The organism is Rhizobium croatiense, from assembly GCF_019793465.1.
In the GTDB taxonomy this organism is placed as follows: Bacteria; Pseudomonadota; Alphaproteobacteria; order Rhizobiales; family Rhizobiaceae; genus Rhizobium; species Rhizobium croatiense.
The window spans coordinates 1-55,248 of the sequence record NZ_JAILYJ010000026.1; the positions used below are offsets into that span (position 1 = coordinate 1).

The window sequence follows — 55,248 nt, forward strand, 5'->3', positions numbered from 1 at the left end:
ACTCGGTCCCTTGGTCGACACGGATCGTTTTCGGATAGCCGGCTTTTTGGCACACCCGTTCAAGGGTTTGCACAACGTCTTCGCCTCTATAGCTATGACGTGGATCAAGCACCGGCACGTAGCGCGAAAAGGTGTCGACCACCGTCAGCACGCGCAGTTTCTTACCCGTTGCGAGTTGGTCGTGAACGAAGTCCATCGCCCAGACGTCGTTGGGTCCGACGGCCATGTGCCGATCCTCGCGAAGCTGGGCTTTTACCCTCCGCTTCGGTGTCTTGTTCCGCAACTGTAGCCCCAAGTCCCTGTAAATGCGGTAGGTTCGCTTGATGTTGGTGCCCCAACCCTCGCGTTCCAAAAGCACATGCACGCGACGATAGCCGTAGCGCACCCGCGTCTCAGAGCCCGATTCAAAAGTTCATTCGTATATCCGTTATCTTGCGATGCGCCTTGTGAGCATTCTGATTGAAGCGATTTGCGCCCATGCGGTTGCGCTTTCGATCGATTTCTCCCAATCCTTGGCGAGACGGCGGCAGCGTCCAAGCCAGGCGAAAGTTCTTTCCACCACCCATCTCTTGGGCAGGACGACGAAGCCCTTGGCGTGATCCGAACGCTTGACCATTTCGATCGTCCAGTCACCATGGCCGCACATTGCTCGCCTCAACTTGGCTCCGGCGTAGCCACCATCGGCGAAGATGTGGCGCAGCCACGGAAAACGGCGGCGGATCGCCTTGAGGACATGGGGTGCGCCGTCGCTACGCTTTGGCTGTCGATAATCCCTGCCGTCGGTTGCGCCTCCCGTCCCTCGATTTCCCGCGCCGCCATCACCAGAAGCTGGTTGATGCTCTGCCACAGTCCGATCGCGCGCCAAGCATAAAAATAACCGCGCACTGTCGAAACCGGCGGAAAATCGCCCGGCAGCATGCGCCATTGGCAGCCGCTCGAGGCGATATAGAGGATCGCCTCCACGACCGAGCGCATATTCGTCGTCCGACGCCGCCCGCCACGACGCGCTGGCGGGATCAGCGGTTTGATCAACGCCCATTCCAGGTCCTTCAAATCACTTGGAAAACGAAGCACGTCTCGGTTATGCTCACGGCGAGCGATAGCAGTCCAGCTCATCGAAACCCCATTTGATTTAGCACCAATAGGGAATCACAACTGCCTGTTATCGCTCAACTTCTTTTAAATCGGGCTCTTAGGCAATTTCGGCGGAGGGCGGATTATCAAATATACCGGGCATTACCACTTGGTGTATTCTGCGTGCTTCGCGGTTATACTAGCCATATTTGTTGTATCAATACTTATGCCATCGGATACGACCGAGTCTAATACCGGAGAAAAGATCGCTTAACCGCCCGAATCATTTCAAAAATATTACAGATAGTGGAGGAAGCCCGTGGGCTTACGTGTAATCGCGTGTTCTGCTCCCCAGTTTTCTCACGGCGAGGCGGGCGAAATGGCATTATCAAGCGCCGATCCGGCAAGCCTCTACAATGCCTGCAGATATGCTGCGTCACTGGCATCCAAGGCGGAAGGTGCATGGGGCGAAAGCAATTGGCGCGGCACCAGGAGTGACAGGCGACAATCAACGCTTCTGCTATCTGACATGGACGATGTGCAGCGAAGGCTAACGCCGCTATTAGTCCGGGTCCGGCCCAATTTAGTTCTCATAGGAGCGATGTCGATATGCTTCCGCGGTGCGATTGAGACAGCGAAATACATCAGAGAGTTTCTAGGCGATGACGTTTGTATCGTTCTTGGCGGTCGCCACGCCACCGAAACAATATATCGGGATGACGAAAATCGTGTAAGACATCATCTAGCGTCCCCTCTGCGGCTAATTGCTGACGGAAAAGTTTCCAGCTGTTTCGACATCGTGCTCTCCGGAGATGGTGAACACTTTATCGCGGAAATTGGGTGCGTCGTAGCTTCCTTGGAAGCAAGAGGTTTTTCGCCAAGGCAGGCGAAATTCTCATTGGGCCACCTGACGACCACCCCGGGGCACTGGATCGCCGGCACAATCATGGACGATCAGGTCCACACTGTGTGCTCTTCGGGCATGCCGCTCGATTATAATGGGATGCCATCCCCAGCCGAAATGTTCGGAATTACAACGAGCTTTGACGTGTTTGGTGGCGCGCCTACCGCGCACGTCTTCAGCGACATCGGGCGTGGCTGTATCTATGATTGTATCTTCTGCAGTGAGAGGATCAGCGTTGTCGGGCCTCCTCGACAGTTCAAGATAAGCCCCCACCGGTTATGCGGCCAACTCGCAGCAGCCCGCCGCGTAGTCAAGGCAGATTACGGCGAAAACTTTCCTGTCTCGGCGTTCATTGAAGACTCAACTCTTCTTGGATGGAATTCGGCCCTCGTAGCCCAGTTTGAAAAGGTATTCGACCCACTCGAAAATCCTGTGCGGCTTGGCGGACAAGCGACCATTGACCAAATTGTCAATAACCCAGCCCTTGCACGAAGACTAGGCCGCATGGGCCTGGAATATCTTTTCATCGGGGTCGAGACACCGCGCCCAGAACTTGTTGGAGGTCTTCACAAGAACATCGCCACCAAGAAGGGTTCGTGGATGGAACGCGGGGACAAAGCAGTTGAGATCTTGTCCGAAGCCGGAATCAAGGTTGGGGTATCCCTCCTATTTGGCATGGGCGAGGGAGCTGCTGAAAGGCAGCAATTGTTTTCGGCCTTAGAAAGCTGGCGGAAAACGGGCTCTCTGATCACAATCAGCATGAACTGGGCCGTCCAACACCCTTTGAGAAACACGGTTCAGGGGAATGAATATACCTATTTGGATTGGGCGGTGTCGCCCGGTCCCATGCTGTCGTTGTTAAGGAATTTTGGCGAGTCCTCTGAGATCTATCCAATTGCCGGCGGTACAAGCCCAGACGAAGCCTCCGTAAAGGATATTCTCCAAGCCACCACGGAGATCATGGCTATGCCGCCTGCACACCCAATGCAAAAGCAAGAAGCGGATCATGTCCCAGGACGTGGTGTAGCTTAGACGACCACGGCTCATCCCAGCCGGATGAGTGTCAGCTTGCTGCTGGCAGGCTGATGAGGGGATCATCGCTCATTGTGGCGATTGTCTCAAGTGTCATGTAGCGGGATCGCTGGACGGCCCATTCATCGTTCTGTTCGAGCAGCAGCGCACCGACCAGGCGCACGATGGCGTCGTCGTTGGGGAAGATGCCGACGACCTCTGTCCGCCGCTTGATCTCGCCGTTCAATCGCTCAATCGGGTTGGTCGAGTGAAGTTTGGCCCAATGCTGCTTGGGACATGTAGGCGAGCACGTCTTGCTCGGCGCTGTCCATAAGACTGGCGAGCTTCGGTACCTTTGGCCTGATCTGGTCGGCGACGTTGCGCCACTGAGTGCTTGCCGCCTCCGGCGTGTCCTGAGCGAAGGCCGTGGCAATGAAGGCGGAGAAAACTCGGCGTCCGCTCTTTCCAGCATGGGCCAAGGTATTGCGCATGAAGTGGACCCTGCAGCGCTGCCAGGTGGCGGAGAGCACCTTCGATACTGCGGCCTTGATGCCCTCATGCGCATCGGAGACAACGAGCTTCACGCCACGCAGACCCCGCCTGGTCAGCTTTCGAAGAAACTCCGTCCAGGTCGCCTCGGCCTCGGACGTGCCGAGCACCTCGCGTCGACCGTCGGTGTTGACGCCGACGGCGATGATTACGGCGACGGAGACAATACGACCACCGCGCCGAACCTTGAGGGAGGTCGCATCGATCCACAGGTAGGGCCATTCTCCTTCGATGGGCCTGTCGAGGAAGACCTTCACCTTCTCATCGATTTCTTCGCACAGCCGGGATACCTGGCTTTTGGAGATGCCGCTCATGCCCATGGCCTTGACGAGGTCATCGACGGATCGGGTCGAAACGCCTTGGATATAGGCTTCTTCGATGACCGCAGTCAGGGCCTTCTCGGCCATCCGGCGTGGTTCGAGAAAGCTCGGGAAATAGCTGCCTGTGCGAAGCTTGGGAATGCGCAGCTCGACGGTGCCCGCCCGTGTCTCCCAATCCCGGTCGCGATAGCCGTTACGCTGGGCCAGTCGGAAGCCATTCTTCTCGCCATAGCCCGCGCCGGTCTTCGTGCCGACCTCCAGCGCCATCAGCTTCTCGGCAGTAAAGCCGATCATCTCGCGCAGCAAATCGGCATCGGCGCTCTTCTCAACGAGTGAGCGCAGGTTCATCATGTCGTCGGTCATCGGTGGTGTCCCTCAGGTTGGCTCAAGCAACCCGACCCTACCGGAAATCACCGATGGCTATGAAATCCAGTTACACCACTCCATTGGACACGATCAAGAAGCGGAGCATATATATGCTGAACGGAGCGCCTAAAGGCGGAATAAATTACCCTAGCTCAGACCGAGTATGCGCCGGAACCCATCTCTTTATCGATATGTGGGATGCAGAAAATACGGGAAATGCTGAAGCGATTGAGGCGGCGGTAGCGCAAGCCGTTCATGACTGCCGCGCAACGATGTTGGAATCGAGTTATAGAAAATATAGCGAAGATGGGGGCGTCACGGGCTTCGCAATTCTCGCTGAATCGCACATTTGCGTAAATACCTGGCACGAAGAACGCATGGTCGCGATAGACGTATTTTTTTGTGGTTCGCTAGACCCGTACGCGAGTATCACCGCGTTGCGCGACGTATTTCGTCCATCCCGGATCGATATTAGCGAGCACAAGCGTCTTCTTGGAACAAGAATAACGCATCCAAATATTGTGGAAGCGCTTTAGCCGAAAGTATTCTCCGAAATCGAGGCGGAACATGTCTAGACAAATCGTTTTCGTGCGCGAAAAATACCCTTCTGAATTCCGCACTATGATCGTGCCGAATGAAGTGCCGTACTACACAGAAAAGGGCTTTGAGGTATTCGTCGAGCTTGGTATCGGCGAAAAAATTGGCTTTGCGGAACCAGCCGGATGTCCTAAAGCGCCGGCGTGTCTGGTTCGACGGCCAACTGAATCTCGATCCAGAACAGCTGATCTTCATCGACGAAAGTGTGCTGCAGAGGCACGGAAGGAGTTCAGTATGAGCTAACCCCGTAACGTGAAGCTGCGTGAATGATGGAGGATGGCCCTCCGGGATCGGCTTTCAGGAGCGGGTCTCAAACCAGTCCGAGCTGCTGCGGTAAAGAGCCGTGGTGGCTGGGGCTTACTTTCCGCCGCCGGTGCGCGTCGTCTCCATTCCAAAGAAGACCGGAGGCGAAAGGGTTTTGGGTGTGCCGACGGTCAGTGATCGGATCGCTCAGATGGTGGTCAAGCAGATGATTGAGCCGGATTTAGAGCCGCTCTTCTTGCCAGACTCCTATGGCTACAGGCCGATGAAGTCGGCTTTGGATGCCGTTGGGGTAACGCGTCAGCGGTGCTGGAAGTACGATTGGGTTCTGGAATTCGACATCAAAGGGCTGTTCGACAATCTTCCGCATGATCTCTTTAATCGAAACCCCATTTTGTCGTCGAACGCTCGTTGCGTGATCGCCCTTGATGAGAAACCCTTTTAGCCAGTTCCAACGCCGCGGCCGGACATGGGGCAACCATTGCCCGATTGACCCCAGTCTCCAACTTAAGTGGCTCAGCTCTCTTCAATGAGGCCACAGCTAGCAAGGGCAGAGACGAAATCGTGAACGTCGCATTTGGTGACGTCATACCGTTCTGATTTAAGCTCGCTCAGTATCCTTGGTAGTGTATGCTCGCCGTCCAGTTTCGAAACCAAACCGGCGACCCAAGGCGGAGGAGATTGGATGATCTTTCTTGATTTCTGGGATTCCTTCCAATTCGAGCCTTTCATTTGGCCCAACCCATCGCTGGCGATTTTCCAGCTTGTCAAGAAGTATAAGGCGGCTTCGGGAGGCCCATACGGTCGTATGAAGCCCCACTTCACCATTACGGTCGACTCGGCGCCCATTGCTGATAAACAAAACTCCAATCTCTCGGCATGTGGTAGATCCAAAAATCGTGCCAGCTGCAAAAAGAGCCTAGGAAAAGTTTTCCTATTTGCTCGGAGCCTAAATGCAACTGCATCAACAGCGCCCGAACAATATCGCGTCGCGTTTCAACAAATCGGCAGCGCCGCATGCGCGCCAATCAACCGCAGACGAGGGAGAAAACTCCGAGCAGCTCCGGCAGTGTTCTGGTAAGCGCGTCGCCGTGTTCCGCAAAGCGGCGCACAACGGCAGCGCCTATGCAGTCCGCCCCGCCATGACAAGCGCAATGCGCGCAGTGGAGTGCTCGGCAGGAGGGAAGAGTTCGGCTCGTGGCGTCCCGGGCATGGCGGGTGCGCCTACCCCGGTTACTAAACGATCTCCAGCCACCGTCGACGGTCACCACAGACCCGGTGACGCTTGCGCGCTGGCGAGAAAGCGCACCGCTCGGGCAATTTTGTCTGGACGCGCCACGCGACCCATTGGCACCCGGCTGCGCACCGCGGTGAGGTCTATCTTGCCCGCGCGTTCAAGTTCCGAAACCATCGGCATGCGCACGTAAAAGTTCCCTGACCAACGTTGACGATCTCGAGGCTGAATCCTGATCGATCAAGTCTCACTTTCACCCTCTTGAAGGAATGCAGTCTTCCTAAATGCGTAGACGGGGTCATCGGGACATGATGCTCCGATCGGCTGCCGGTGGCCGAACTGCTCAGTCTCGGATGCCGCGGCCAAGATCTGCTCCTCGACTAGATCATAGACCACCGTCCGTTCGGCAATTCTCCAATCCCCTCCCTTTTTCAGGAACAGATCGCAATAGCGGCCGCAGATCAGGGCCTGACTTAGCGTTCCGGCCTTGTTCGGTGCGCGTTGCAGTGCGGCGAAGTAACTTTCGACGGCGGCTTTTTCCGGGCTGCTGAACTCAATCAGAATGTTCGTGATTTGATGGATGTTGCGCGGTCCCGTCTTGAAGACACCAAGGGCGAACTCGATGAAGCCCTCGGCCGAACCGGAATAGGTCCCGTGATTGTCACGTGCATCGGGCCAGTAGGAACTGCGCAGCGCCCTTTCATCGGCGCGGTCTATCCCGCGGCAATACCGATAGAGGCAGTCGCGGAGCGCCTCGCGGTCGAGCAATTCGGTAATTTTTTTTGTGTTTCATCGCTTGTCGCACATCTGATATTGGGGCGCTTACCCATCCAGTGACGCAGCCAGCTTTCAACTGCTCGGCTGACGTAAGGAAAAACCCTCCCTCTGCTTAGGCATGCATGTAAACAACTGCCCTTAGAAGTAGACATCAATGGGAGAGCTGCGGGTAAGGTGTTTGGACAGCGACGGCGCCGTCATGCACCAGTTGCGTTGCGTTTCAACCCCCACAATGTTGGTTGAACAAAAGGCGATCGAGCAACGCATCCGAAACGCAATCTATCTCCAGCGCACGTTCAGGGCAGGATCGAGCGCCTCGCGACGCGAACAGTTCGTCCCTCTCCTCGACATCGATTGCACCGGGCAGTATGTATCCCTCGTCGTCAAGATTGAATATTTCGGGCGCTTGGGCCCAGCATCTTGCATGACCTTGGCATTTGGAAGTGTGCACTATGACGCGCATACGGTACTCCATGTCTTTCCTCCTCTCAATTATCAGGACCAGTCCAGGATCAGATTCTCTATTCCAAACACGTGGCCCCCATAGGTGATGGGCGCCGTACCATCCTTGATACGGAAGTCAGGGATGCGCGACAGCCACTCCTCCAGGCCGATGACGATCTCTCGCCGGGCAAGGTGTGATCCAAGACAGCGATGGGGACCGTACGCAAAAGCGGTGTGGCGATTGTCTTCTCGTGCCAAATCGATCGTGTTCGGATTTTCGAATTCCACCGGATCACGATTGGCAATCATCGTGGCGCAGGAAATGTAGTCCCCCTTACGGATCGGCGCGCCTTCGAAATTGATATCTTTCGTCGCCACACGGATCATCTGCACGGTCGAATAGGCGCGAAGCAGTTCTTCGGCTGCGAGCACAATTCGATCCGGTTTGCTCCGCAGCAATTCCTGTTCTGTCGGATTGCGCGCGAGATAGGCCAGGTCAAAGCCGATCGCCGTTGCCACGGTGTCCAGTCCCGCGACGAATAGAAGCACGCCTATTCCATGGATTTCCTGGTCTCTCAACAGGCGGCCGTCGACCTTTGCCTGCACGACGAAGGTCATGAAATCGTCGGCCGGTTCTTTGCGGCGCATCGCTGCAAGTTCATCGATGAACGCCAAAATTGTTCGGGCGGCTGCGGTTCGTCTGATGCCGTCGCCGTGGAGCAGGTCCTTCCCCCAGCCCACGAATGTATTGAGGCGCTCATCGGATAAGCCGAGCAAACGGAGGAAGATACTAACCGCAAAAGGAAAGGCGAAGTCCGTCAAGATGTCGCAGCTTGTGCTCGACGCGGAAATCTTGGAAATCAACGCAATCGCCCGATCACGGACCGCCGGTTCAAGCTCCATTATCCGCCTGGGCGAAAGCAGCGGATTGAGAAGTGAGCGAAACACGCTGTGAGCCGGGGGGTCGAGTTCAAGCGGGATCAGCGGCCAGTTTTCGCCAAGCGCCGAGGCGAAAAGGCTCCGATGGCTGGAAAAGGTTCCGGTGTCCTGCAGCAATTTGCGTTGGTCCTGAGCGCGAACGATGACCCAGGTACCTCGGCCATCGCGCGTATTGCAGGGAGAATAAAAGATTCTCGGTCCATTATGGAGGCAAGCGACAGCTGCGTGCGGATCCCCATTTGGCATGCGCTCCATGCCGGGCGACGTGAACAGGCTGAAGTCCTTCACCATTTCGGGAGGGACATGTTCTGGAACCCTAATGGTAGCCACTGCTTTTCTCCTGTCATCAAAGCCCCTTCGCCGAGAACGAATTCTCCTCGGAGAGGGAGCGAGCAAAATCGTTGAGCGCCAGATTTCCAATCTCAGCAGCGCGAGGCGCCAATGACATGCGATGCAGCGATCAGATCGCCGTGCGGCTCGAAATCCACGCTGCTTTGTTGGCCGAAGTCGAAATTTCTTGGATGCCTCGCCCGCCCTTCCGGTCGACATCGGATTTTCACGGGTACCTCTCTTCCGGTAAATGCGTTCTGAGCACAGATGCATTTTGATTTCCTCCGCTCCATGGCGGTCACCAAAGAAACCGGCCGACAGTCCTTGCCGCCCCGCAAGAAGAACTTCAAAGTTCATGCCAATTTGATTGATTTGGCCGGAAAGAAATTTTTCAATTGCCTTTCAGCGCTTTGGCTCAAGGCAGAACAAAGATTGGCTGATCAAGGCCGTGTCGCGCATCTAACAAAACCCGACATCAGGTGCCGGATGCCATCTATTCAGGTGCGACTTTTTCCCAGCCACCACAGCCGGGGGCCAGAGACAGCGCGACGAGCAACGAATGTCCTGATGTACTGCGATGCAGTGGGATAGCTTGAGGGTGGGTAGCTTTGAATTGTGGCATCGAGCTAGCGGCGGAATTCCGGGAAAAGCTCGAAGCGTGCTACTCCTTTGTCCTGAATGTCAGTTCTACCAGCCCGACGACACCACCCTAAGAGTCGGCGGCAATCTGCCGATTGGGTGTTGTCTGACAGCAATGGATATGGTGGCCTACCGTCCGCCGAGACGGAAGGCGATGGCCGCAGAAAGCCCGCTCAAGCGGCGGGCCGAAAATGCCGTCCGAAACAAATCCACAAAACTGCCCTGCCTGGCACGGCAAGAGCGTGGGTACGGAGATTTGATCTGGATCAAATCGCAATCCTGATGAAATTGATAGCCATCAAAGACGCGCTGGAAGAAATAGGGATAGCCGAAGTCGCAACGGCCGCGTGGTCGTCTCGGGCATGTCCGGCATAGGCGGTTTTCGAAGGGATCAGGACATGGACGTCGCACGCGGTGAGGTTCTCGTGATTAGCACTTCCGTCGCTTGCCGTTCCTGCCAGGCGCGGCACGGCGTCGTTTGCGGCGCCTTGTCGGCTGGCCAGCTTAGCGAACTTGGCCGCCACTCGCTGCGCCGCAAGGTCGACGCAGGCTGCGAGATCATTGCACAAGGATCGGAAAACTCTTTCTATTCGAACATCACGCGCGGCGTGGTGAAGCTCTGCAAGGTGATGTCGGACGGGCGCCAGCAGATCGTTGGCCTGCAATTCGCCCCCGATTTCGTCGGCCGCCCCTTCGTGCGCGAAAGCACGCTGTCGGCCGAGGCCGCGACCGATGCGGAGATCTGCGTGTTCCCCCGCAATTTGCTCGAACGCATGATATTGGAGACTAGGGAATTGCAGCGTAGCCTGCACGCTCAGGCGCTGAACGAGCTGGATGCCGCGCGCGAATGGATGCTGACGCTCGGCCGGCGGACCGCCGAGGAGAAGGTCGCAAGCCTGCTCCACCTCATTGCCGCCCACGCCGAGACGGCGACGAGCACTGCCTTCGATCTGCCGCTATCGCGTGCCGAGATTGCCGACTTTCTCGGGCTGACGATCGAAACCGTCAGCCGCCAGTTGACCCGGCTTCGCAAAGAGGGCGTCATCCGCATCGAGAACATCCGGCATATCACCGTGCCCGACATGGATGCGCTCGCAAAGAAAATCAGCGGGTAATTGCCACCCGCGTATCGCCAGCGTAAAGAACTAGGCGGCATTGTCGGGATGCAGACGGACGTGCCGGGCGCTACCACATCGAGCATTCCGGGCGAGAAAACTTCTAGTCCCGGAGCCGCCGGCTTGCAGCTCGGGATAGCCGCCGGGCAGGTGGGTGGCGTCGCCATCGGCGCCGGGCGCCCAGCACGTCGCCAGCGAGCTGAGCGGTGAGTGGTGAATGGAACAAAATATCAGCTCCGCGGCGACGTCAGCCGAGCAACAAATGCTCGTAGGCCAAAGGCTACATAGCGCGACCCGGGTGCCGGTCGGCATCAGCCGATCGATATTGGCGGCTGCGAGCTCTTCACGCCCCCAACCTGCGGATATCCGCCATCGTCGTCTTCTGTGACGAAATTATCGGAGCCGTTTGCGTTTCACCATTTTTCGATGCGCGGTCCGAGCCTGGCGCCCCCTTTTGTCGGACCTCAAACTTTCTTGTGCAGTTTCAAACAAGAAAACGTGCGCGGGTAGACATACGCACGAGCAGAACCTCAAGCCCCGTGACCCGCGCCTTCCCGCCGCGACCGGACTGGCGGGCAGTATGCTAAGGTTCTAAAAGGCGACAGAGAAACCTTGATCGAGATGCGGTCGGAAGTAGCCGAAACAGCGCCCGGCCGTCAGCGCGGCACAACGGCTTCACAATTCGCTCGCCCGCACGAGCAGCGCACGAGTGCGGCGACGAAGGCCCTGTGCTGACCGCAAGTCCATCTCCTTCAGGCCAAATGGCATGACGCTTGCTTGCCCTGGCGTGTGGGCCGAGGTCGGATTCGTGTTAGCCGTGACTGAGAGGCCGCAAATAAATTTTCCTAGAGGAGCTTCATTGATGACCATGGAAAAGCAGGTCCCTATTGTCACCTTTCGCACGCGGGTTCGCGACGAGTCTATATCCGGTCCCAACCCCTACCGCTGGGAAGACAAGACGACCGACGACTATTTCAGCGGTAAGCGGGTAATCCTTTTTTCGCTGCCGGGCGCCTTCACGCCAATCTGCTCCACCTTCCAACTGCCTGATTTCGAAAGTCTTTATGTCGAGTTTAAGAAGAATGGCATTGACGACATCTACTGTCTCTCCGTCAACGATGCCTTCGTCATGAATGCTTGGGGCAAGTCTCAGGGGTTGAAAAATGTCAAGCTTATCCCGGACGGTTCGGGAGAATTCACTCGGAAAATGGGTATGCTCGTCGCCAAGGACAATCTCGGTTTCGGTCTGCGCTCCTGGCGCTACGCTGCCGTGATCAATAATGGCGTCGTGGAGGGGTGGTTCGAGGAAGAAGGCTTTGGCGACAACTGCGCGACCGATCCGTATGGCGTTTCTTCGCCGCAAAACATTTTGAAATGCCTTAAGGCCCCAGCCTTCGTATGAGCATTGAAGCCAACGACCAGCAGCTACGACTTGTCGTGCACACCTGCGCCGAATGATAGGAGTTTTGCTCGAACCATGAAGTCCTTTACAAGCCTTCATCAGCGTCAGCAGCAATCGCTGGTTATTACGCCCCAGCTCATCGCGTCTATTCGCTTGCTGCAGCTGGCGCACACCGAACTGAATCAGTTCGTGGAACAGGAAATCGAGAAGAACCCATTTCTCGACCTGGCGTCGAATGACGGCGGGGCTTCTGGCGTATCGCCAACTGCGGCGGATGATCCAAATATCAGCGCACGCGAAGACCACGTTGATGGACCGGCCAGGACGGACATGCCTGAGCTGTCTAGTCCCTGGAAATCAATCCGTGACACAGGCAACCTTTCGCCGGGGGAAAGGCCTTCCCTGGATGAGTTCGCCGCCTCAACTGAGACATTGCACGAACATGTCGCCCATCAGATCGCCCTCACTGCCTTCACACCCCAGGAGCGGCTGATTGCTGGCGCGCTTGCCGACCATCTGGATGACACTGGGTATCTGCAAGTGAACCTTCAGGAGCTAGCAGAGAGGCTAAATAGCCCTGAGGCTGGAGTGAAGCGGGTTCTTGAGGCTTTGCAGCTATTTGACCCGCCGGGCATATTTGCGCGAAGTCTGGGCGAATGCCTCGAGATTCAGTTGCGCCAACGAGACCGGTTCGACCCGGCCATGGCAGCTCTGGTCGCAAATCTCGAGTTGCTTGCGCGACGCGATTTTCGAGCACTGAAGCGACGTTGCCGGGTCGATGAAGACGACCTTCTCGATATGTTGAACGAAATTCGTGCACTTGACCCAAAGCCTGGAAACCAGTTCCAGTCCGCAAGGTCGGAATCCATCATACCCGACGTCTTCGTCCTACCCTCGCCGGGAGGCGGATGGCACGTCGAGCTTAATCGGGAGATTTTGCCCAAGGTACTGATCAACCAAACCTATTTTGCGCAAGTTACTCGCCTAACCGCCCAAAGCTCGAAAGATCAGTCATTCCTCAACGAATGCTTCCAGAGCGCGAGCTGGTTGGTTCGGAGTCTCGATCAGCGCGCCACGACGATCCTTAAGGTGGCGACCGAAATCGTGCGCCACCAGGATGTCTTTTTGGAAGATGGCATTGCTCATCTTCGCCCTCTCAATCTTAAGACCATCGCTGACGCGATCGACATGCACGAGTCCACTGTAAGTCGGGTAACGTCGAACAAATACATTCTCACGCCCCGCGGCGTGTTCGAGCTCAAGTATTTTTTCACCGTCGCGATCCCGTCCTCACAAGGCGGTGACGCGCACTCGGCCGAAGCTGTGCGCCATCAGATAAGGGCACTTATTGCCGCAGAGACGCTCCATGATGTGCTGTCCGACGATGGCATCGTTGCCAAGCTCAAGGAAACAGGCGTCGACATTGCTCGCCGCACAGTCGCCAAATATCGCGAGGCGATGAACATCCCCTCGTCCGCGCAACGCCGGCGGGAGAAACGGTTTGTACTGGCGGCCGCGGAGGGATAAGTCCTTTGTACCGTAGGTGATGCCCTTTTCCCAAAAACCGCGGAACTGAGGCACATGTGACATTGTGCTTAGTCCTCTCCATGGAGGATCGACTTCATATGGGCTGGCGACCGCAGCCTCGTCACGGGAGCTTCAAAAGTTGTTCCGGCCGCTTAAGCTGACGTTCCAGAAAAGATTAGATGTCTGTTCCATAGCCCAAGCGCTTAGGGGCTAAGCGGTTAATCACGAAACTCGTGCAGAATTTTTATGTCGCGCAAGCGACAAATCTAGAAGCAGTTGTCGCCTCCCATTCATTTTCGCCGAACCGCTGGGATTTCGGTGCGGCGGCAACGAGAGCCTCAACCGAAAATGATAGACGGAGATACGCGGGCAGACGTTCTGGAGTTGGCGCGCTTTCGAGATCTCCGATGTTCGACGACGCAGGAATACAACACGCGGGCTGATCGAACTCTTGGCCTTCCTTACCGCTTGGCACGACGCATGCACGGTAATCCGAAAATGCGCCATCGAACAAAAAGGAATCATCCCATGATCAAGCTCACAGAGAATGCCGCCGCCATCATGAACGTAACGCTTTCCCGAGCCGAGCAGGCGGAAGGCTTTCGCATCGCGGTCGAGGCAGGTGGATGCGCCGGCTACAAATACCTGGTGGGGCTAGAAAGCGTCCAGGGCGAGGGCGACGCGGTGATCGAAACAAATGGGGTCAAGGTGTTCGTTGACGCAGACTCCCAAGCACACATCAACGGCATGACGATCGACTTCGTGACGGGACCAGAAACCTCCGGTTTTGTCTTCGACAATCCCAATGCGCACCAGAACTGCACTTGCGGCAAATCCTTCGGCTGATCACCGAGAAAGCGAGAGAGCCATGCGGAATTATTGCGAAAAGGTCATGGTTTCCTTTTTCAATCCGAAGAACGACGGCGTGCAGGAAAATCCCCTCAGCGAGACCGCGGCAGTTTCCTACGGTAGAGGGCCTGAATTGATAATTGGAGTCGATCCAACGGTGGGAGCGTTTCTGGTGACGCCGTCGTCCTTGCGTTCCAACCCAGCGACCGCCTTCTCGCCAGCGCTGGCCGAACTCATAACCCTAAAGCCCGCCGAAGCGCCTCAAAACGTCCGTCAGGAGACAGCAGGCTTTTTAAGCGGTTTGCTGCCGGAGAAAAAGGTCTGCTCATCAACGGATTATCCTGAGGCAGCAAAATTTTTTGGCGGGCATCCGGGCCAGGATTCCAAAGGAGACGCTCCCTCTGCAAGCAGTTCCGCGCCGAGGAAAGGTGAGCGAAGACGCGTGCGTGTCAAGAGGCTTGATTTCATGACCAAGTCGCTCACTTCGCTAGATCTGGCAGTAGACGGACGACACTCGTTCAAGCCGTCGAAGACGTGTCAGCGGTTTATACAGTACTGGTCGTCGAAAGCCTCGCTCCGGCAGAGGAGGACGATCAGACCGTCACAACAGAAATCTGAGGCCTGGAGAAATTGGCAGGGTCGAAATCGATGTTGTAGCCGGCAATCGCGTAGGACAGGGTCTAAAAATCGCCGCAGCCTGCAACAGTTCAGTTCTCAGCGACAAGCTAAGCTGGCGACCCATCTAGTTAAGCAGCCGCGGCGAATCCAACCGTTGGAAAAGGCGCGAGCGCACAACGTTCTTCCCTTCCTACTGATGGCGGCGATGCGACGTTATCGATGCCAACAAGATCGCATGACGCGCCATCGCACGACTCCACCCCGCGCTGCTTGCCCGAGGTTAGCAAACAACAGCATGTGCAAGACGCCGCAGCATTGTCACCGCTTCCCCTCAGTCGAGATCCACCCATGAGAGCGATCTATCTCGACAATAATGCAACGACCAGAGTCGATCCTGAAGTGGTTGAAGCCATGCTGCCGTTCTTTGCGGATCAGTTTGGAAACCCTTCGTCGACGCACGCTTTTGGCTCCTCTATCCGCGAGGCGGTGAGGAAGGCGCGCCGGCAATTGCAAGCGCTGATCGGCGCCGAGTTCGATCATGAGATCGTGTTCACCTCGGGGGGGACGGAAAGCGACAATGCGGCGATCCTTTCGGCGCTGGAGGTGATGCCTGAGCGCACAGAGATCGTGACTTCCGCAGTCGAGCATTCAGCGGTGCTGACACTCTGCGGCCATCTGGAGAAGACGCGCGGCATTAAGGTACACAGGATCCCAGTGGATCGACATGGACGTCTCGATCTTGACGCCTATGAGACCGCCCTCACTCATCGTGTAGCGATTGCTTCGATCATGTGGGCGAACAACGAGACGGGAACCATTTTCCCGGTCGCTAAGCTTGCCGAGATGGCCAAGAGAATCGGTGCACTTTTCCACACCGACGCGGTCCAGGCGGTCGGCAAGGTTCCAATGGACCTCCAACCTACTGCAATCGACATGCTTTCGTTGTCCGGACACAAATTCCATGGACCAAAAGGCATTGGTGCACTCTATCTCAGGCGGGGCTTATCTTTCTCCTCACTGATCAAGGGAGGTCATCAGGAGCGCGACCGACGCGCAGGGACAGAAAATACGGCCGGGATTGTCGGTTTAGGCAAGGCTGCCGAACTCGCCCTGAAATCAATAGACGACGAGAGCACCCGATTAAAGTCGCTCCGAGATCGATTGGAGAACGGCATTGTCCAGCGTGTTCCAGGCGCCTTCGTAACCGGCGATAGGCTTAAGAGGTTGCCGAACACGGCGAACATCGCCTTTCAACGTGTCGAAGGAGACAGTATGCTCCTTCTTCTCAACCGCTATGGCATCGCCTGCTCTTCCGGCTCTGCTTGCTCCTCCGGTTCGCTGGAGCCGAGCCATGTCTTGAGGGCAATGGATATCCCTCATGCTATGGCGCACGGAACAATCCGCTTCTCGTTCTCGCGCGATAACTGTGACGAGGATGTCGACCGGGTGCTCGAAGTTTTACCGGGCATCGTTGAAAGGCTCCGGAGCCAATCCCGTTCCGGCCACGTGGCCGACACGAGCAGCCGGGTTCGTTCAGGGGAGTAGGAGCAGGCACGCTCATGAAACGGCAATTCCTTTTCACCGATACGACCTGCATGACGGCACCGGCATCGTATGAACGATCAGGTAAAAGCCGGGGCTCTCAGTCACATAGATCGCCGGTTCACCGCCCATGCGTGTTCATGGAGGGGGCCCAGCGCCATATCATCTTAATCAATCTCTCGACACCATCGGTGGATCGCATCCGACCATCAGCCTATGCCGACTCCAGTTGCAACGCGACTGCCTTGCGCCTAGCCGCGTCGAACCACGCATTCCGTACGTTGCAGCTTAAGCTACGGGAGAACGATCTCGCGATCACCGCTCACGACCAGGGGGAATCTTATGTGCCGTTGCTCCGCTGACAGCAGTCCCGTCGATGTCAAAGACATCCTCAATCGGCTGAAATCTCTCTCGGCTGCGGAGGAGTTCTTCGAAGCCCTAGGGGTCCCCTATGACCCGAAGGTTCTCGATGTCTCACGACTCCATATCATGAAGCGTATGGGCCAATACCTCGCGGCAGAGGACTTCTCCCATCTCCCAGACCGGGTAATCGCTGCTCGTGCCCGTGCCATACTGGAAAGGGCCTACTGTGATTTCGCGACCTCCGCGCCGCTCTCGCACCGGGTCTTCAAGGTGCTCAAGGACCACAATCCGAACAGACCTGTCACACCCGGCCGCACCGTTGTCCCGTTAGACTCTTTCCTGAAGCCGTTCGAAAAGAAGTGAGCACGGTTGCGACACGACAATGTCGGGAAGCTTACAATTCAGTCATATGCTAGCAACGTCGGAATCGAAGCCATTTCAATGTGATAGAGAACGCCAAACGGTTGGCACGAATGATGCACGCAAGCATGTGTACTGACAAGCCCGCCACCCATAGAGGGAGGGAGTAAGAAACCGCCATGCACATAGTTATCTGTATCAAACAGGTACCGGACTCCGCACAAATACGAGTGCATCCGGTGACGAACACAATCATGCGTCAGGGGGTGCCAACCATCATCAACCCCTATGATCTGTTCGCCCTTGAAGAGGCGCTCCAGTTGCGCGACCGCCATGGCGGCGAGGTGACCGTGCTCACCATGGGGCCGCCCATGGCAGAGGACGCGTTGCGCAAGGCGCTCACCTACGGCGCCGACCGCGCCGTACTCTTGACCGACCGTCATTTTGCCGGCTCCGACACTCTGGCGACCTCGTTTGCTCTTTCGCGAGCCATCGCGAAGATCGGAGAGGCCTTCGGTACGCCCGATATCGTCTTTACGGGCAAACAGACCATCGACGGCGATACCGCCCAGGTTGGGCCTGGCATCGCCAAGCGCCTCGACCTCCTGCAGCTCACCTACGTTGCCAAAATCGTCTCTGTCGACATCAATGGGCGCGAGATTACGGTGGAGCGCCGCTCGGAAGGGGGCACGCAGACGCTGATGAGCAAGCTCCCTTGCCTAATTACAATGCTCGAAGGCACAAACGAAATCCGCCGCGGCTCGCTCGATGACGCGCTACGGGCCGCGCGCAGCCAGATCGTGAAGTGGAATGCGGCCGACGCTGGCATAGAGGACCTCACCAAGTGCGGCCTGCGTGGCTCGCCAACCGTCGTTAAGAGGGTCTTTGCCCCTCCTGAGCGGGCGGAAAAGGCGGAGCAGATCGACACCGCGGAAAAAACACCGCGCGATCTCGCGGAGGAGTTGATCGCTGGGATCTTTTTGCGCCAGCCGGCGCTCGAAAGCGAACTCGCCTTTGACGGCGAATGAAGGCAAGGAGCGACGATGTTGAGCACGAATCGAGAGAGCCCTCCTCCAGCCGCTGGCCGTGCCGCCATGAAGAAAGAGCTGCCCGATCAGTTTAAGGACCATCGGCACGTTTGGGTCTTCATCGAGCTGGAGCGCGATCAGGTGCATCCCGTCTCCTTCGAGCTGCTCGGCGAAGGCCGCAAGCTCGCCGACAAGCTGGGCGTCCAGCTTGCCGGCGTCGTTCTCGGACCACCGGGAGAGGCCACGTGGTTTGCCATCGCCGAGGCTTTTGCTTATGGCGCCGACCTGGCCTACCTCGTCGAGGCCCCACTGCTCGCCGACTACCGAAATGAGCCTTTCACCAAAGCATTGACGGATCTGGTTACTAACTACAAACCGGAAATCCTTCTTTTAGGGGCAACGACGCTCGGGCGCGACCTTGCCGGTTCCGTGGCGACGACCTTGTTGACAGGGCTCACGGCGGATTGCACCGAACTTGATGTGGATGCGGACGGCTCGCTTGCGGCGACCCGGCCGACTTTCGGCGGCTCCTTGCTTTGCACGATCTACACGCTCAACTGCCGGCCGCAGATGGCAACGGTCCGGCCGAGGGTCATGGCCATGCCTCCGCGCGGGAATAATAAGATCGGACGCGTCATTCAACACAAAGTGTCGATGATCGAGGAAGAGATCGTCACTAAGGTCCTCGGTTTCTTGTCCGATGGCCAGTCGGCGACGGCGAATCTCGCCTATGCGGACGTCGTGGTTGCTGGAGGCCTCGGTCTCGGCGCGGTGGAGAACGTGAAGCTTATGAAGAAACTCGCGCGGACGATCGGGGCCGATTATGGCTGTTCGCGCCCCCTCGTCCAAAAGGGCTGGATGCCTGCTGATCGGCAGATCGGCCAAACTGGCAAAACTATCCGGCCGAAGCTTTACATAGCAGCCGGCATTTCCGGCGCCATCCAGCATCGCGTTGGCGTCGAGGGAGCTGATCTTATTTTAGCCATTAACACCGATCCTAACGCGCCGATTTTTGATTTCGCCCACCTCGGCGTCGTCACCGATGCGATCCGTTTACTGCCGTCATTAACGGAACTCTTCACCCATCGACTGTCGCCGCACAGTCGCGATAAGCTTGCAAACTGAGGGCGCCCCATGACTGAGGAAAACTTCGACGCCATAGTTATCGGGGCCGGCATGGCCGGAAACGCAGCTGCTTACACGATGTCGAACCGCGGCATGAAGGTGCTGCAGTTGGAGCGTGGCGAGTATCCGGGCTCCAAGAATGTGCAGGGCGCCATCATGTACGCGGACATGCTGGAGAAAATCCTGCCGGATTTCCGGGATGATGCGCCTCTGGAGCGGCACTTAGTCGAGCAGCGCTTCTGGATGATGGACGACTCGTCCCACATCGGTATGCAATACCGGTCGGACGACTTCAACGAGTCGAGACACAATCGCTACACGGTCATTCGCGCCCAATTCGACAAATGGTTTTCACGCAAGGTGCGCGAGGCCGGAGCGACGCTTCTATGCGAGACGACCGTGACGGAACTCGTTCGTGATCCAAAGGGCAAGGTGATTGGCGTTCGCACCGACCGCGCCGGCGACGTGATTCTTGCTGACGTGGTCGTTCTCGCAGAGGGCGTCAATGGGCTGCTCGGCACGCGTGCTGGATTGCGTGACACGCCAAAACCGGAAACTGTCGCGCTCGCCGTCAAGGAAATGCATTTCCTGGCCGAAGAGGTAATTGACCAGCGGTTCGGCCTCAAGGCCAATGAAGGCTGCGTCATCGAGGCAGTTGGCACGATCTCTCGCAACATGGCCGGGCTTGCCTTCCTCTACACCAACAAAGAATCGATCTCGATCGGCATTGGCTGCCTTGTCTCCGAATTCGCGGCAACAATGGAAAGTCCTTATGATCTGCTCGAAAAATTCAAAAGCCATCCGTCGGTAAAGCCGCTGATCGCAGGAGCGGAAGTCAAGGAATATGCGGCGCATCTCATTCCAGAAGGTGGTTACAAGGCAATTCCGCAGCTTTTTGGTGACGGCTGGGTCGTCGTCGGCGACGCGGCACAACTTAATAATGCGGTGCACCGCGAGGGGTCAAACCTCGCCATGACGTCGGGGCGCATCGCCGGCGAAGCAATCGTCCAGATCAAGAATCGCAAAAAGCCGATGGTCAAGGAGAACCTCTCCCTTTACAAGTCGATGCTTGAAAAGTCGTTCGTTATCAAAGACTTGCGGAAATACAAGGACATGCCTGCCCTGCTGCACACCAATTCCCGCAATTTCTTCACGACTTATCCAAGGTTGCTGTCGCAGGCCGCACAGAACTTTGTGCGAGTCGATGGCACCCCGAAGATCGACAAGGAACGGGCGACCACGGGCACCTTCATCAAGGCACGCTCCCGCTGGGGGCTGTTTGGTGACGCGGTTCGCTTGGCGCGCGCGTGGCGATAAAGGAGAGATGAGATGACGGTTGCAGTGACGAACATACGCGTAGAGGACAAGCTTTACCAAAATCGATACGTGGTCGATGCCGGACGCCCGCATATTAGGGTGCGTCCACACGATTGGCCAAGCGTAAATCTGTATGCCCTCACAAGTGTCTGTCCGGCCAAGTGCTACGAATTGAATGACCAGGGCCAAGTGGAGGTTATCGCCGATGGGTGCATGGAGTGCGGCACGTGCCGCGTACTCTGCGAGGCAAGTGGAGATATCGAGTGGAACTATCCGAGAGGCGGTTTCGGCGTTCTCTTCAAGTTCGGATAAGGGTTTGCAACTCCACGATTCAGAACTAACTTGGGTTTGCAGACGGGCGCATCGGAAACTTGCAGAGGTGCGCGTTGCAGATTGGCATTAGAAATTACTATATATACATGCAAGCAAGGGTTATAAGAAACGTTAGACAACCCAAGGCCATATAATGACCCACATGCCCGCCCGACCGGTCGATGGAGCGGAACCCCTATCTGCGCTACCTGCTGGACCTATGCGCCAAGCGGGCACGCAGCGCAGCGGAATCTACGAGATATCAAAGGTACTGACTGCCCCCGCCCGGCTAGAGATTACGCTTGCCAACGTCGTGAACGTCCTCTCTTCCTTTCTGCAGATTCGATGCGGAGCAATCGTTGTTCTAGACGCTGAAGGTCAGCCCGAGATTGCCGCAACTGGCGACATCCCCCCATCCTCTCAATCAGCCGCTCGAGGCGTTATACCTAAGGCCGTAATCGACCATATCGCGACGACCGGTATGCCCTTAATCGTAAAGGATGTCAGCAAGTCCGAATTATTTCAGGCTGAGCCGCAACCGCCTTGGAGCAGCGGCACCGTCCCAATTTCTTTTATTGGCGTTCCGGTAAAAGCCGATAATAAAATACTTGGCACAATATCGATCGATCGCGTCAGGAACGACGCCGCCCCCTTCCCCGCCGACGAGGACGTTCGCTTTCTGACCATGGTCGCCAATCTGGTCAGTCGGACGATCAGGCTTCATCGTTTCCTGAACCTGGAGGGTCGGCGACCTATCGGCGAACAGGAGAGATCGGAGAAGCCGATCATCGCGCAAAGGGGCGCGCCGGGCCGACATCCACCCGTCAAAATCGACGGGATTATCGGGGATAGCCCGGCTCTCCAGCAGGTGGTTGAAACCGTCTCGGTGGTGGCGAGGACGAATTCCACCGTGCTTCTGCGGGGCGAAAGCGGCACCGGCAAGGAATTTTTTGCACAGGCGATCCATGAACTTTCCCCTCGTAAAAACAAGCCGTTCGTCAAATTGAACTGCGCCGCGCTGCCCGAAGGCGTCCTGGAATCGGAGCTGTTTGGGCATGAAAAAGGGGCTTTCACCGGGGCCATCGCGCAGCGCGCCGGACGCTTCGAACTGGCAAATGGCGGAACGCTTCTGCTTGACGAGATTGGCGAGATTTCGCCCGCCTTTCAAGCCAAACTGCTGCGCGTCCTGCAGGAAGGCGAACTGGAGAGGGTGGGCGGAACCAAGACGCTTGCGGTCGACGTCCGGCTCATATGCGCCACGAATAAGAACCTCGAGATGGCTGTTGCAAACGCCGAATTCAGGGCCGACCTGTATTACCGCATCAGCGTAGTTCCAATTGTCCTGCCGCCGCTTCGAGAGCGACCCGGCGATATCCCACGCCTTGCGAACGCTCTTCTTGACCGATTCAACAAGGAGAACCAACGCGAGCTGACGTTTTCGTCGTCGGCGATCGAGGTGATGTCGCAATGCTATTTCCCAGGTAACGTCCGGGAACTCGAAAACTGCGTGCGAAGGACTGCCACCCTTGCGCGTTCAAGCTCGATCGTTTCGTCTGATTTTGCCTGCAAGAACAGCCAGTGCCTTTCGTCGCTCCTCTGGAAAACCGACGGGTCGCCCGGCGGCATCACCGTCGATGGGCATGCCCGGAGCAATGTGATGCCGACTTCATCGCCGCGCTCGGGCGGGAGCATCGGTGCGTCGGACGAGGTATCTTCCGTCAAGGCTTGTGATCCGCACGGTTCCGGTTGTCCCGCAATGGAGTCGCGCCTCACGCAACGGGACCGGTTGATCGAGGCGATGGAAAAGGCCGGGTGGGTTCAGGCCAAAGCGGCTCGTATTCTCGGCCTTACGCCTCGTCAGGTCGGCTATGCTCTACGCCAGCATCGCATCGAGGTGAAAAAGCTTTAAGCGCCTGGGTGATGTTGGACCTTCTCGATCTCCAATGCCTGGTTTGGTGGCTTACGGACAACTCTTTTGTCGACTGTCGGAAGCTTGACAAGTCTGTGTCCGAACACGGTCGGAATAGAGCAATAAACGCAAATTCTTAAAGCAAATCCCGTCCTTGGGATGGCATGGCTTTTGCGTTTTGAAAGGCGACGTCAACTAGCAACGGAGCACTCAATGTCCGCACCGATGATTTCGCTTGAAAGTGCGACCAGCACGACATCCTTGGATCAATTGCTGGCGACCGCGAAACCGAGTGGCTGCACATCCTCGTCATGTGGCGTGTCCACAAAACCGGCCGACGTGGACCAGGCTATCTGGGCGAAGATCAAAAACCACCCCTGCTATTCAGAAGAGGCTCACCATTATTTCGCGCGCATGCATGTCGCGGTCGCACCAGCCTGCAATATCCAGTGCAACTATTGCAATCGTAAATATGACTGCGCCAACGAAAGCCGCCCTGGGGTCGTCTCGGAAAAGTTGACGCCAGACCAGGCGCTGCGCAAGGTCATTGCCGTCGCCAACGAAGTGCCGCAGCTTTCCGTGCTGGGTGTCGCCGGACCGGGCGATGCCTGTTACGACTGGAAGAAGACAAAGGAAACGTTCGAACGAGTTGCGGGGGAGATCCACGACATCAAGCTGTGCATCTCCACCAACGGGCTTGCGCTGCCGGATCACGTCGCCGAACTTGTCGACATGAATGTCGATCACGTGACAATTACGATCAACATGGTTGACCCTGAAATCGGCGCAGAGATCTATCCCTGGATCTTTTACCGCAACCGTCGTTACACCGGCATCGAAGCTGCCAGAATTCTGCACGAGCGGCAAATGGTGGGCCTGGAGATGCTGACCGCGTGCGGCATCATCACCAAAGTCAATTCGGTGATGATTCCTGGTGTCAACGACGAACACCTGGTCGAGGTAAATAAATGGGTCAAGGAGCGGGGGGCGTTCCTGCACAACGTCATGCCGCTTATTTCCGATCCGGCCCATGGCACCTACTACGGCTTGACCGGACAGCGCGGCCCGCGGGCGCTCGAATTGAAGGCGCTCCAGGATCGTCTCGAAGGCGGCGCAAAGCTAATGCGCCATTGCCGGCAATGTAGGGCCGATGCCGTCGGCCTGCTTGGGGATGATCGGGGCCAGGAGTTCGCACTCGACCAGCTTCCCGGAGAGATCACCTATGACGCCCGTAAGCGCGAGGCCTATCGGGAAGTGATCGCCCGCGAACGCGGCGATCACGCGACCGCCAAGAGCGAGGCAATCGAGACAGTCAAAGCAGCCGGCGATGGGTCCCTCCACGTCGCGGTCGCGACAAAGGGTGGCGGTCGCATCAACGAGCACTTCGGCCATGCGAAGGAGTTCCAAGTATACGAAGCTTCGTCGAGAGGCATCACCTACGTCGGGCATCGCAAGATCGAACAGTATTGCCTCGGAGGCAGGGGCGAGGAAGCCACCCTCGACGGCATCATAACTGCGCTGGTCGGTATTGACGTCGTGCTATGCGCCAAGATCGGGGAGTGCCCTAAGACTAAGCTCATGGAGGCCGGGGTTCGGGCAACGGATGCTTATTGCTATGACTACATCGAGACCGCCATCGGCACCCTCTACGCCGCCAAGTTTGGCGTCGAACCACAAGCGGCGACGGCGTGAGCGCTCTTAATCCAACATCTTCAGGAGTTTAAAAATGGCCTTCAGGATCATAGCGTCCCAATGCACCCAGTGCGGTGCCTGCGAGTTCGAATGCCCCTCCGGTGCGATCAGGTTCAAAGGTGAGATCTACGTTATCGACCCGGAAAAATGCACCGAATGCAAGGGTACCTTCGAAACGCAGCAATGCGCGGAGGTTTGCCCCGTGCCGAAGACCTGCGTCCCCGCCGCACCTGCGATTTGACCTTCAGCATGGTCGGGGCTCCTGCGGAGAAGCCTTCAATGATATCCTGCAAGGAGGAATGCCCATGGGCCTTGGACGTGAACAGGAGGTCGAAATCCACAGGCCTCCACGATTTACACCCGGCGAGCGGGTGCGGGCCAGACTTCACGTAAAGAATGACGGCACCTATGCTGGCAAAAAAATTGGGGAAAATTTGGTGCGGAAGGGCGACGAAGGCTATGTGCGCGACATCGGCACCTTTCTCCAGCAGTTTTACATCTATGCCGTCGAATGGGTCGAACGTGGCACTATCGTCGGCATGCGTGCCCGTGAACTGACGAGTCTAGACAACGCCGCTGCTTGCGGCGCTGCTGAAATCGCGGGGCCCCCAACGGAGGAATAGCGACATGAAGATAATGATTCGGAGAACGAGCGCCGGCTTGTCGGCTTACGTACCAAAGAAAGATCTCGAAGAGCCGATCGTAGATGTCGAGGCTGATGACATGTGGGGCGGCACGATCACTCTCAGGAACGGCTGGAGACTCGTCTTGCCCAAGCTATCGCGGGATACGCCTCTGCCGATCACCGTCCACGCAAGGAAGATTCCTGACGAGGACTGATGCTGCAAACGAGAGGTAAGAGAAAACAGCATGAATAAAATTTTGACCTCGGACCGTCTCCTGATCATTCGCAACGGTGACGCCGAAAAAAGACTTAGGCTGCTTCAGGAAGCGCTCGCTGCGGATCGGATCGTTCCCTATCTCGGTCCGGATCTCCTTCGGCTGCAATCCACGGAACCACCTGTACCGGACACCCCGGAAGCCGTCTCCGCGGCACTCAACGAACGCACACCTGCCCCTTCCAGGATACGCAGCAATATGTGGTCAGTCGCGCAGTTTATTGAACAGCGACGGCATCGCCGGACGCTTCAGGCCTGGATGGCAGAAATATTTGGAGCACCCGTGGCGCCGACCGCCCTCCACGACTGGCTCGCAACGCTGCCGCTCTCCCTTATCGTCGACGGTTGGTACGACGGGACAATGCGTGCGGCTTTCGCGAAGACCGGTCGAACGGATGTCGTCGAGATTCAGGGCGTCACGCGTGCAAACGGCGGCGGCGACATTTGGACAAAAACTTACGATCTGTCCGGGAGAGACGTCGAATGCGTCGCAGCGCCAAAGACGGTCCTCTATGCGCCGTACGGCAGTGTTATACCAGCTTCGAACTTTCTGGTGTCCGATTCCGATTACGTGGAAGTCCTAACCGAAATCGATATCCAGACGCCAATACCTGGAATGGTGAAAGAACGGCGTATAGATCGCGGTTTTCTTTTCATTGGCTGCCGCTTCAACGATCAGATGCTCCGGATCTACGCTCGACAGATCATCAAGCGCTCTCACGGCCCCCACTTTGCAGTACTTGATGCGGAAGGCCTTACCAAAAACGAGCGCCGTTTCCTTGCAGCAAGCGGAATCACGGTGGTCGACCTGCCGATCGGCGAAGCCGCGGCTCTGCTTGTACCATTTGGTAGCAAGGCGGATGGTGACCATGGCCGCACGGCTCCCGCTTCGAATCTCTGTAGCGGCTAGATGTGGAGCCTCAACAGGTTGTCCTTGATCAGGCCGAGGCTACTGACGGGCGGTTTGGATTGTAGGCTGCCGTGCGGGCGATGCCAATTGTAACGGTGGAGCCAGAGCGGCAGGTCGGCGGCGCGCTGCTGCGAGGTTTCGTAGGCCTTGGCATATGCCCATTCGCGCAGTGCGGTCTGGACGAGGCGTTCGGCCTTACCATTTGTCTTCGGCGTATAGGGTTTGGTGCGGATGTGTTTGATGCTGAGCCGCCGCAGCGCCTTGGCGTATCGATGGGAACGGAAGCTTGTGCCGTTGTCGGTCATGACGCGCTGGACCTTGACGCCATGGGCTTTGAAGAAGCGCAAAGCATTGAAGAGAAAGCGCAGACAGGAGCGTCGCGTCTCGTCGGGTAATATTTCCAAATAGGCCAGGCGTGAGTGGTCGTCGATGGCCAGATGGACGTATTCCCAACCGATGCCGCGGCTGTTGCTCTGCCCCGTGCGATCGCCGGTGATGCGGTGGCCGGTTCGGTTGAATTTGCCGAGTTTCTTGATGTCGATATGGATGAGTTCGCCGGGCTGGTCGCGTTCGTAGCGCCGCACCGGCTCAGCCGGGGCCAAGGCCTTGAGCTTGTTCAGGCCAAGGCGCTTGAGGATGCGGCTGACTGTGGCTGGCGAGACACCCGTCTCCTTGGCGATGTGTTGGCCGGTCATGCGCAGGCGGCGTAACGTCTCGATCCGGGCGGCGGTGGCCTGCGAGGTCGGATGATACAGGCGGTGCGGTCGGGAACTGCGATCATTGAGACCGGCCTCGCCCTCCCGTCGATAGCGCCTTACCCACTTATAGACAGTCTTCACGCAGACGCCGAAAGCCGCAGCGACGGCCATCGGTCGCTGTCCTTCCATCAGCACGCGGTGCGCAATTACCGCTCGACTGAGCGGCGTGAGGCGGGCATTCATATGGATGTCCATTCGGTCCCCCGAGAATCACTGAAGCTTCGACAACCTCAGCTTTCCCGGTCCGGATCGAATGGACAACCTATTGGAAGCTCACAGCTAGAGTGCCGCAGATTGAAAAAGTTCTGTTTCTGCCAAGTTCGAATGCCATACTGCCCACGTTTGCTGGCGTAGGGGATTGCGGGTGGGATCAATGGCGATGAGCGAGCGTGATCTTTAGCGGATCGAGGTTCTGTCGCAGGTGATCGACGGAAGATCGGCGACGACCGCAGATTACTGTTCGCTCAATGTCAATGCGAAGGACCGATTATGAAGAAACCTAAACCATTCCCAATACAGCGGCAGAGCCGCGGCCGGAATCGCCAGAAATAAGCCTCGCATCGGCCACCGGGTGCTCCACTCGTGCGCCAATAACACGCGTAATCAACGGGATCGAGACGGCACACGCTTTACGGTCTTGCGCTTATTTGTGATCTTTATCCCACAATATGGACTTCGATACCTGGTGTTTCCAAGTGACAAGCAGTGTGGCCAATAATTCTAACCGCCTAGCTCTGCGTCTTCATACTTCCAGAAATGATGTCCCTGGCGGCTGAAAGGAACCCGTCCATTTGGGTTCTGGTGCCGATGCTGACGCGGATAAAATTTTCCAAACCGGCATCGGGAAAGACGGCTACAAGTATGTTCTGCCTATCCAAAGACGCTTGCCACCATTTGCCATCTCGTCCGGGTGGCACCCGAGCTAGCAAAAAGTTTGTGTGGGAGGGAATGACAGAAAAGCCCAATTGAGACAAGGCAGTGGTCGTTCTGTGTCTTTCATGTTTAATATATCTGTGGTTCTCGTCGTAGTCGGCGCGGTGCGAAAGGATACTAATGCCCACCGCATGGCCGATCACGTTCATGTTAAAGACATTTTGCAGGTTGCGTAGCCTCCCAATAAGTTCAGGATGACCAAAGCCGAAACCGACGCGAATTCCCGCGGCTGCAAAGCCTTTCGAAAGTGTTCTCAATACTAGAAGGTTTGGATGACGATCGACAAGGCGCAGGGCATCATCGGGTGCAAAGTCGACATACGCTTCATCCACCACTATCAACTGGTCCGATTGCGCGACGAGGCGGTCGATTTCAGCCACCGGAACGAAGGTTCCCGTTGGATTGTTCGGATTGGCCAGCAGTATGAATTTTGCATCTTTTGCTGGACCAAGAAGCAGCTGCTCGATTGGCAGAGAATAAGACTCGCCCCATTCGATTTCGAGAAATCTGGCACCCTGCAACTTGGCCAGTTTGCGGTTAAAGGAAAAACCTGGCGATATCATCGCAACGCTATCTCCCGGGTCGAGGAATGCTCTGTAGATGAGCCCAAGCAGCTCCGACGAGCCGTTCCCGGCGACCACCTGATCCTGGGAGAGGCCATACGCGCTGGCGGCTGCGTCGCGCAAGCTCAGATTGTCATCTTCGGGATACAGATAATGCCGTTCGAGGGCCGCCAGCGCACTTTGCATCACCATCATCGGCAACGGAAACGGATTCTCATTCGTGTTTAGTTTAACGCAGTTCGCATCTCGCCCCGGTTGATTGGAGGGTAGCGCATTTAGCTGTCTCGCCATCGGCGAAAGAGCCGAAAGCACGGCTTGCAGCTTTGCATCAGCCATATCTTTTCTCCGTTTCAGTAAGCCGAGTCGTGAGCGCGTGATCGGCTGTCTCCTGTTGAAGCCACATCGGACGTTGGCGCGGCCCGCCTGCGGGCTGCTACGGTCGCCGCGTAGTTGATAGGCCAGGGACCGCCGCGGCCGCTTCAAGCCGCCAATGGTCAAGCCTCCCCACTCTCACACTCATGCGTCACTTGCTCCATTCGCCTTTCGAGGAACTGTTCGATCTCAAACGCCAACGCCGCAGGGTCGTGGCCAACCGTTTCGAGATGTAATTCAGCGCCCTCAGGGATTTCGTACGGCGAGGAAACGCCGGTGAAATTGGCGATCTTGCCGGCGAGCGCCTTCCGATAAAGCCCCTTCGGATCGCGTCGCGCGCATTCCTCAAGCGGCGTGTCGACGAGGATTTCAATAAGCTCCCCTCCTCCATCAGCTCGGCGACCTCGGCAACGCGGCGGATGTTCTCGACGCGATCGGGTTGATTGAAGCCAGGTCGCGATTGAGCCCGTGGCGCACGTTGTCGCCGTCGAGGATGTAGGTGTGCTTCCCGTGGGCATGCAGCAGCCGGTCGAGCGCATTGGCGATTGTCGACTTGCCGGAGCCGGAAAGTCCAGTGAACAAAAGGAGGACGGCTGGCTGCTGACTCTTCATCGCCGCGCGCGCCCTTGTCAGCGTCGGTCGCCTGCCAATGCAGGTTGTCGGCGCGCCTTGCCCAGCTTTGGCTGCCACTGAAATTGAAGACCCCGGTCGGCCCTTGGGCTTTGCGAAAGAGCTCGGGAGGATCGACGTGGTCGATGAGTTCCAGCTCGTTTTCCCAGCACAGCTTCCACCGCACCTCAGAACGCATGCAAAGACCTCCTTTGGTATTTCCTGCTGCTGTTTTTGAAGCACGCACTGTGCGATCGAAGCAGTGGCCACCCCGATGCATGTCGGCGCCGTTGCTCGGGTTCGCGCTATAGCCAGTCCGGATCGTCAAATGTTTCGCCGTCACTCGCGTCTGAGATCATTCCTAATGCATCATCACGGGAGATTGGTAAAATGGATTGTATGAATGGAATTATCGATGCTTTGTATGTCGAATATACGGGTTTCTTAGACTTTGACGTGACCTCCCTGGCACTCGCGGCGTAAAGACGACCGCGCGTCCCCTCCAGCGGCCGAAAGCAGGGATACGTTGGACCAGTTGACCCAACTGCGCCCTCCCCGGTTTACCCACCTATGTCCCGGAGTGGCGATGAACGGTCGCCAGCTAGTCCTAACCGCCTGCGCAAAGCTCGCTTCGGCAACCTGCAACGGCGCGAGCGGTTGGTCGCGGTTTCTGATGGAACTTCATCAGGGACGCACGTTCTGTTTATTGAAGCTAGCGATCTACGTCCTATTCGCGATCGTCTGCAGTGGCGCTGGTAGACGCGACTTTCATGGCACGATCGCCGCTATCGCTACCGGTCTCGTCTATGCGGCTTAGTAAGCTGAAAATATCTTGCAAGATCTCTTCATCGAAAGTCCGCAACTTCACGATAGTAGCCAGCAGCAGAACCGCTTTGGTTTCCGTTTCGCCCCAAAGATAAGGTGCCGCCGGGGCGATAATTTCTTCCGGAGTGGCATCCAAAACCTCACACAGATGAATCAGTCGGCTCACGGTCAAGCGGGATACTCCATTTTCGTACCGGCCGTAGACCTGCTTAGTGATGCCAAGCAAGGGCGCCAGTTTCGAGCGCGGGAGTTTTCGCTTATCGCGGGCTTCGCGAAGGCTGATGCTGATCAAGTTTTCGAGTTCGGCGCTAAGTGCAATCCGTCCGTCAAAAGGTTTTCGATAGACCGGCTTGTCTATGCCTGGATCATCGACTTGTTGCAAACCGAGTTCATTAATCCATTGCTTCAATGGTGGTCCTGACATTGCTCCGACTGAGGTAAATGCGCCGAAGCTCTTTATACGGAAAGTGATGTGCTTGGAACCACCAATGTTTCGTTTCGATCTCATTTGGCGCATTTTGGGCCACGCGGACCTCACCCGATAGCTATCGTTCACCAAAATATATCAGTGATTGCAAGTACATACACATAGATCACACCGAAATCGCTTCACGCAAGGATTATCCACTTGCGCCAAATTGGCTATGACCCTCAGTGATTTTGGTGATAACGGTCGCTTCATTTCCTCGTCTAGCTCCCGGGACGTCGTGTGCGGGCATGGTGGCCTTTTGTCCTGCACGCGGAGCTCTCGGTTCACGGCAAACCAATCACGGCTCCGCGCGCTGGCTGCTCTGGTGTTTGGTTCCGGCATTTGATGGTGCAATATTTTCCTTGGCATGGAGGGAAGCACTATGGGCCAGGTTCTACACGGGAGCGCCACGACGACAGAGGCAATCCGTCGAGCAATAGTGAAGAGAGCCTGAGAACGCTTTCGAAGCGATACGGGATCAACCAGAAAACCGTGGCGAAATGGAAGAAGCGGACATCGTTGGTCGACCTTCCTACAGGCCCAAGGACCCACACTCGACGACCCTTTCCCTCGAAGAAGAGGCCGCTATCGTCGCCTTCCGCCGGCACACGTTGCTGCCGCTCGATGATTGCCTCTACGCTCATCAGCCGTATCCATCCGGCGAAGGCCGCGAGGGCTTATGATTTCGGCTCGTCTGCCATGATGCGTTCGATCTTGTCGCGATCGCATTGCTCGTCGACAAGGAACTGCCGAACACCTCCTTCCCAGGTGCGGATATCGGCGAGGAACTCCTTCAAGCTTTCGATGCCCCGGTCGGTGAAGGTCGTGATGCCCTCTTCGCTGCCGTCATGGGCATGGATCATCTCACCATAGTCGATGTTGTCGGAGTTGCTGGCAACCTCCTGGATGAGTTCGAGGTTCTCGCCAATCAGCGTGGCAACGTAGTCGATCGTGTAGACATGCGTCGGGCGCGCCATCAGGCCGCCACCTGCCGGGCGCTTACGGCGGACCAGTTCCACGGCAATAGTTCCGGCAGCCTTGATACTGGAAGGCTGGGCATGCGGGCGAGCACGTCCGCCAGCCAGGCCTGCGGATCGATATCGTTCATCTTTGCCGAGACGATCAGGGAATACATGAAAGCGGCACGCTCGCCTCCACGCTGGGAGCCGGCGAATAGCCATGCCGTTCTTCCGAGAGCAACGCCGCGCAGGGCTCGTTCGGCGGCATTGTTCGTCAGACACAGTCTGCCGTCGTCGAGGAACCGGGCGAAGGCTTCCCAGCGACCCTCCTTCTCGAACATGTAGTTGATCGCCTTGGCGACGGGGTTGTGCTTCGACATTTGCCCGCGCTGGGCCATGAGCCAATCGTGCAGTTCTTCGACGAGCGGGCGAGCATGTTGCAGCCTCGCTGCGAGCCTATCCTCGGCAGGCATTCCGTTTATGCCGCGCTCGATGTCGAAGAGCGCGTCGATGCGGGCAACGGCCTCGAGCGCGACAGGCGATATCTCGTGGGCAGGTTTGCCCTTGCGCACGTTGCCGGCGATGTCAGCGAGTTCGAAGAATTTGCGCCGCGCGTGGCTCCAGCAAAGTGCGCTGATCACCAGCGCGGGGCGGCGGTCGGCACGATAGAGGTGGTTGTAGCCGCCATAGGCATCGGCTTGCAGGGTGCCGTGCCATCCGGCGAGATACGTGTTGGGGTGGGTCTTCTCGCGATCGGGAGAGAAGTGGAAGAGTGCGGCGGGAGGCGCGCCGCCCGCGAAAGGGCGGTCATCGCGGACGTAAGTCCAGAGCCTCGCCTGCTTTGTTGCTCCCCTGGCCAGAAGCGGCACGGTGGTGTCGTCACCATGCAGCCGTTCGGCGGCCAGAACATGGGCACGGATCAGGTCATGGATCGGCTGCAGGGCCGTCGTGCAGGCTCCGACCTGATCGGCCAGTGTGGAGAGACTGAGAGCGACGCCTTCCCTGGCGTAGCGCTCAGCCTGGCGGTTCAATGGCTGATGTTGGCCGAACTTCTCGAACAGGATTGTCGCCAGCAGGTTGGGTCCCGCCCATCCGCGTGGTGTCGCATGGAAGGGGGCCGGTGGCTGGCTGATCTTGTCGCAGTCCCGGCAGGTGAACTTCTCGCGCACCGTCTGGATCCTTCCACTGGCGCGGAATGATCTCCAGCGTCTCGGTGATGTCTTCGCCCATCTTCACGATGCGGGGCGAGCCGCAGCAGGTGCAGGTCGACGGGGCATCGATGACCAGGCGCTCGCGCGGCAGGTGCTCGGGAAACGGCTTGCGGGCCGGCCGGCGGCGTTCGAAAGCGGAGACATTTGTGATTCTCGTCGCCACGCGTTCCGCAGCGATCTCGTCTTCGGTGGCGTCGGCTTCAAGTTCTTGGAGCTGCAATTTCATTTGCTCGATCAGCCGGGCGCGGCGCTCCGAGCTCTGGCCGTACTGCTCGCGACGTATCTTGGCGATCTCGAGCTTGAGATGCCGGATCATCGCCTCAGACGTCGTCACGACCGCGCGCACCTGTGCGAGGTCGGCCTCGGCAGAGGCGGCACGCGCTTCCGATGCCGCAAGCGCGGCGCGCAGTCTGGCTATCTCCGAAGCAGCATCATCCATGGCCGAAAGCTACCATGCCGCATGCCGAAAGCCCAACAAAAACAGAGGAATGCAGGCGGCCAGCCTGCCTTCGAAGGCCGCTGCGTCCAGCGCGGGTTGCGCCAGTCGATCCCTTCCAGGAGATAGCCGAGCTGCGCCGACGATACAGGCACGGCGGAGCCATTCTGGCTGACCGGCCAGATGAACTTTCCAGCTTCCAGCCGCTTCAGGTAAAGCGACATGCCGACGCCGTCATGCCAGAGGACCTTGATCAGGTCACCCTTGCGACCCCGGAAGCAGAAGACTTCGCCGCCATGAGGATCGCGGCCAAGACCTTGCTGAACCTTCAGCGCCAGGCTGTTCATGCCGCAACGCATGTCCGTCACCCCGCCCGCGATCCACACCTTTACCCCCGCGGAAAACGCGATCATGACCCATCCACGACGGGCAACAGGCGGGCAAGAATGGTCGGATCAAGCGAGGCTGGGATCGTCAGCCGTCGGCCATTCGGCAGGCCGATCTCGATCGTCATGTCGTCTTCAAATCGCAGCCGTGAGGCTACCTCGCAAGATGCCGCCGCCGATGGCGAAATCGTAAGTGGCACGAAGCCCGTTGTAGCGGAACTGCTCAGAAGACCACTACGGTATTCCCAACGCCAACGGGTCAACAATGACCGTGACAATCCATATCGCCGCGCCGTCACCGAGCCTTGCCGAAAGCCTTGTAGACTTTCCTCGACGATCCGAACCTTCTCTTCGTCCGACCAATCCCGTCGGCGATCAAGATCGTCGACGGACAAGACCTCAATGGGGGAAATGATTGTAGCGCATAACATAAGGCATGGACTTAAAGCCAATCAGCAAGTCAGGACAGACGGCCTTCGCCGGATGGGTACCATCAGCCGACCATTTCACATCTGACGCGTTCGTCGTTGCACAGGTGTTTGCAGCGCCACGGCATTTCACGTCTGCCGGAGGTCAGAGGCGACAAGGAGCCGAAGAAGAAGTTCAAAAGCTATCCGGTCGCTTACTTCCACATCGATATTGACGAGGTGCAGACGGCCGAGGGCAAGCTCTATCTCTTTGTCGCAATTGACCGAACATCCAAGTTCGCGTTCGCGGAACTCTACACCAAAGCCGGCAAGATGAATGCCGCTCAGTTCTTGCGCAATCTGATCACGGCAGTGCCCTACACCATTCACACCGTTTTGACCGACAATGGCATTCAGTTCACCAACCGAGCTTGTGATCGAAATGCCTTCCAGCACATCTTCGATTGGGTCTGCGACGATCACAGCATCGAGCATCGCCTGACCAAGGTGAAGCATCCCTGGACCAACGGACAGGTCGAACGGATGAACCGAACGATCAAGGAGGCGACCGTCAAGCGCTTCCACTACGACGATCATGCGCAGTTGAAAAAACATCTGGCTGACTTTATCGACGCCTACAATTTCGGGCGCCGGCTCAAGACGCTAAAGGGCCTTACGCCTTACGAGTTCATCTGCAGACAATGGACTTTGGAGCCGGATCGATTCATCATCGACCCCATCCATAAATGCCGGGACTAAACATCTAGGCGATGCCCTTACCTGAACGGCGACAGCCATGAACAGCGTTTCCAGTCTCAGCGACTCGACCCCGTTTTCGCGGAACCTGATCGTGATGTCAAAAGGCTATTTCCGAGCCGAATGGCAAAAAGGATCGGCGCGATGGAACGGAGGCGCGGAGAGGACGGGCTTAGATTCAGCAATCGAAATCAAAGCATGCGCGCCGGCGGCTCGAATACCCACATGGCATTGAGCGGGAAAACCCAACGAGGGAGTTTAACACAGCCCCTACTGTCGAAGCAAAGCGCATGCAAATAGACTTGGCGTCGCTCGCCGACGAATCGCTCGAGCATCGAGCGAGATCAACGCCAACCAAAGATCGAAAAATTGGGCAATCGGCGCGTATTGTTGATCAGACGGAAATTCGAGTGAAAAACTAAGTTGTGAGATTGCGGGTGTCTGCACACCGACGACAGCGCGTCGGCTGCGACAGCTATCACCAATACTGCTAACTACTGGGGGCGTCATAGACAAACCCAGCTCACTTCACGGGCTCCGCTACATCACTGATACCTCTGTCGCTCTCGTCGTCATCGGGGGTCATTCGCTGCAGGAGCCGAATAAGATCGCGCGTCGTGCCGTTCGGAAGTCTCCTAAGAATCCTCGCCAGTGTGAGACAATCCTCGGCCTCCTCCGATGTGCGGCCCCAAAGATGTGGCGCAGCTTCAAAGATCATATCGATAGGCATGAAGCCAAGAATCTCACACAGATGGATCATCCGAGTAACAGTCATTTTGGAAAATGCCCGCTCGTAGCGTCCGTATACAGGGATGGACAGACCAAGCATTGGAGCAACGTCTGCGCGGGACAGGCCCTGCGCTTCGCGTGTCTTTTTCAGGAACGCGCTGATCAATTCCTCCATGTGACCCAACGATGTAATTTCGCCGCCGAAACCTGGCTTTCGATAGATCGCCTTGTCAACCTCCGGATCGGCGGTGCTGACGAGGCCTCTCGAACTTCTGTAGCTTGCTAGATCTTCCGTCACCGCACGTCCCTATTTTCCTGCCACTCGTTGTAGACTTGAGCCAACCTGAACCGATTTGAACCACTTGCCATCGCCAGACTACAACCGTTTTAAATACCCATTTTGGGCATTTTTTGCGTTATAGCAAATATTTGAGAGTTTAGCCAAATTGCTTCATGAATGCATTCAAAACAGTCTCGCTAGACCGGTGGCCCAGTTCCATGAAAGATGAGTCGGCTATGGCCGCACCCGGCACTGAATCATCTAGGTTGCGTCGAATTTGAGCGAAAATTCACATTCAATGCTCAACATCTTCTAAGCGGTCTTCGTTGAGGACGATAAGACATAATCCTCGAAAACCGATCCATTTCCCCGTCCCACGATATCCCATTTGGCTAGCTGGGAAAGCTCCGCCGTGCTGGAAATCACTCAGCCAAGAACCCATATCAGTTACCGCTCCCGCTAGCGTGTAGGTTCGATGCTCTCTGAAAATTCCGGCATCATGGAGCAAGTGCCACAAACGTGAACTTTGCTAAACGAAGCCGCCACCTTATCGCATCCACACAAAGGGCTTGAAATAGTCGACCGTGAGGGTTACATCATTGTAAGCAGCAGACAACGAGGCTTCCGAAAGGTCGCTGTTGCAGGTGCACCCTTAGAGGTCGGTACACCACGGTAAGGCACACGCGTTCGGCGGAAACGCCATGGGAAGGCTTCTTTAGGGGGCCTTTTTTGTTTCTAGGGCACCCTTATTTGCTGGAAATGAGCCTTTATTACGAGTTGGCAGACGCTACACCTTCGCTTGATGCGGCTGAAATTAATTTCTTTCTGATCAGCGCTTTTTACCACCAGTTCTACGTTGTGTTCGTCTGATCTGCTCGGGAAAAGGTAATAAACAACAAGATCATTAAGGCCAGAGGTCAGGACAGGGCCTGAAACGGCAAGGTTACCTGCCCAGTAAGGCATACAGAGGTAGGCACAAGATGCTCGAACGTGAATCTACCTTGCGGATGTTCGATTGTTGGGAAGGAGTCGTTAATAGTCGTCATGAGGCGCGGTCACCCGAAGACAGCTCTCACGATCTGGACCCATTCACTGAACTGGATTAGTGATTGCGCTGGGTAGTCTGGCTCTGAGACATTGAATTTTCTCCCGATATAAGGGCACGGGTTTGACAACCTTACGAAAGTGCTAACCCCTGAACGTGGTTTCGTTCTCCTGGTAAGGGCCCTTTCATGTTCAAATCGATACGAATAGAGCACTGACCTTTCGCTTCCGTCCTTACGACGGAGTTGTCTGCTTATGTCTCGCGTATCGACCGGAAGCCTGAACATGCTGCAGGAGCGAATTCCCATCCTGAGACCGAATTCCTACGACGCCTTCTCCGCAGGAGACCGGAGGTTCGAAATACGACCAGTGCGCCTGGCCTGACCCGAGAGAGGCTTCGGGCAGCCGAGGACGACACCTACGGCCTGTTCGTCGACTTCCGTTGGCCCAAGAACGTCGGGAAGCCATATTGCCCTCGCTGTGGCTGCCTGGAGCCGTACGGCGTCGTCGTTCTGATGCTCGGAGCCGGAATGCCGCGCCGAATTTTCGGTTTTCGCCAACCGCAAGCTTTCATTCAAGAAGATCATCATGGCAATCTGGGAGGAGATCACGGCCGCCAAGGGCATGGCGGCGCTCCATCTGAGCCGCAAGGTCAACGTCCAGTATAAGACCGCCTACTTCCTGCTGCAGAAGCTCCGGGAGGCAGCCGACCTTCGCCGTGATGCGATCAAGCTGCACGGTACGGTGCAGATCGACGGCAAGTATGTGGGCGGCGTCCTCCGCAAGGTGACAAGAAGGAAGAGCGCAAGGACGGGCGCAAGAAGGAAAATCAGAACGGCAAGCGCATGTGAGTTCTGGCGCTGAGGGAGGCCAACCGCCATGCACCGAACAGAACGGTGACGCGGGTGATCCTGGACGAGAACGGCAAGGATGCATGGGCGGCCGTCGCCAAGCATGTCGAGCCGAAGGCGCTCCTGATCGCTGACGAACACAAGGCGCAACCAGGGCTTTGAAAGAAAGCGCTGTATAGATCCACCTGCTCCGCCCTTTTAGTCCGCTAGCAAAAGGCGGTAGGGGACCGACTTCTCGAAGCGGTTTCCTGCCGGCCGACAAGGGCTACGGCAGCGCTGAAATCCTCGCCAAGCCGGTCGAGTGTAAGGCTTCGGCAACATCGCGCCGAAGAACAACTGGAAGGGCTCAGTCGTCTTCTCACGCTGGGTCTATCGGCAGCGTAACCTCGGAAACGTCAAAAGCACCGGTTCGATCGTAATTGACGCAAAGCTGACAGTCGTGTGCGATCGCGCACATTGACAGGCTGGCATGATGCAAGCGCCGACGTGCATTGTGACCTCAACCCAAATCACTCCAATGCTGGGTTGGCCTTCGGACGGATCGCTCGCAAGGTTGACGCTGTTCAAATACTAGGCGGAGTGGCATAATCCGCGCCTCCCGACACACGGAGCACCGGAAGGCGCCTTCTGTCGCCATTGAAACATTCACTAACAATGATCTGGTGGCACACCAATTGCTTGTAGGAGCCCAGATCTCTGCCGGCAATGGTTCCGGTCCAAGCTCCAGTGGCTACTATCGACGATGACCAACACCTTTAGATGTAAGGCCCATCTTCGCGCATGTCGTACCGTACGAACGGAGCTCGTCAGCGATCATCACGCGCGGCGGCGTGCAGCCGATCCAAAGAGCTTTGTCACCAGCCACTGCTCAGCGCGGGAGCCTCTTCAGCTTTGGATCAAGACGTTGAGAGCGATGCCATTCTGGCCGACAGCTCCGCCGGAGCCAATGTTCTTCGCGCGCGATCGAAGTAACCGACGTTCAGATGTCATGTCGCCGCGAATGAGACTGCTTCAAGGGATTCCAGTGGGAGATCGCCTTGCCGAGTTAAGGCTCCCACTGGCACACGGTTTCATTGGTCACGCCGGTGCCGCATGTTGGCCGCCGCAATCCGCTAAACTTAACGGTGCCCTAGAACCTGAAGAGACACAGCGAAATCGGCCTTTTGTTTGGCACCGGTTGGACTAGGCCCGTTTTCGTTTTCGTCTCAAAAGTGGAGATGCGATATGATTTCGAATCACCAAGCCGACGTGGTTGGCGATAGCGACAAGCTCATCGAGCAAGCACTGCGAGCTGCCATGGATACTGCTCTAAGTCCGGCTGCGCCGGCTCACCTGCGTGGAGCGCTGGACGCGGCAGTGTTTCCAGGGGGCTCCCGGATGCGCCCCAAGCTCTGCTTGAAAGTCTCCTATGTGTGCGGCGAAAAAGATCCTGAGCTGGCGACAAGAGCCGCGGCAGCAATTGAATTGCTGCACTGTGCCTCGTTGGTGCATGACGACTTGCCTTGCTTCGATAACGCGGCGCTACGCCGCGGCAGACCAACGGTGCACCGGCTTTTCGGAGAGCCTATCGCCGTTTTGACCGGCGATGCCTTGATTGTGATGGCTTTCAAATACCTCAGCTTGCAGGCTGCGCTAACACCTGAGTTGGGCGCGCGCATGATCGAGGTGGTTGCGGAGGCGGTCGGCCCCAGTCACGGACTGATCGCCGGACAGTCGATGGAGGCAATGACGCACGTCCCAATCGACCGCTATCACCATTACAAGACCGGCTCCCTCTTTGTCGCGGCGGCCACTTGCGGTGCCCTGGCAAGTGGTGCAGATCCGGCCCCATGGTCTAAGGTGGGGGAATTGCTCGGGCACGCGTATCAGATCGCCGACGACATCGCAGATACAGTCGGCCGCGCAGAAGTGCTTGGCAAATTGCCTGCCGTGGACACGCAGCTGAATCGACCCAGTATCGTTCGCGGCCAAGGATTGGACAGCGCAGCCGCCAGATTTTATGCGTATCTCGAACAGATAGGTGACGCCATTCCTGCCAGCCCTCAAAAACGGTCCTTCGTTGACTGGCTTAATCATGCACTTTGCAAAGGCGTGGCTGGACCGGGAAAAGCCGGTCTGATTCAACAAACGGCGCTGGATTGCGCGCCTTTGTAAGCCCGAGTTACGGTACGCATAACCTAGCCGGCGGCATCATTACCGCTTCATCGTCAACAGCTGCTTCATGAACACTTCGTTCCCTGCATCGAACCGCTGGGCCAAGGTGGATTAGAGGTCTAGCTTTAGCGTTAACGGTTTTTGCAACCAGCTTGGAGGGCCGGCCGACAGAGCGGGCGACGCCGGCATCATCCGACTGGCGGATGCGCGGAGGGCAACAAGTGCGCGGAGGGCAACAAGCGCGCCTGGCGCAACGTCGCCAGATCAGGTGAGCCGGTGCAAAAGCAGGCGACGGCCAACTGGCGGATGACGACCTCGAAATGCGCAACGACCGCTTCGGTCGATACCGTAGCCGCCGGCAGCACGCCGGCTGCCTGCCCGGCAATGTCCGCTCCGAGGCGAATGGCCTTGGCCACGTCGACGCCGTCGCGGATCCCGCCGGACGCGATAAGCTTCACCGTTGGCAGTGCCCGACGGACCGCCTGCAAGCTGGCCGGTGTCGGGATCCCCCAATCGGCAAACGCCATCGCCACTGCACGGCCGGCGGCATCGCGGGCGCGCTCGCCCTCCACCGCGGCCCAACTGGTGCCGCCGGCTCCGGCGACATCAATCACCTCAACACCCGCCTCGACGAGCGCGCAGGCCACCGAGGCGGACAGGCCCCACCCGACTTCTTTGGCCACGATCGGCACGCCCACGCTACGCGCGGCGCGAGCCACCTGCGCCAGTACGCCGTGCCAGTCGCGGTCGCCATCCGGCTGTAGCACTTCCTGCAGCGGATTGAGATGGACGATCAGCCCATCAGCCTCCAGCGCATCGACAGCCCGGCGCGCCAGATCAAGGCCGTCGGCCTCGCGCAGTTGCGCAGCGCCGATATTGGCCAGCAAGGGAATGTCAGGCGCCAGGCGGCGTAGGGCGCGCGTCAGCCCCTGGGAATTGCGCGATTGCAGGCTCACGCGCTGCGAACCGACGCACATGGCGATCCCCAAGGCTTGCGCCGCCTCGCTCAGGTGCCGATTGATGGCCTCTGCGCGTGGCATTCCGCCGGTCATGGAACTGATCAGCAGCGGCGCACGCATGGGCTTGCCTAACAGCGATGTGCGCAGTTCGATCTGCGTCAGGTCCAGCTCGGGCAGTGCGCAGTGTTCGAACCGGATTTGCTCCCAGCCGGCAGCGACCGTGGCTGGCGCCGTTCGCCGATCCAGCACGAGGTCCAGATGGTCGTCCTTGCGCCGGGTCAGGGCGTCGTCGCACCCGCTCGCTCGATCCGCCGTATTGGGCGTTGGCGTTGCGTCGGATCGGACCGAGGGCGCCGCGCGCACGCCGCCGCCTCCCGCGCGTTCACGCCGGCGCACGCTGGCCTCCCCCCGCCGCATCGTTGCCGTAGCGGCTGATCGAGGTCTGGTAGTACTTCGCGCGAATGACCGCCATGGCCTCGATTAACGGTCCCCATGGTGCAGGAAAGCGTTCTTTCACCATCACTCGGTGCAGCATGCGCGCATGGCCGACCAGCTCGTCGTTGAGGAAATCCTCCACAGGCATAGCCGGATAACGCTGCAGGAGCAGGATGGCAGCGTTGTCGGCTTCTCCCGCCGCCCTATCCTTGGCGCATCCATGCAGATCGTTCTGCAGGCGCCCTATCGTGGAGATGAGCCGCAGCACCTGGCGAAACGCCGGACGCGCGCGCAGGGTCGCCATGTCCAGCCCCCATAGCAACGACAGGCAACAGAACACGTTCGCGTAGGCGATCGAATCGATGGAATTGTGCAAGTATTCGGCGTACGACCAGCGTTCAGCCCCCGCCGCCTGCGCGTGTCCGGCGCGCAGCGCCGCGCAGTAGCACCGGGTATCGTTTAGAAGCTCAGTATAGTCGCGCCTATCGTAGGCGAGCGCGGCCAGGGAAGCGCGCAGCACAGCGCAGCCCTCGAAACCGGGGACCGCGCATGGCACGCCCTGCCCCAGCGCCTGCTCCACCGCGGCCAGCTGCTCCGGCGCGATCAGGCCAAGGTCGTTGCAATCGTCGAGCCAAAACAGTAGCGCCAACTCGCAATAAAACGCCACGATCAGCTTTTCGTCCTGCGGATCTCGGCCGGTGCGGGCGCTGATATCGTGCAAGCTCGGTTGGATACACTGCAGGATGTACTGTCCGCCCCTAACTGCTTCTACGGCATGCTCGTCGGCGAATCCGGTCAGGGAACGCCCCCACTCCAGTACTTGCTGCAGCGCGCTTTCGGTCGGGATCATTGCGCTATTCCTCCTGCTCCCTCGGTCGGGATGCGCCGCCCCCAACGAAGAGCCAGCCACAAGCCGGCGAGTTCGATCACGCGCACGACCCGGGTCGGGCAATACAATTCCTTGCCGATCCACAGCGGCGTCTGCGGCAATTCATGCGCCTCATGGCGAGCGAGCATCCACTCCAGCGCGTGCGCGACCGCCAGCGCGATGCGGGCGCGCCCTGTCGGCTCTTCGCGCCCATCCATCACGTGCAACGCGAACAGCGCATAGGCGGTTTCCTCAAATGTTGACGCGCGACCCGCGCCCCAGCCGCCGTCATCGCGCTGCGCCTGCAACAGCGCCGCCAGCGCGCGCTCGTCGCGCCACTGGGGCGCGCCTTGCGCGAGCGCAGCGATTGCATGCGCGGTGGGATACAGCCACGAAACATGCCATTTGTCATTGTCCCATAGACCGTCCGCGTTGCGATTGGCCTCAAGGTAAGCGCTGGTACCGGCGGTGGGCTTTCCCAACAGTCTGAACGCATGCAGGGCGTGGATGTTGGTCGACACCGAGGCATTGCGCTCGCCGGGGAAGGTAACGAACAGCCCGCCGATTTCGAAGTGGCGCAACGCGTCGGCAGCCGGGTTGCGTCCTGCTAGGCGCAGGATGCACAACGCAACAGCAGTGTCGTCCGCATCGGCCGCGAAGTGCAAGGCCGGACCCAGACCGCGCACGCCCAGACAGGCATCGAGCTGCGCGACGATCACGCGCACCGCCTCGGCGAGCGCGGGATGCGAAAACAACCCGGCCAGATGCAGAGTGTACAGCGACCAGCATGGCTCGAACACGTTGATCGGCCAGACGCTGGGAACGACACCTTCGATGCCGCTGCGCGCCGCGCGCGATGCGGCCTGAAGATACCTGTCGGCACGCTCGACCTGTGGCGCGCTCGCCTGTGTGAGGGCGTGCGCACGCCACGCGGCGGTTGCCGCCGGGCTGATGCCGATGCTGCCGTCGTCGTCCAGGCATGCCGTGGTCGGCGACGTCCCCCAGGCTTCCCAGGAGTGCAACAACGGATGGCCGCTCGGCAGCGGTCCCACCGTCCCCAACTTAACCAGGCACGCTTGCCGCAACGGCAACAGCGCCGGGTAGCGCGGAAACACCACGTCGCCCACCAAGGATGTGGCCTCGCCGGAGATCTGCGGCAGGATCAGCTCCGCGCCTACCGGCGCGTCTTCCGGCACCGCATCCGCGTAGGGATCCGGCTGGCGCTCGAGGAACCGCGTTGCAGCCTGAACTGCGTCCGCAGCGCCGGGAAGAGAATCGGCACGCCGCAATGCAAGCAACGCCGCGCACGTGGGTACATGGCGGAACAGTGGGAAGTCAGCACTTCCCCATCCGCCATCGGCCTGTTGCTGCGCCATGAGCCACGCGTATCCGTTCTGCCGACCGGTGACGTTGCCGCTGAACTGCAAAACGCGCGCCGTGTCGTAAACGGACGGACTCACGCTGCCGCCATCGCGCGTCTCGTTCAGCAAGTGGCGCAATTCAGAAAGGATCTGTTCGGACAGCGCACTCATGCGGGATGTTCCCTCTGCAGGCAGTTGACGAGAAGCGCGGCGAAGCGCACCTATGCTGGCGGCGGTCCGCGGTGGGCAACCGCTCCGATCTGCGCCGTGGAATCGAACACAATGTAGCATCTAGCGGTGCCGCCGGCCGATCGCAGCGGTACGGCGGCGCCTCCGTGCGGACCGGCGCCAATGCGCACGGCGCGTGCTTGAACAGATACCCTTTTGGCCCGCTGCACGGCCTGCGCCAACCGCTCCGCACGCGGGCGCATCGAGGTGATGGCTTCCTCGGCCTCTGGCCATAGGCCCGGCACTGACTGGGGCGCTGCATGCAGCTTCGTGATCGGCACGCCGGTTGCTTTCTTCTCCGCCGCATGCTTGCCGGCGGCTTGCCCAGCGTCGCGTCATCCGCTGGCATGTCATCCTCGACCACCTACAATACAAGGCCGAAACAGGCGCGATAGCGATCCAGTGCGCGGTACAGCGTAACGCGCGGCATCCTCCGCGACGGCGCATAGCGCGCCCATGCCTATGGACGCGCGCACCAACAATCCGCCGCACGCCTGCGCGCCCGATCCGCCGAACGGGGAAACGCCAGTTCGGTCGTCGTTTAGCGTGGAACCCTTCTGCATGTTGTTCATCTCCTTCTACCTGACAGAGAATGCCGCGGCGAGCGGCGAGCCGCCGCGGTGCTGCCGGCGTCGCACCGCGCGCGCGCGCCGAATGCAGCAATGCCGCCCATCGTCTTCGCCGCTGCCTCTTGACACGGGGCAGAGGATCCCAGCTCATGAGAATCCGATGCGGACTGTCATGGACGGATGTGCGGTCGGGTAATAGCGCCGGCCTTTTTCGACGCCGCTCATCAATCGCGGCCGCACCCCGGCCTCCTGCATGGTCAATGCCAAGGCGATGCTGAACTGCACCAGCTCCAGCCATACAAGGTGATAGCCCATGCAGACGTGTGGGCCGGCACCGAACTGCAGCATGTCCACCGGCCGGATCGGCTCCGTGCGTTGCAGCCACCGCCCCAGACGGAACTGATCGGGCGCTTCGTGCAGCAGCGGCGAGGTCGAGAAATGCAGTAGTGGGATGCATAAATGAGTGCCCGCAGGAATGCGCCGCTGGCCGAGTTGTAGTTCCTGCATCGCGCGACGCGGTACGAGCGAGGAAGCCGGATGCATTCGTAGCGTCTCCCGAAACAGCGCCTCTGCGACCGGACATTGCGCCAGGTCCTCGTGCCCGGTCGGCACCGCGCCCACGCGTTGCGCCTCTTCGACCAGGGCGTCCCACAGCTCTGGATGCTGCGCCAGCTCGATCACCATCCAGGCTATCGTCGAGGCGGAGGTCTCGTGGCCGGCAAGCAGCAGCAAGCGGATATTGGCGACCAGGACGTCATCGGAGAGCGCGCCATCGCTGCAATCGAAGGCGCTCACCATGTCGTTGATCAACCCGGTGCGCGCGGCGCGCGCGCGCGCGTCCCGGATGAACTGGCGCGACTGCGCGTCGATCCAATCGCGGGCGGCGCGGCCGCGTCGCAAGGGCATCCCCGGCAGGTCGATCGGGGGCGCGACCATCAATTGCAGCAGTTGCCGGTACTTGCGATGCCACTCCGACAGGTCTTGAGCGGGGATGCCCATGAGACTGAAGGTGAGTTTGAGCATCAGGTTGCGTGTGTCTGGCAGGATAGCGACTTCACCGCGGTCGCGCCACGCCTTGACCTGAGCCCTAATAATTGGTTCGAACAGCTCGCCAATGCCGGCCTCGGTCAGACCCCTCGGCAGAAACGCCGCTTTTATCCCATCGCGCGCCTGCCGGTGCGCGCTACCGTCCAAAGTGACCAACGTTCCGCCAAGGATGTCGGGCGCCATCTCTTCGATCAGTGCCGAGGACACTTCCTTGTGCCGGAGCAATGCGAGCGCATCTGGATCCAGGCATGTCATCAGGTGTCCGGCCGGGCCGAAGTCCAGCCAGAAGTGGCTGCCTAGGGTCCTTTCCGCGCGCCGCAGCAGGCGCGGCAGATCGCAGACGATGGCGGGGAGATGCCCGACCAGGGGGAAAGCGCCAGGCATGACCGGGATGTCGTCCCGTAGCCGGCGCCAGCGGTTCAGCGGGTTGAGCAGCATGTCCATCACCAATGCGACGCTGCGGTTGCTTCGGCGGCGTCACCGGCCGGCCGAGCCGCGCTGTTGCCACCGTCGGCGTAGGTTGGAACATGCGCCAACATGCCGCCGTCGATGCACACCACCTGGCCGGTGATGAACGCAGCCTCCTCCGAGAGCAGGAACGCGACCAGCGCGGCTACGTCCTCGGGGCGGCCGACGTGCGGCAGGAGCTGGTGCCGGTGTAGATGCCGTTGCATGCACTCGTCCAGCTTGGCGAAGAGACGTTCAGTCATGACAAGACCTGGCGCAACCGCGTTGCAGCGGATCTTCGCGTGTCCGTATTGGGTGGCAAGCGAGGCCGACAGCATGTTCATTGCGGCCTTCGACGCGGCGTATGACGTCAGTGCGGTGTCGCCGCTGAGCCCTTGGCACGATGACATGTTCACGATCGCGCCACCACCACGGCCGATCATTTGTGGGATGGCCTGCCGGCAGCAAAGGAGCGTGCCGCGCAAATTGGTCGCCATGGTCTGGTCCCAGACCGCCACGTCCAGGTCGAGGATCGCGCGGTCGTGCGGAGTCAAATGCATGGCGCTCGCATTGTTCACAAGCACGTCGACCCCACCGAAGCGCCGCTTCGCCGTTTTGAACAGCTCTGCCACCGCCTGCGCATCTGCGATGTCCATGGCCACGGCCAGCGCTTGGCCCGCTTCGGCTGCGATCTGTGCGGTGCAGGCGATGGCAGCGGGGCCATCAATGTCGGCCACCACCACTCTGCCGCCCTCGCGCGCGATGGCGAGGGCGCATGCCTTGCCGATCCCGGCGCCGGCGCCGGTCACCACGGCCACCTTGCCTTTAAATCGTTCCATCATGTTCTCCTGGATTGCGTAGGTCTTTCGCTGCATGTCGCTCAGCGTCTGCCGGAGAGGGCGTAGGGCCGGGGTTGGTGCAATGGTCATCGCCGGCTTCGCTTTCGATCACCCGAATGGCCGCGACCGGGCACTGGCTGGCTGCTAGGCGCACGGCGGCGTGCAGCGCCTGCGGGACCGTCGCCATGCACACTTCCGCCACGCCGTCCGGCTCCCGCTGACGAAAGGTGCCCGGCAGCGTCAACACGCACTGACCAGTGGTTCCGCACAGGTCCTGGTCGACCACGACGCGAACCTCAGCCGCCGCCTGCGCGTGCAGCCGCACCGGCAGCGCGCGGAACGTCCTAAGGAACGCTGAGGGCTCCCGGGTCGGCTGCTCGGCCAAGGCCAACGTGGGGAAGCGAGCCTGGATCTGCGGCAGGCTCTCGGCCAGTTGCACCCTGGCGAGTTGAGCACCTAGGCAGAAGTGGATGCCGTGGCCGAAGCTCAGCATAATCTTTCCGTCGCTCGACATGCCAGGCCTGGTGCCGTAGAACCGCACCGGATCGAAGCGGTCGGGATCAGCGAAAGCGTCCGGGTCGCGATTGCCGGCCGCGATCAGCACGCGCACGTCCGCGTCCTTCGGGATCACCACGCCATGCAGTTCGATGTCGCGCTGGGCGATACGCGGAATGGAGCTGAACATGGCCGGCGCCTCGCAGCGCAGTACTTCTTCTACAAATGCCTCCACCCCTGCGGCGTCTCCCTGCAGCCAGTGCCGCTCCTCGGGGTAGGCCAGCATCGCCAGCACCGCATGGTCGATAGTCGCAGCAGTGGTGGCGAAGCCGCCCAGCAACATGCCCCACAGCATGCTGATCAACTCCGCGTCCGAGAGCGTATCGGCGTCGTCGGTGTGTGCGCCGACCAGTGTCGACACGATGTCGCGGCGGGGATCGGCGCGCTTGCGCAGTATGAGGTCGCCGAAATAGGCCTTCACCCTGGCGCTGGCCACGTCCGCCGCGGCGAGGTGTGGATCGCTGGCGTGCGGGCTCAGGCCTTCTAGAATGGCGCTGACGATCGCTGAGAGCTCGAAAACGTCGTCTTGGGGCATGCCGAACAATTCAGCGAAGACAAGCATGGGCAAGGCCAGTGCGAATTCCCGATGCAGGTCCACCGCCTCTCCTCGCTCCAGTGCGGGCGCCATGCCATCCAGGCGAGCTGCGACGATGCGCGCGATGCTCGGCCGCAGGTTGTCGATCTGGCCCACGGTGAAATCGCGCGAAATCAGCCGGCGCAAACGCGTATGCGTCGGTGGTTCCTTCATGGCTAGCGTAGACGCCAGCAGATTGAGCGACAGGCTGCTCGCCGCACGCGGGAAATAGCGCGCCAGTTCGGATGGCGCCGGCCCCCGAAACGCATCGCCCGTAGCCTTGAACGCCCAGTAGATGTCGGCGTGGCGGCTCAACAGAAAGAGGCCCGACGCCGCGCGGTGCACCGGATCGTGCTCTCGCAACCACCGCATGAACGGGTACGGGTCTTGGATGCATGCTGGCGACGCCAGCTCGGCGAAGGCGTCGTGGCATGCTGCCGTGGTGTCTTGCACGTCCATCTTGATTACCTGTCGAGTGGCTGATCTGACCGGTGCGCGCCAGGCGCCGCCAAATGAGAAGATTGCGATGCCGGGGGGCGTCCGCACCAGAGCACCGGCATCTCCTCGAACCCGCCGGTAATGATCTCCTTGCGCAACTTCAGTTCTTCGGGCGCCACGGCCAGGCGCAACGCGGGAAAGCGCTGGAAGATCGAACCGAATATGGCCTTCAGTTCCAGCCTCGCCAGCGCCGCCCCGATGCAATTGTGCTGCCCGTAGGAGAACGCCAGGTGGGGATTTGCGTCGCGTCCGATGTCGAAGACTTCCGGGTCTTTGAAATGGCGCGGATCAAACGAGGTCGCCGGCAGGCCGACCAGTACTTTGCTCTCCGCGGGTATATGCACGCCCGCGATGTTAACGTCGGTCCGGGGATAGCGCATGATGCCGTCCCACCCCGCGCCAGGCGAATACATGCGCAGTATTTCTTCCACCGCCTTGTCCACCAGGGAAGGATCGCGGACCAGGCGTTCGCGCTGTTGCGGATGGCGAAACATGGCCAGCAGGCCGAATTCGATCTGCGCGACGGTGCTCTCGTGCCCCGCCACCAGCACGCCCGCCGCGAGGCCGATCGCCTCTTCCTCGGTCGCTTTGCCCTGGTCGACCGCGGCTAGCAGATCCGTCAGCAGGTTATCGCCCGGATCCTGTCGCTTGCCCCGTATTTTGCCGTGGATGTAGGCGCGGAGCTCTTCCCAGGCCAGGCCGGACGCGCTGCGCGGGCCGCTTTCATGCTGGTGCGTCATCACCTCGTCGGAGAGCCCTGCGAAAAAGGCGTGTTCCTCGAAGGGCACGCCCATCAGCGCGCTGATTACCTTGGCCGGAAGCGGAAAGGAGAGATGGCGTCGCAAGTCCGCGGGCTGGGGCTGAACCGCCAGCGTATCGAACAACTGCACGGTGATCGCCTCGACCTGCTGCGTAAGCAGCTTCACCCTGCTGTTGCTGAAGGCCGGCGCCACGATCGTGCGTAACCGAGCATGCTCGTCCCCTTCGTGCGAGACCAGCCATCCCGGCGAACCGAGAATGACCGAATCTGGGGTGAAATCCGCCGGAGGCATTCCCGCGGGCCGGAATGCCGCGTCAGACAGCACCGCCTTGGCCTCGTCATAGCCTGTCACCCACCAGCATTCGTGCCCGGACGGAAGGCGCACGCGGTGGATCGGACCCTTGGCGCGTAGCGCCAACATCTCGGGCGAGGGCTCGATGTGATCGACCCGCCACATCGGCAGCGTCGGCAAGGATTGTTCGGACATGGTGACGCTTCACTCTTTAAGCCCGGAAGGGGCGGAAGATGACGGGCGGACTGCGGGCAGCAAATGAGTTAAGACAGCGTGTAGACGACGTCCTCCTTGGCGATTGCCAGCGCCAGATCCTCCGGCCGCACGAACGGCGGGGGGAAGGCACGTCCCAATTTCAGGCGCGCCAGCGCAGCGCCCACGCACAGATGCGGCCCCTGGCCGAGGGGCAGGTGCGGGTTTTGCAGCCGGTTGAAATCGAACATGTCGGTAACGCCATAGGTCGGCCGACCGTAGGAATTCGCGCAGCAGGTTCGACCCCACCCGCCCACCGACCCGTCCGCAAACATAACTTCCAAACCAGTCCCACACGCCCGGTTTCCCGCCTGGCTCAAGGTCCGCCGCTTTGGCTGTACCGCTCGCGACGTGTGTGGCTCGCAAACGAAGAACTCTAGATCGCATCCAACACTCCTCACATTTTCCCGGCGCACAACCGAGCCACTATCATTGCCACAGCAAACCATCGGACCTCACGAGACGCGAACAGCGACGCGCCGCCCGAAGACCATCGCGCTGCGATTGGCGACATACCGTGACCAGAGCAAATCGCGTGCCGAAGTGAATTCGTGGGCTCAGCAGGCATTTCGTAGCAGCGCGTAGTGTCAAGCTCCCGCCATTCAGTCTCAATGCCGACAACCGCGGAGTACATGTCTGACAAAAGCCTGATCTAACGCCGGTCTGCGTCCGACAGTCGGCGACCTGCATGGGATGCCCCGAGGCGAGCTTTCGTGCAACAATCCGCGCCATCTTCGACGTCGAAGTTGCCCCGCCAGTTTTCGTCCCATGGGCGGGAACGTCGTCGACTGCGCCGCCGCGTTAAAAGCGCCGGCTTTGGGCAAATCTGACTGGACCCGCCTCGACCCTCCGGTAATAAAGTTTGCGGAGCTTATTTCCGCCAGATGCAAGTTCCGAGCTTGCAGTCATCTCGTTGACGTTGTTCTCAATGTTTCCACCCCCGCGCTTACCGAGACGGTCGAGCTTCTCGATCGGCGTAGGTCTAAAAGGCAACGGGAAACGATCAAATTTCGAGGCATGTTCTCTTCCGGAAACATGTCATCTAATCAGAAGCGGCGGTCGGCAGCAGTCGCCTTAGTCGGAGACCTTCTAAACCAGACGATGCCCGATCCATGCCGAAGATGAAGCAATCGGGAGACCAATGCAGCATCTCATGGACCGCCGCACCGTGGTGAAAAAAGCGGTCCTCGGTTGCTGGAGGTTGTTGAATAGTTCCATGACATCGAATTGAGCTTACGCCTGATGAATTCGGTCAATACCTACACCGCTAAGGGGTGCGCCGTTTACGCCTTGGGTCAAGCTTGGGGACGTTGGACTGCTCTGTTTTATCGCGATCACGTTTTTGTGGCTGGTCTGCCTGCCGAGTTCCTGAATGTATCGATCTGTCGCTCTCGCGCGTGGGCCGGAAGGACATAAATAGCAGGCTCAAGAAATAAACGACCTGAAGGAAAACCGAAGCCGCTAAGGTTACGGCGAACGCTTTGAAGATGGAAAGCGAGGCGGCGTAGGCCGAAACAGCGCTGGTGCACGTGACCAGCAGCAGGATGCAAAAAAAGGTTCTAAAGGGCAAGGTCTTGCTCCCGTTCGTTCGTCCAATGTTTCAACTGCGTCGACGCCGATGATTTCGCCCGGTTCGTCTACGCTATGAACGTGCATGACTTCGCCGAGAGCAGGCGTTGAAACAGCGTCTGCATGCAAAGCGGGTTGCGCCGTCGACAGCGATCAACTACTTCGGCATTCAGCTGGTGCCATAGGTTGCCAAAAGCCGGGTCAGCGCGAACACGCCAAAATGGCGACTTTTTCCTTCGCGGCTTCCAACTCGGCAAATGCACTGAACGTCTTCCGCCCTTCAGTGTTGACCTTTGTCCAGTTGAACGGGAGGCCTTCGGCAACGTAGTGAACGCCGCTTTGAGGCGTCAGCTTTCCGTTTCTCCAGCCCATGTCGGCACACTCGCGGACTCTGAGCGAATCGGCGCGACCTGGATCCTATCATTCGTCATTGCGCTCATAGGAGCACCGGGGAGCGGCGATCAATACGCACTTGCAGGCTTTCCAGTGCGCCCGCAACGATGAGGCCCTTGTTCGCCACTCGGTCCATCGGAGCAAACACAGGATCAAGCACCGGCCGGCAACATTCAAAACGTCGCGCGGCTTCCGTCATCGTTATTGACGGTGAACGATAAGGTTTACTACCGTCGCCTCCCAAAAGCGCTATCTGCCCGGCAAGAGGGATCGGGTACCCGTCAAAGATCGTGAAGGCGGTTAACCCAACTCGCAAAGCTTCTTCCCCAACAAATAGCGAGTGCATGTCGTCGAAGCGGATCATCTGAATAAGATCACTGCCAATTAAACCGGAGATCGATGCAATGCTGTTGCGATCAGGGAGCTCAGCGGCGCGAAAGATCGCACTTTCCGGCTCCAACAGATACACAAAATTTTCCATATCCTTGCCTTCTAAATTCTTGAAAAGAGCCCGTGCCCAGCTGCTTTTGACGGGAGCGAAAGCGACTCGTGCATCAACTCGGGATAGCGACAACGCGCGGCAATATGCAGATTCAGCGTGCTGTGTAAATGGTCCTGCGCCAATTCGGTTCGGTTCAATTCAAGTCACGCTCCGGACGTGTCGCTCCAATGTCGCCCATATCGTTGACTTTATTTAGATATTTGAATACGCGTGGTTTTATTCCGGCGCGCCCCCATACCAATTCCGCGCCAAACATGTACGCGACGATGTTGGACCATACCAGCAGCCGCGCAGTGGACTAAGGCGAGTTCAGCAATCGAACGTGGCGGCCATCGGCGTCGCCGCTCGTATGGCTCGACATTTGTCCCAAATTTGCGGAACGGGATCCCGACCTTGGGCAGGCTATGCAAACGGGTGCGTGTTCCAAGTTTGACGAGAGCTGTACGCTGTACGAATACCCCGGCAGAATTGGAAATCATCTCCCATGCTGCAGACGCGAGAAGCTGACGAGTGGAGCTTCTATCAAGGCACCCCTTGCGACGCTGAAGCAGAAAGAAAATTTGCAATCGGCAAGTTCCATCCGAGCATCACGACATTTGGCTAGCGCAACCGGGGCAACAGCCGCGCTCACTGTTGGCTTACTTAAAGTGTGCTGAGTGCCGCGGTCGCGAGTTCGCGCTCGGTCCCCAGGCGTTTTTGGTGCCGCGTTTTTAGTGCTATTCAAAACGCGGATGACGGCATCCAATCAATCTATTTTTCCTGATTAGCGACCTTGGTGCATGATCAAAGCGTCTAACCAAACAAGGTGATCGCGACGTCAGCGGAGAAACGTAAAAAATGCAATAGATAGGAAGCGGCAGATTTTATTGCGTATCCCGGAGAGATACTGCCGCCGCCATGTTGCTCGCTATGGCGGCGGCCCTCGGAGTGTGGCGAACAGGCCCGGTCTCCAACTACTCTGAGGACTATCGAAGAGACATATGATAACTCTCATCGACGGCTAAGGCGTCGTTGCGCAGCAGTTGATCTTCGATCTTCCCTCAGATTGCCGCACTCAGACTGCTCAATCGGCGCCGCAGATTGAAAGCCTGCGTTTGTCCGTTTGACGACAGCGGGAGGCGGGATCGCCTCCCGCTGCACAGGCGATCGAGTGATTGAAAAGCCGGCTTCAATTGTCACTTGCTCAAGTTGGCACAACCTTTGAATGTTCGCCTTCCGGGGACCAAAGCAGCCAACTGAATTCGATTATTGGAGAAAGCGACGAAGCGCATGCCAAATGTGCATCACATCGGGGTCTTGACGGTAGCGGTACCAACTGTGGACGCCGCACGTCAAACCGGCCTAGCCGTCGACCACTGCGACGATTGCCAAACACTCTATTTCAGCCGACCATGCCAGATGGGTCTCAAGTTATTTGATGACTATGTGCTCTTCCGCTTTTTTTCGCGCGCACTTGAAGAAATTGAGATGGGGATTGCCACCGCGACCGAGGCAACCGGCCTTTCGCTTAGGGAGCTGCGGGATACAACCCGCAGTTTCCCAGCAAGGCTTATCCGCGCCTTTGCCCTGCAAGAGGCGAGTGATTGCGTGCCTGATGCGGAGGAGCAACTGTTGCGCGACATGCTCCTAGCGCATGTGCGGCCAGGCGACCCTGAGGGCGTGCGTTTTGCTAAGATCATTGCGCGACGTTCCATGCGTGAAGACCACCTCTGGCGGGATCTCGGCTTGCATGACAAAGCCGAACTTAGGAGATTGCTGTTCGCGCATTTTCCGGCGCTGGCGGCAGGCAACACCTGCAACATGAGGTGGAAAAAATATTTCTACCGCAAGATTTGCGAAGCTGAAGGCTTTTCCCTTTGTAGCGCTCCCAGCTGCAAGGAATGCGGCGATTTTAATGAATGCTTTCTCCCTGAGGAAAGCGGAAGTCTTTCTGGAGCGGCAGAGTTCGTCGGGCACGAGATCTTGAAAACGTAAAGGCCACAGATGCAATCTTGGCGGGCTTGTCCGGCGACGTTGAACCGATACGGGGGATTATTGCTCCCGATGTTGCGACTGTGCGGGCACGCGCAAATGTCGCTTTCCTAAATATGAGCGGTGATGTCGTCGTCGGATAATGATCATCGGTCCATTCTATAGCGCCTACTAAAATTGCCTTAAGCTCTTCGCCATATTCGACTACGCGATCTACAATTTGTCGGAGCTGAGCGTGCGGCCGGAAAAAAGCATCCGCGACTAGCGCTTTAACTTGATAGCTTGCTCACGATCTTTGCTGTAGCCTTCGAGCATTTCCTCCAGAATTTGGCCCGCTGACGATCGAAACCGGCTCCGTTGTCAATCTCGCCAATGGCGGAACAATCCGGGCCTGCAAGACTTCAGCTGCCAAGCTGTCGGCATTCCTCCTATTTGTTCGTGGAGACAGCATAACAGCGAGCTTGTTGTAAGCGACAATCTCTACTGTGCCTTCATATGCGTTCTGCTGATCATCCGGCCTTAATTCCGACGCGCGGTGCGAAGCCGATTGGCCGTCAATGCGGTGCCGATCTGTTTGGCTCTACGACTTGCCACACTACTTCTGTCCCTCGCCTGAGATGTAAGGATACGGACGAGATTTGTTGATCTTTGACGCAAGCGATTTCCAACCGACAAGACCTCGCAGCCGCTTCATCCAGTTTGGCGGTTTCGAGACAAGAGTTTGTCGATCCCGCCTTCGAAAGTTTGGAATTAAATAGCTGAAGATCAGCAAAACAACTGTTTTATATGCTGCTGCCCACATGGCACGGGTTTTGAAGATTGCCATGCGAGGCGGCGCGAGCTGCCTGCCTTTTACTCAGCGATGGATGGAACGAAAGAAGGAAGGCGATATGTCAGATTTGCGTCAAATCGCATTTTACGGCAAAGGGGGGATCGGCAAGTCCACCACCTCCCAAAATACGCTCGCAGCGCTT

48 protein-coding genes and 10 pseudogenes are annotated in these 55,248 nt (G+C 58.4%); 30 read left to right on the forward strand and 28 right to left on the reverse strand.

Annotated elements, in window-relative coordinates; all coding sequences use genetic code 11:
• Together K6M89_RS28610 and K6M89_RS28615 are read right to left on the reverse strand one after the other, a co-directional pair.
• Positions 1-394, reverse strand: a pseudogene (locus tag K6M89_RS28610) (DDE-type integrase/transposase/recombinase); the annotation flags it as partial.
• Positions 395-427: 33 nt separating this feature from the next.
• Positions 428-1,116 (reverse strand): annotated as a pseudogene (locus K6M89_RS28615) (transposase).
• A gap of 277 nt (positions 1,117-1,393) precedes the next feature.
• On the opposite strand from K6M89_RS28615, the gene K6M89_RS31285 reads away from it, so the two are divergent.
• Positions 1,394-3,010, forward strand: coding sequence for a hypothetical protein (locus K6M89_RS31285; RefSeq protein ID WP_063824132.1), 1,617 nt, complete (start codon positions 1,394-1,396; stop codon positions 3,008-3,010).
• A gap of 31 nt (positions 3,011-3,041) precedes the next feature.
• Here K6M89_RS31285 and K6M89_RS28625 read toward each other — a convergent pair.
• Positions 3,042-4,221, reverse strand: a pseudogene (locus K6M89_RS28625) (IS256 family transposase).
• Positions 4,222-4,274: 53 nt separating this feature from the next.
• On the opposite strand from K6M89_RS28625, the gene speD reads away from it, so the two are divergent.
• From speD to K6M89_RS28635, 3 genes and pseudogenes are all read left to right on the forward strand, one after another.
• Positions 4,275-4,760, forward strand: a complete 486-nt coding sequence (gene speD / locus K6M89_RS28630; RefSeq protein ID WP_018247191.1) for an adenosylmethionine decarboxylase — start codon at positions 4,275-4,277, stop codon at positions 4,758-4,760.
• 173 nt (positions 4,761-4,933) lie between these two features.
• Positions 4,934-5,032, forward strand: a pseudogene (locus K6M89_RS31925) (IS630 family transposase); the annotation flags it as partial.
• Positions 5,033-5,170: 138 nt separating this feature from the next.
• Positions 5,171-5,458 (forward strand): annotated as a pseudogene (locus K6M89_RS28635) (reverse transcriptase domain-containing protein); the annotation flags it as partial.
• A 140-nt stretch (positions 5,459-5,598) separates the two neighbouring features.
• Here K6M89_RS28635 and K6M89_RS31800 read toward each other — a convergent pair.
• A complete protein-coding gene (locus tag K6M89_RS31800) occupies positions 5,599-5,814 on the reverse strand; it encodes a hypothetical protein (protein ID WP_348646384.1) in 216 nt (71 codons plus the stop codon).
• Between K6M89_RS31800 and K6M89_RS28640 the strand changes: the two genes are divergently transcribed.
• Positions 5,768-6,163 carry a hypothetical protein gene (locus K6M89_RS28640; RefSeq protein ID WP_155774533.1) on the forward strand — a complete coding sequence of 132 codons (396 nt, stop codon included), beginning with the start codon at positions 5,768-5,770 and terminating at the stop codon, positions 6,161-6,163. The two genes, K6M89_RS31800 and K6M89_RS28640, sit on opposite strands and share 47 nt — an antisense overlap.
• 393 nt (positions 6,164-6,556) lie before the next feature.
• On the opposite strand, the gene K6M89_RS28645 is transcribed toward K6M89_RS28640, so the two are convergent.
• The 3 genes from K6M89_RS28645 to K6M89_RS28655 form a co-directional block, all read right to left on the reverse strand.
• Positions 6,557-7,084, reverse strand: coding sequence for a nuclear transport factor 2 family protein (locus K6M89_RS28645; RefSeq protein WP_004678573.1), 528 nt, complete (start codon positions 7,082-7,084; stop codon positions 6,557-6,559).
• A gap of 229 nt (positions 7,085-7,313) precedes the next feature.
• Positions 7,314-7,568 (reverse strand): ferredoxin, encoded by a 255-nt coding sequence (locus K6M89_RS28650; protein ID WP_004678571.1) that lies wholly within the window; start codon positions 7,566-7,568, stop codon positions 7,314-7,316.
• 20 nt (positions 7,569-7,588) lie between these two features.
• Positions 7,589-8,767, reverse strand: a complete 1,179-nt coding sequence (locus tag K6M89_RS28655; RefSeq protein ID WP_018247194.1) for a cytochrome P450 — start codon at positions 8,765-8,767, stop codon at positions 7,589-7,591.
• 306 nt (positions 8,768-9,073) lie between these two features.
• Here K6M89_RS28655 and K6M89_RS28660 point away from each other — a divergent pair, with 306 nt between their 5' ends.
• The 17 genes from K6M89_RS28660 to K6M89_RS28740 all read left to right on the forward strand — a co-directional run bounded on the left by K6M89_RS28660 (position 9,074) and on the right by K6M89_RS28740 (position 26,413).
• Positions 9,074-9,397: a hypothetical protein gene (locus K6M89_RS28660; protein ID WP_132662505.1), complete on the forward strand. Its 324-nt coding sequence runs from the start codon at positions 9,074-9,076 to the stop codon at positions 9,395-9,397.
• A 446-nt stretch (positions 9,398-9,843) separates the two neighbouring features.
• Positions 9,844-10,560, forward strand: a complete 717-nt coding sequence (locus tag K6M89_RS28665) for a Crp/Fnr family transcriptional regulator (protein ID WP_026188843.1) — start codon at positions 9,844-9,846, stop codon at positions 10,558-10,560.
• 862 nt (positions 10,561-11,422) lie between these two features.
• A complete protein-coding gene (locus K6M89_RS28670) occupies positions 11,423-11,962 on the forward strand; it encodes a peroxiredoxin (protein ID WP_004678566.1) in 540 nt (179 codons plus the stop codon).
• A 75-nt stretch (positions 11,963-12,037) separates the two neighbouring features.
• Positions 12,038-13,489 (forward strand): RNA polymerase factor sigma-54, encoded by a 1,452-nt coding sequence (gene rpoN, locus K6M89_RS28675; protein ID WP_004678547.1) that lies wholly within the window; start codon positions 12,038-12,040, stop codon positions 13,487-13,489.
• Positions 13,490-14,017: 528 nt separating this feature from the next.
• Positions 14,018-14,335: a HesB/IscA family protein gene (locus K6M89_RS28680; RefSeq protein WP_004678546.1), complete on the forward strand. Its 318-nt coding sequence runs from the start codon at positions 14,018-14,020 to the stop codon at positions 14,333-14,335.
• A 969-nt stretch (positions 14,336-15,304) separates the two neighbouring features.
• Positions 15,305-16,501 carry a cysteine desulfurase NifS gene (gene nifS / locus K6M89_RS28685; RefSeq protein WP_004678544.1) on the forward strand — a complete coding sequence of 399 codons (1,197 nt, stop codon included), beginning with the start codon at positions 15,305-15,307 and terminating at the stop codon, positions 16,499-16,501.
• A gap of 339 nt (positions 16,502-16,840) precedes the next feature.
• On the forward strand, positions 16,841-17,224 hold the full coding sequence (gene nifW, locus K6M89_RS28690) for a nitrogenase stabilizing/protective protein NifW (protein ID WP_004678534.1): 384 nt from the start codon (positions 16,841-16,843) through the stop codon (positions 17,222-17,224).
• A gap of 176 nt (positions 17,225-17,400) precedes the next feature.
• Positions 17,401-18,249: an electron transfer flavoprotein subunit beta/FixA family protein gene (locus K6M89_RS28695; protein WP_004678528.1), complete on the forward strand. Its 849-nt coding sequence runs from the start codon at positions 17,401-17,403 to the stop codon at positions 18,247-18,249.
• Between the two features lie 15 nt (positions 18,250-18,264).
• Entirely contained in the window at positions 18,265-19,374 is a 1,110-nt protein-coding gene (locus tag K6M89_RS28700; protein ID WP_004678527.1) for an electron transfer flavoprotein subunit alpha/FixB family protein, read from the forward strand.
• Between the two features lie 9 nt (positions 19,375-19,383).
• Positions 19,384-20,691, forward strand: coding sequence for an FAD-binding protein (locus tag K6M89_RS28705; RefSeq protein ID WP_004678525.1), 1,308 nt, complete (start codon positions 19,384-19,386; stop codon positions 20,689-20,691).
• A 12-nt stretch (positions 20,692-20,703) separates the two neighbouring features.
• Positions 20,704-21,003, forward strand: a complete 300-nt coding sequence (locus K6M89_RS28710; protein WP_004678523.1) for a ferredoxin family protein — start codon at positions 20,704-20,706, stop codon at positions 21,001-21,003.
• 220 nt (positions 21,004-21,223) lie between these two features.
• Positions 21,224-22,912: a nif-specific transcriptional activator NifA gene (nifA, locus tag K6M89_RS28715; protein WP_018247198.1), complete on the forward strand. Its 1,689-nt coding sequence runs from the start codon at positions 21,224-21,226 to the stop codon at positions 22,910-22,912.
• Between the two features lie 213 nt (positions 22,913-23,125).
• Entirely contained in the window at positions 23,126-24,604 is a 1,479-nt protein-coding gene (gene nifB / locus K6M89_RS28720; protein ID WP_004678520.1) for a nitrogenase cofactor biosynthesis protein NifB, read from the forward strand.
• Between the two features lie 34 nt (positions 24,605-24,638).
• On the forward strand, positions 24,639-24,845 hold the full coding sequence (locus tag K6M89_RS28725) for a 4Fe-4S binding protein (RefSeq protein ID WP_008536545.1): 207 nt from the start codon (positions 24,639-24,641) through the stop codon (positions 24,843-24,845).
• Positions 24,846-24,909: 64 nt separating this feature from the next.
• On the forward strand, positions 24,910-25,227 hold the full coding sequence (locus tag K6M89_RS28730; RefSeq protein ID WP_004678515.1) for a nitrogen fixation protein NifZ: 318 nt from the start codon (positions 24,910-24,912) through the stop codon (positions 25,225-25,227).
• 4 nt (positions 25,228-25,231) lie between these two features.
• Complete coding sequence (nifT, locus tag K6M89_RS28735) at positions 25,232-25,444, forward strand: putative nitrogen fixation protein NifT (RefSeq protein ID WP_004678514.1); 213 nt, start codon at positions 25,232-25,234, stop codon at positions 25,442-25,444.
• A gap of 30 nt (positions 25,445-25,474) precedes the next feature.
• The gene (locus tag K6M89_RS28740; RefSeq protein ID WP_004678511.1) at positions 25,475-26,413 is read left to right on the forward strand and encodes an SIR2 family NAD-dependent protein deacylase; all 939 of its coding nucleotides are present in this window, start codon (positions 25,475-25,477) and stop codon (positions 26,411-26,413) included.
• On the opposite strand, the gene K6M89_RS28745 is transcribed toward K6M89_RS28740, so the two are convergent.
• The 5 genes and pseudogenes from K6M89_RS28745 to K6M89_RS28760 form a co-directional block, all read right to left on the reverse strand.
• Entirely contained in the window at positions 26,410-27,366 is a 957-nt protein-coding gene (locus K6M89_RS28745; protein WP_010030077.1) for an IS481 family transposase, read from the reverse strand. The two genes, K6M89_RS28740 and K6M89_RS28745, sit on opposite strands and share 4 nt — an antisense overlap.
• Positions 27,367-27,899: 533 nt before the next feature.
• A complete protein-coding gene (gene hisC / locus K6M89_RS28750; protein WP_004671991.1) occupies positions 27,900-29,003 on the reverse strand; it encodes a histidinol-phosphate transaminase in 1,104 nt (367 codons plus the stop codon).
• A 158-nt stretch (positions 29,004-29,161) separates the two neighbouring features.
• Positions 29,162-29,709 (reverse strand): annotated as a pseudogene (locus tag K6M89_RS28755) (adenylyl-sulfate kinase); the annotation flags it as partial.
• Positions 29,710-29,751: 42 nt separating this feature from the next.
• A pseudogene (locus tag K6M89_RS31685) lies at positions 29,752-29,928 on the reverse strand (hypothetical protein); the annotation flags it as partial.
• A 447-nt stretch (positions 29,929-30,375) separates the two neighbouring features.
• Positions 30,376-30,882: a helix-turn-helix domain-containing protein gene (locus K6M89_RS28760; RefSeq protein WP_004671987.1), complete on the reverse strand. Its 507-nt coding sequence runs from the start codon at positions 30,880-30,882 to the stop codon at positions 30,376-30,378.
• Between the two features lie 442 nt (positions 30,883-31,324).
• On the opposite strand from K6M89_RS28760, the pseudogene K6M89_RS28765 reads away from it, so the two are divergent.
• Positions 31,325-31,592: pseudogene (locus K6M89_RS28765) on the forward strand (IS481 family transposase); the annotation flags it as partial.
• Positions 31,593-31,619: 27 nt separating this feature from the next.
• On the opposite strand, the gene K6M89_RS28770 reads toward K6M89_RS28765, so the two are convergent.
• The 4 genes from K6M89_RS28770 to tnpA form a co-directional block, all read right to left on the reverse strand.
• Positions 31,620-31,919: a hypothetical protein gene (locus K6M89_RS28770; RefSeq protein ID WP_004671980.1), complete on the reverse strand. Its 300-nt coding sequence runs from the start codon at positions 31,917-31,919 to the stop codon at positions 31,620-31,622.
• Positions 31,919-33,551 (reverse strand): IS66 family transposase gene (tnpC, locus tag K6M89_RS28775; protein WP_100225622.1). Its coding sequence is split into 2 segments (ribosomal slippage): positions 31,919-33,080 and positions 33,079-33,551, totalling 1,635 coding nucleotides; the frame shifts between segments, so codons are not numbered across the junction. Before tnpC ends, K6M89_RS28770 begins: the two co-directional genes overlap by 1 nt.
• Positions 33,527-33,961, reverse strand: a complete 435-nt coding sequence (gene tnpB, locus K6M89_RS28780) for an IS66 family insertion sequence element accessory protein TnpB (protein ID WP_018247201.1) — start codon at positions 33,959-33,961, stop codon at positions 33,527-33,529. The genes tnpC and tnpB overlap by 25 nt, the downstream gene beginning before the upstream one ends.
• Complete coding sequence (tnpA, locus tag K6M89_RS31930) at positions 33,958-34,365, reverse strand: IS66-like element accessory protein TnpA (RefSeq protein ID WP_074063725.1); 408 nt, start codon at positions 34,363-34,365, stop codon at positions 33,958-33,960. The genes tnpB and tnpA overlap by 4 nt, the downstream gene beginning before the upstream one ends.
• A gap of 63 nt (positions 34,366-34,428) precedes the next feature.
• Here tnpA and K6M89_RS28790 point away from each other — a divergent pair.
• Positions 34,429-35,108 (forward strand): annotated as a pseudogene (locus K6M89_RS28790) (IS481 family transposase); the annotation flags it as partial.
• A 512-nt stretch (positions 35,109-35,620) separates the two neighbouring features.
• On the opposite strand, the gene K6M89_RS28795 reads toward K6M89_RS28790, so the two are convergent.
• Complete coding sequence (locus K6M89_RS28795) at positions 35,621-36,124, reverse strand: helix-turn-helix transcriptional regulator (RefSeq protein ID WP_018247203.1); 504 nt, start codon at positions 36,122-36,124, stop codon at positions 35,621-35,623.
• A 1,614-nt stretch (positions 36,125-37,738) separates the two neighbouring features.
• Here K6M89_RS28795 and K6M89_RS28800 point away from each other — a divergent pair.
• The 4 genes and pseudogenes from K6M89_RS28800 to K6M89_RS28815 all read left to right on the forward strand — a co-directional run bounded on the left by K6M89_RS28800 (position 37,739) and on the right by K6M89_RS28815 (position 40,155).
• Positions 37,739-38,014, forward strand: a complete 276-nt coding sequence (locus tag K6M89_RS28800) for a hypothetical protein (RefSeq protein ID WP_004671970.1) — start codon at positions 37,739-37,741, stop codon at positions 38,012-38,014.
• A gap of 32 nt (positions 38,015-38,046) precedes the next feature.
• Positions 38,047-38,163: a transposase gene (locus K6M89_RS28805; RefSeq protein WP_008536526.1), complete on the forward strand. Its 117-nt coding sequence runs from the start codon at positions 38,047-38,049 to the stop codon at positions 38,161-38,163.
• Positions 38,164-38,249: 86 nt separating this feature from the next.
• Positions 38,250-38,389 (forward strand): annotated as a pseudogene (locus tag K6M89_RS28810) (IS5/IS1182 family transposase); the annotation flags it as partial.
• Between the two features lie 836 nt (positions 38,390-39,225).
• On the forward strand, positions 39,226-40,155 hold the full coding sequence (locus K6M89_RS28815; protein ID WP_004671969.1) for a polyprenyl synthetase family protein: 930 nt from the start codon (positions 39,226-39,228) through the stop codon (positions 40,153-40,155).
• 188 nt (positions 40,156-40,343) lie between these two features.
• Here K6M89_RS28815 and fni read toward each other — a convergent pair whose 3' ends face one another.
• The 11 genes from fni to K6M89_RS28865 form a co-directional block, all read right to left on the reverse strand.
• Entirely contained in the window at positions 40,344-41,510 is a 1,167-nt protein-coding gene (gene fni, locus K6M89_RS28820) for a type 2 isopentenyl-diphosphate Delta-isomerase (RefSeq protein ID WP_018247206.1), read from the reverse strand.
• Entirely contained in the window at positions 41,497-42,399 is a 903-nt protein-coding gene (locus K6M89_RS28825; protein WP_004671966.1) for a terpene synthase family protein, read from the reverse strand. Before K6M89_RS28825 ends, fni begins: the two co-directional genes overlap by 14 nt.
• On the reverse strand, positions 42,396-43,949 hold the full coding sequence (locus K6M89_RS28830) for a hypothetical protein (RefSeq protein WP_018247207.1): 1,554 nt from the start codon (positions 43,947-43,949) through the stop codon (positions 42,396-42,398). The genes K6M89_RS28825 and K6M89_RS28830 overlap by 4 nt, the downstream gene beginning before the upstream one ends.
• A 773-nt stretch (positions 43,950-44,722) precedes the next feature.
• Entirely contained in the window at positions 44,723-46,066 is a 1,344-nt protein-coding gene (locus K6M89_RS28835; RefSeq protein WP_018247208.1) for a cytochrome P450, read from the reverse strand.
• Positions 46,066-46,908: an SDR family oxidoreductase gene (locus K6M89_RS28840; protein ID WP_018247209.1), complete on the reverse strand. Its 843-nt coding sequence runs from the start codon at positions 46,906-46,908 to the stop codon at positions 46,066-46,068. Before K6M89_RS28840 ends, K6M89_RS28835 begins: the two co-directional genes overlap by 1 nt.
• Positions 46,895-48,496 (reverse strand): cytochrome P450, encoded by a 1,602-nt coding sequence (locus tag K6M89_RS28845; protein WP_004673819.1) that lies wholly within the window; start codon positions 48,494-48,496, stop codon positions 46,895-46,897. Before K6M89_RS28845 ends, K6M89_RS28840 begins: the two co-directional genes overlap by 14 nt.
• 5 nt (positions 48,497-48,501) lie before the next feature.
• The gene (locus K6M89_RS28850) at positions 48,502-49,782 is read right to left on the reverse strand and encodes a cytochrome P450 (RefSeq protein ID WP_004673818.1); all 1,281 of its coding nucleotides are present in this window, start codon (positions 49,780-49,782) and stop codon (positions 48,502-48,504) included.
• A 68-nt stretch (positions 49,783-49,850) separates the two neighbouring features.
• Positions 49,851-50,030: a hypothetical protein gene (locus K6M89_RS28855; RefSeq protein WP_004673817.1), complete on the reverse strand. Its 180-nt coding sequence runs from the start codon at positions 50,028-50,030 to the stop codon at positions 49,851-49,853.
• A 1,076-nt stretch (positions 50,031-51,106) separates the two neighbouring features.
• Positions 51,107-51,409: an exopolysaccharide production repressor protein gene (locus K6M89_RS32015; RefSeq protein ID WP_012489565.1), complete on the reverse strand. Its 303-nt coding sequence runs from the start codon at positions 51,407-51,409 to the stop codon at positions 51,107-51,109.
• 200 nt (positions 51,410-51,609) lie between these two features.
• On the reverse strand, positions 51,610-51,780 hold the full coding sequence (locus K6M89_RS28860; RefSeq protein ID WP_004673816.1) for a CCE_0567 family metalloprotein: 171 nt from the start codon (positions 51,778-51,780) through the stop codon (positions 51,610-51,612).
• Positions 51,781-51,844: 64 nt separating this feature from the next.
• Positions 51,845-52,282 carry a DUF3846 domain-containing protein gene (locus tag K6M89_RS28865; RefSeq protein WP_004673815.1) on the reverse strand — a complete coding sequence of 146 codons (438 nt, stop codon included), beginning with the start codon at positions 52,280-52,282 and terminating at the stop codon, positions 51,845-51,847.
• Positions 52,283-53,572: 1,290 nt separating this feature from the next.
• Here K6M89_RS28865 and K6M89_RS28870 point away from each other — a divergent pair.
• Both K6M89_RS28870 and K6M89_RS28875 read left to right on the forward strand, forming a co-directional pair.
• Entirely contained in the window at positions 53,573-54,277 is a 705-nt protein-coding gene (locus K6M89_RS28870; protein ID WP_004673813.1) for a nitrogen fixation protein NifQ, read from the forward strand.
• Between the two features lie 887 nt (positions 54,278-55,164).
• A partial coding sequence (locus K6M89_RS28875) for a hypothetical protein (RefSeq protein WP_157214173.1) occupies positions 55,165-55,248 on the forward strand: 84 nt, incomplete at its 3' end.

Excerpts from the sequence above, each read along its gene's own strand:
- nifT (WP_004678514.1), top strand. The coding sequence starts at position 25,232 with ATGAAGATAATGATTCGGAGAACGAGCGCCGGCTTGTCGGCTTACGTA.
- K6M89_RS28860 (WP_004673816.1), bottom strand. The coding sequence starts at position 51,780 with ATGGGCTGGAGAAACGGAAAGCTGACGCCTCAAAGCGGCGTTCACTAC.
- K6M89_RS28830 (WP_018247207.1), bottom strand. The coding sequence starts at position 43,949 with ATGAGTGCGCTGTCCGAACAGATCCTTTCTGAATTGCGCCACTTGCTG.
- K6M89_RS28835 (WP_018247208.1), bottom strand. The coding sequence starts at position 46,066 with ATGGACATGCTGCTCAACCCGCTGAACCGCTGGCGCCGGCTACGGGAC.
- K6M89_RS28730 (WP_004678515.1), top strand. The coding sequence starts at position 24,910 with ATGGGCCTTGGACGTGAACAGGAGGTCGAAATCCACAGGCCTCCACGA.
- K6M89_RS28660 (WP_132662505.1), top strand. The coding sequence starts at position 9,074 with ATGCATTTTGATTTCCTCCGCTCCATGGCGGTCACCAAAGAAACCGGC.
- nifB (WP_004678520.1), top strand. The coding sequence starts at position 23,126 with ATGTCCGCACCGATGATTTCGCTTGAAAGTGCGACCAGCACGACATCC.
- K6M89_RS28800 (WP_004671970.1), top strand. The coding sequence starts at position 37,739 with ATGGCAATCTGGGAGGAGATCACGGCCGCCAAGGGCATGGCGGCGCTC.
- K6M89_RS28700 (WP_004678527.1), top strand. The coding sequence starts at position 18,265 with ATGTTGAGCACGAATCGAGAGAGCCCTCCTCCAGCCGCTGGCCGTGCC.
- nifW (WP_004678534.1), top strand. The coding sequence starts at position 16,841 with ATGTGCCGTTGCTCCGCTGACAGCAGTCCCGTCGATGTCAAAGACATC.
- K6M89_RS28710 (WP_004678523.1), top strand. The coding sequence starts at position 20,704 with ATGACGGTTGCAGTGACGAACATACGCGTAGAGGACAAGCTTTACCAA.
- K6M89_RS28825 (WP_004671966.1), bottom strand. The coding sequence starts at position 42,399 with ATGATCCCGACCGAAAGCGCGCTGCAGCAAGTACTGGAGTGGGGGCGT.
- K6M89_RS28670 (WP_004678566.1), top strand. The coding sequence starts at position 11,423 with ATGACCATGGAAAAGCAGGTCCCTATTGTCACCTTTCGCACGCGGGTT.
- K6M89_RS28650 (WP_004678571.1), bottom strand. The coding sequence starts at position 7,568 with ATGGAGTACCGTATGCGCGTCATAGTGCACACTTCCAAATGCCAAGGT.
- K6M89_RS28845 (WP_004673819.1), bottom strand. The coding sequence starts at position 48,496 with ATGGACGTGCAAGACACCACGGCAGCATGCCACGACGCCTTCGCCGAG.
- K6M89_RS28870 (WP_004673813.1), top strand. The coding sequence starts at position 53,573 with ATGCCAAATGTGCATCACATCGGGGTCTTGACGGTAGCGGTACCAACT.
- K6M89_RS28855 (WP_004673817.1), bottom strand. The coding sequence starts at position 50,030 with ATGTTCGATTTCAACCGGCTGCAAAACCCGCACCTGCCCCTCGGCCAG.
- speD (WP_018247191.1), top strand. The coding sequence starts at position 4,275 with ATGGCTATGAAATCCAGTTACACCACTCCATTGGACACGATCAAGAAG.
- K6M89_RS28840 (WP_018247209.1), bottom strand. The coding sequence starts at position 46,908 with ATGGAACGATTTAAAGGCAAGGTGGCCGTGGTGACCGGCGCCGGCGCC.
- K6M89_RS28745 (WP_010030077.1), bottom strand. The coding sequence starts at position 27,366 with ATGGACATCCATATGAATGCCCGCCTCACGCCGCTCAGTCGAGCGGTA.
- K6M89_RS28640 (WP_155774533.1), top strand. The coding sequence starts at position 5,768 with ATGATCTTTCTTGATTTCTGGGATTCCTTCCAATTCGAGCCTTTCATT.
- K6M89_RS28695 (WP_004678528.1), top strand. The coding sequence starts at position 17,401 with ATGCACATAGTTATCTGTATCAAACAGGTACCGGACTCCGCACAAATA.
- K6M89_RS31800 (WP_348646384.1), bottom strand. The coding sequence starts at position 5,814 with ATGAAAGGCTCGAATTGGAAGGAATCCCAGAAATCAAGAAAGATCATC.
- K6M89_RS28770 (WP_004671980.1), bottom strand. The coding sequence starts at position 31,919 with ATGGCGCGCCCGACGCATGTCTACACGATCGACTACGTTGCCACGCTG.
- K6M89_RS28865 (WP_004673815.1), bottom strand. The coding sequence starts at position 52,282 with ATGGAAAATTTTGTGTATCTGTTGGAGCCGGAAAGTGCGATCTTTCGC.
- K6M89_RS28680 (WP_004678546.1), top strand. The coding sequence starts at position 14,018 with ATGATCAAGCTCACAGAGAATGCCGCCGCCATCATGAACGTAACGCTT.
- K6M89_RS28705 (WP_004678525.1), top strand. The coding sequence starts at position 19,384 with ATGACTGAGGAAAACTTCGACGCCATAGTTATCGGGGCCGGCATGGCC.
- rpoN (WP_004678547.1), top strand. The coding sequence starts at position 12,038 with ATGAAGTCCTTTACAAGCCTTCATCAGCGTCAGCAGCAATCGCTGGTT.
- nifS (WP_004678544.1), top strand. The coding sequence starts at position 15,305 with ATGAGAGCGATCTATCTCGACAATAATGCAACGACCAGAGTCGATCCT.
- K6M89_RS28740 (WP_004678511.1), top strand. The coding sequence starts at position 25,475 with ATGAATAAAATTTTGACCTCGGACCGTCTCCTGATCATTCGCAACGGT.
- tnpA (WP_074063725.1), bottom strand. The coding sequence starts at position 34,365 with ATGTTATGCGCTACAATCATTTCCCCCATTGAGGTCTTGTCCGTCGAC.
- K6M89_RS28815 (WP_004671969.1), top strand. The coding sequence starts at position 39,226 with ATGATTTCGAATCACCAAGCCGACGTGGTTGGCGATAGCGACAAGCTC.
- nifA (WP_018247198.1), top strand. The coding sequence starts at position 21,224 with ATGCGCCAAGCGGGCACGCAGCGCAGCGGAATCTACGAGATATCAAAG.
- hisC (WP_004671991.1), bottom strand. The coding sequence starts at position 29,003 with ATGGCTGATGCAAAGCTGCAAGCCGTGCTTTCGGCTCTTTCGCCGATG.
- K6M89_RS28665 (WP_026188843.1), top strand. The coding sequence starts at position 9,844 with ATGGACGTCGCACGCGGTGAGGTTCTCGTGATTAGCACTTCCGTCGCT.
- tnpB (WP_018247201.1), bottom strand. The coding sequence starts at position 33,961 with ATGATCGCGTTTTCCGCGGGGGTAAAGGTGTGGATCGCGGGCGGGGTG.
- K6M89_RS28655 (WP_018247194.1), bottom strand. The coding sequence starts at position 8,767 with ATGGTGAAGGACTTCAGCCTGTTCACGTCGCCCGGCATGGAGCGCATG.
- K6M89_RS28725 (WP_008536545.1), top strand. The coding sequence starts at position 24,639 with ATGGCCTTCAGGATCATAGCGTCCCAATGCACCCAGTGCGGTGCCTGC.
- K6M89_RS28850 (WP_004673818.1), bottom strand. The coding sequence starts at position 49,782 with ATGTCCGAACAATCCTTGCCGACGCTGCCGATGTGGCGGGTCGATCAC.